The sequence below is a fragment of the Paenibacillus litoralis genome (assembly GCF_046244365.1).
Taxonomy (GTDB): domain Bacteria; phylum Bacillota; class Bacilli; order Paenibacillales; family NBRC-103111; genus Paenibacillus_V.
In genome coordinates, this window is record NZ_CP176395.1 from 691,683 (window position 1) to 749,353 (window position 57,671).

General features: G+C 49.3%; 48 protein-coding genes, 5 tRNA genes, 1 pseudogene and 1 riboswitch (1 of these 55 only partly in view). Of the genes and pseudogenes, 39 read left to right on the top strand and 15 right to left on the bottom strand.

Features of this window, described 5'->3' with window-relative positions; genetic code table 11:
* From ACKGJP_RS02995 to ACKGJP_RS03015, 5 genes are all read left to right on the top strand, one after another.
* On the top strand, positions 1-948 hold the 3' portion of the coding sequence (locus tag ACKGJP_RS02995) for a DUF4367 domain-containing protein (protein ID WP_409344215.1). It extends 432 nt beyond the left edge of the window; only the last 948 of its 1,380 coding nucleotides appear in the window; its start codon lies beyond the left edge, outside the window; the stop codon is at positions 946-948.
* A 222-nt stretch (positions 949-1,170) separates the two neighbouring features.
* A complete protein-coding gene (alr, locus tag ACKGJP_RS03000; RefSeq protein ID WP_409344216.1) occupies positions 1,171-2,349 on the top strand; it encodes an alanine racemase in 1,179 nt (392 codons plus the stop codon).
* Between the two features lie 314 nt (positions 2,350-2,663).
* Positions 2,664-2,942 carry a CopG family ribbon-helix-helix protein gene (locus tag ACKGJP_RS03005; RefSeq protein WP_113035162.1) on the top strand — a complete coding sequence of 93 codons (279 nt, stop codon included), beginning with the start codon at positions 2,664-2,666 and terminating at the stop codon, positions 2,940-2,942.
* Between the two features lie 3 nt (positions 2,943-2,945).
* Entirely contained in the window at positions 2,946-3,296 is a 351-nt protein-coding gene (locus tag ACKGJP_RS03010; protein WP_409344217.1) for a type II toxin-antitoxin system PemK/MazF family toxin, read from the top strand.
* A 314-nt stretch (positions 3,297-3,610) separates the two neighbouring features.
* On the top strand, positions 3,611-5,836 hold the full coding sequence (locus ACKGJP_RS03015; protein WP_409344218.1) for a Tex family protein: 2,226 nt from the start codon (positions 3,611-3,613) through the stop codon (positions 5,834-5,836).
* Positions 5,837-6,046: 210 nt separating this feature from the next.
* On the opposite strand, the gene cmpA is transcribed toward ACKGJP_RS03015, so the two are convergent.
* Both cmpA and ACKGJP_RS03025 read right to left on the bottom strand, forming a co-directional pair.
* Positions 6,047-6,208, bottom strand: a complete 162-nt coding sequence (gene cmpA / locus ACKGJP_RS03020; protein ID WP_409344219.1) for a cortex morphogenetic protein CmpA — start codon at positions 6,206-6,208, stop codon at positions 6,047-6,049.
* Positions 6,209-6,309: 101 nt separating this feature from the next.
* Positions 6,310-6,660, bottom strand: a complete 351-nt coding sequence (locus ACKGJP_RS03025) for a hydrolase/acyltransferase (RefSeq protein WP_409344220.1) — start codon at positions 6,658-6,660, stop codon at positions 6,310-6,312.
* A 128-nt stretch (positions 6,661-6,788) separates the two neighbouring features.
* Here ACKGJP_RS03025 and ACKGJP_RS03030 point away from each other — a divergent pair, with 128 nt between their 5' ends.
* From ACKGJP_RS03030 to ACKGJP_RS03055, 6 genes are all read left to right on the top strand, one after another.
* Positions 6,789-7,262, top strand: coding sequence for a SprT family protein (locus tag ACKGJP_RS03030; RefSeq protein ID WP_409344221.1), 474 nt, complete (start codon positions 6,789-6,791; stop codon positions 7,260-7,262).
* 23 nt (positions 7,263-7,285) lie between these two features.
* Positions 7,286-7,361: transfer RNA gene (locus ACKGJP_RS03035), tRNA-Asn, on the top strand.
* A gap of 1 nt (position 7,362) precedes the next feature.
* Positions 7,363-7,453: transfer RNA gene (locus ACKGJP_RS03040), tRNA-Ser, on the top strand.
* A 235-nt stretch (positions 7,454-7,688) separates the two neighbouring features.
* Positions 7,689-7,763 (top strand) — tRNA-Glu (locus ACKGJP_RS03045).
* Between the two features lie 5 nt (positions 7,764-7,768).
* Positions 7,769-7,844: transfer RNA gene (locus ACKGJP_RS03050), tRNA-Lys, on the top strand.
* A gap of 24 nt (positions 7,845-7,868) precedes the next feature.
* Positions 7,869-7,953: transfer RNA gene (locus tag ACKGJP_RS03055), tRNA-Leu, on the top strand.
* A gap of 202 nt (positions 7,954-8,155) precedes the next feature.
* Here the strand turns inward: ACKGJP_RS03055 and ACKGJP_RS03060 are convergent.
* The gene (locus ACKGJP_RS03060) at positions 8,156-8,551 is read right to left on the bottom strand and encodes a site-specific integrase (protein WP_409347058.1); all 396 of its coding nucleotides are present in this window, start codon (positions 8,549-8,551) and stop codon (positions 8,156-8,158) included.
* Between the two features lie 195 nt (positions 8,552-8,746).
* Here ACKGJP_RS03060 and ACKGJP_RS03065 point away from each other — a divergent pair, with 195 nt between their 5' ends.
* From ACKGJP_RS03065 to ACKGJP_RS03100, 8 genes are all read left to right on the top strand, one after another.
* The gene (locus tag ACKGJP_RS03065) at positions 8,747-11,020 is read left to right on the top strand and encodes a helix-turn-helix domain-containing protein (protein ID WP_409344222.1); all 2,274 of its coding nucleotides are present in this window, start codon (positions 8,747-8,749) and stop codon (positions 11,018-11,020) included.
* Positions 11,021-11,360: 340 nt separating this feature from the next.
* Positions 11,361-12,287, top strand: coding sequence for an ABC transporter permease (locus ACKGJP_RS03070; protein ID WP_409347059.1), 927 nt, complete (start codon positions 11,361-11,363; stop codon positions 12,285-12,287).
* Between the two features lie 28 nt (positions 12,288-12,315).
* Entirely contained in the window at positions 12,316-13,194 is an 879-nt protein-coding gene (locus tag ACKGJP_RS03075) for a carbohydrate ABC transporter permease (protein ID WP_409344223.1), read from the top strand.
* Positions 13,195-13,235: 41 nt separating this feature from the next.
* Positions 13,236-14,759 (top strand): hypothetical protein, encoded by a 1,524-nt coding sequence (locus ACKGJP_RS03080; RefSeq protein WP_409344224.1) that lies wholly within the window; start codon positions 13,236-13,238, stop codon positions 14,757-14,759.
* Between the two features lie 272 nt (positions 14,760-15,031).
* Entirely contained in the window at positions 15,032-15,802 is a 771-nt protein-coding gene (locus ACKGJP_RS03085) for an SDR family NAD(P)-dependent oxidoreductase (protein ID WP_409344225.1), read from the top strand.
* A gap of 25 nt (positions 15,803-15,827) precedes the next feature.
* Positions 15,828-16,925, top strand: a complete 1,098-nt coding sequence (locus ACKGJP_RS03090; RefSeq protein WP_409344226.1) for a mandelate racemase/muconate lactonizing enzyme family protein — start codon at positions 15,828-15,830, stop codon at positions 16,923-16,925.
* A gap of 59 nt (positions 16,926-16,984) precedes the next feature.
* Positions 16,985-19,270: a glycosyl hydrolase family 95 catalytic domain-containing protein gene (locus ACKGJP_RS03095; protein WP_409344227.1), complete on the top strand. Its 2,286-nt coding sequence runs from the start codon at positions 16,985-16,987 to the stop codon at positions 19,268-19,270.
* 149 nt (positions 19,271-19,419) lie between these two features.
* Entirely contained in the window at positions 19,420-20,568 is a 1,149-nt protein-coding gene (locus tag ACKGJP_RS03100) for a DUF2264 domain-containing protein (protein ID WP_409344228.1), read from the top strand.
* 676 nt (positions 20,569-21,244) lie between these two features.
* Here the strand turns inward: ACKGJP_RS03100 and ACKGJP_RS03105 are convergent.
* From ACKGJP_RS03105 to ACKGJP_RS03130, 6 genes and pseudogenes are all read right to left on the bottom strand, one after another.
* On the bottom strand, positions 21,245-21,403 hold the full coding sequence (locus tag ACKGJP_RS03105; protein ID WP_409344229.1) for a hypothetical protein: 159 nt from the start codon (positions 21,401-21,403) through the stop codon (positions 21,245-21,247).
* Positions 21,404-21,428: 25 nt separating this feature from the next.
* Positions 21,429-21,740 (bottom strand): site-specific integrase, encoded by a 312-nt coding sequence (locus ACKGJP_RS03110; protein ID WP_409344230.1) that lies wholly within the window; start codon positions 21,738-21,740, stop codon positions 21,429-21,431.
* Positions 21,741-21,806: 66 nt separating this feature from the next.
* A complete protein-coding gene (locus ACKGJP_RS03115) occupies positions 21,807-22,046 on the bottom strand; it encodes an N-terminal phage integrase SAM-like domain-containing protein (protein ID WP_409344231.1) in 240 nt (79 codons plus the stop codon).
* Between the two features lie 54 nt (positions 22,047-22,100).
* Positions 22,101-22,157: pseudogene (locus ACKGJP_RS03120) on the bottom strand (Arm DNA-binding domain-containing protein); the annotation flags it as partial.
* A 151-nt stretch (positions 22,158-22,308) separates the two neighbouring features.
* The gene (locus tag ACKGJP_RS03125) at positions 22,309-22,524 is read right to left on the bottom strand and encodes a hypothetical protein (protein ID WP_409344232.1); all 216 of its coding nucleotides are present in this window, start codon (positions 22,522-22,524) and stop codon (positions 22,309-22,311) included.
* An 89-nt stretch (positions 22,525-22,613) separates the two neighbouring features.
* A complete protein-coding gene (locus ACKGJP_RS03130; protein WP_409344233.1) occupies positions 22,614-22,808 on the bottom strand; it encodes a helix-turn-helix domain-containing protein in 195 nt (64 codons plus the stop codon).
* Between the two features lie 738 nt (positions 22,809-23,546).
* On the opposite strand from ACKGJP_RS03130, the gene ACKGJP_RS03135 reads away from it, so the two are divergent.
* The 11 genes from ACKGJP_RS03135 to ACKGJP_RS03185 all read left to right on the top strand — a co-directional run bounded on the left by ACKGJP_RS03135 (position 23,547) and on the right by ACKGJP_RS03185 (position 38,052).
* Positions 23,547-24,929, top strand: a complete 1,383-nt coding sequence (locus ACKGJP_RS03135; RefSeq protein ID WP_409344234.1) for a B12-binding domain-containing radical SAM protein — start codon at positions 23,547-23,549, stop codon at positions 24,927-24,929.
* 1 nt (position 24,930) lies between these two features.
* Positions 24,931-25,533 (top strand): hypothetical protein, encoded by a 603-nt coding sequence (locus ACKGJP_RS03140; RefSeq protein WP_409344235.1) that lies wholly within the window; start codon positions 24,931-24,933, stop codon positions 25,531-25,533.
* Positions 25,534-25,645: 112 nt separating this feature from the next.
* Entirely contained in the window at positions 25,646-27,142 is a 1,497-nt protein-coding gene (locus ACKGJP_RS03145) for a hypothetical protein (RefSeq protein ID WP_409344236.1), read from the top strand.
* Positions 27,143-27,262: 120 nt separating this feature from the next.
* Positions 27,263-29,086 carry an ATP-dependent nuclease gene (locus ACKGJP_RS03150; protein ID WP_409344237.1) on the top strand — a complete coding sequence of 608 codons (1,824 nt, stop codon included), beginning with the start codon at positions 27,263-27,265 and terminating at the stop codon, positions 29,084-29,086.
* Between the two features lie 730 nt (positions 29,087-29,816).
* Positions 29,817-30,113, top strand: a complete 297-nt coding sequence (locus ACKGJP_RS03155) for a hypothetical protein (protein WP_409344238.1) — start codon at positions 29,817-29,819, stop codon at positions 30,111-30,113.
* Positions 30,114-30,342: 229 nt separating this feature from the next.
* Complete coding sequence (locus ACKGJP_RS03160) at positions 30,343-30,633, top strand: helix-turn-helix domain-containing protein (protein ID WP_409344239.1); 291 nt, start codon at positions 30,343-30,345, stop codon at positions 30,631-30,633.
* Between the two features lie 1,155 nt (positions 30,634-31,788).
* Positions 31,789-34,104, top strand: a complete 2,316-nt coding sequence (locus ACKGJP_RS03165) for a UvrD-helicase domain-containing protein (protein WP_409344240.1) — start codon at positions 31,789-31,791, stop codon at positions 34,102-34,104.
* A 20-nt stretch (positions 34,105-34,124) separates the two neighbouring features.
* Positions 34,125-35,126 carry a tetratricopeptide repeat protein gene (locus tag ACKGJP_RS03170; protein ID WP_409344241.1) on the top strand — a complete coding sequence of 334 codons (1,002 nt, stop codon included), beginning with the start codon at positions 34,125-34,127 and terminating at the stop codon, positions 35,124-35,126.
* Positions 35,127-35,278: 152 nt separating this feature from the next.
* Positions 35,279-36,136, top strand: coding sequence for a hypothetical protein (locus tag ACKGJP_RS03175; RefSeq protein ID WP_409344242.1), 858 nt, complete (start codon positions 35,279-35,281; stop codon positions 36,134-36,136).
* Positions 36,078-36,866: a M20/M25/M40 family metallo-hydrolase gene (locus ACKGJP_RS03180; protein ID WP_409344243.1), complete on the top strand. Its 789-nt coding sequence runs from the start codon at positions 36,078-36,080 to the stop codon at positions 36,864-36,866. The genes ACKGJP_RS03175 and ACKGJP_RS03180 overlap by 59 nt, the downstream gene beginning before the upstream one ends.
* A 217-nt stretch (positions 36,867-37,083) precedes the next feature.
* Positions 37,084-38,052 carry a hypothetical protein gene (locus ACKGJP_RS03185; protein WP_409344244.1) on the top strand — a complete coding sequence of 323 codons (969 nt, stop codon included), beginning with the start codon at positions 37,084-37,086 and terminating at the stop codon, positions 38,050-38,052.
* Positions 38,053-38,206: 154 nt separating this feature from the next.
* On the opposite strand, the gene ACKGJP_RS03190 is transcribed toward ACKGJP_RS03185, so the two are convergent.
* Positions 38,207-38,743, bottom strand: a complete 537-nt coding sequence (locus ACKGJP_RS03190) for a hypothetical protein (RefSeq protein WP_409344245.1) — start codon at positions 38,741-38,743, stop codon at positions 38,207-38,209.
* 271 nt (positions 38,744-39,014) lie between these two features.
* Complete coding sequence (locus ACKGJP_RS03195; protein WP_409344246.1) at positions 39,015-39,578, bottom strand: hypothetical protein; 564 nt, start codon at positions 39,576-39,578, stop codon at positions 39,015-39,017.
* 253 nt (positions 39,579-39,831) lie between these two features.
* Here ACKGJP_RS03195 and ACKGJP_RS03200 point away from each other — a divergent pair, with 253 nt between their 5' ends.
* Positions 39,832-40,947, top strand: a complete 1,116-nt coding sequence (locus tag ACKGJP_RS03200) for a signal peptidase I (protein WP_409344247.1) — start codon at positions 39,832-39,834, stop codon at positions 40,945-40,947.
* Positions 40,948-41,092: 145 nt separating this feature from the next.
* Here the strand turns inward: ACKGJP_RS03200 and ACKGJP_RS03205 are convergent, their stop codons facing one another.
* Genes ACKGJP_RS03205 through ACKGJP_RS03220 form a run of 4 tightly spaced genes read right to left on the bottom strand, consistent with a single transcriptional unit; the run spans position 41,093 to position 45,245 of the window.
* Entirely contained in the window at positions 41,093-42,181 is a 1,089-nt protein-coding gene (locus ACKGJP_RS03205; RefSeq protein ID WP_409344248.1) for a DUF5305 family protein, read from the bottom strand.
* A gap of 36 nt (positions 42,182-42,217) precedes the next feature.
* Complete coding sequence (locus ACKGJP_RS03210; protein ID WP_409344249.1) at positions 42,218-42,871, bottom strand: response regulator; 654 nt, start codon at positions 42,869-42,871, stop codon at positions 42,218-42,220.
* A gap of 2 nt (positions 42,872-42,873) precedes the next feature.
* Positions 42,874-44,541 (bottom strand): sensor histidine kinase, encoded by a 1,668-nt coding sequence (locus tag ACKGJP_RS03215; RefSeq protein ID WP_409344250.1) that lies wholly within the window; start codon positions 44,539-44,541, stop codon positions 42,874-42,876.
* Entirely contained in the window at positions 44,541-45,245 is a 705-nt protein-coding gene (locus ACKGJP_RS03220) for a hypothetical protein (RefSeq protein ID WP_409344251.1), read from the bottom strand. The genes ACKGJP_RS03215 and ACKGJP_RS03220 overlap by 1 nt, the downstream gene beginning before the upstream one ends.
* A gap of 68 nt (positions 45,246-45,313) precedes the next feature.
* Positions 45,314-45,399, bottom strand: a riboswitch (cyclic di-GMP riboswitch).
* 611 nt (positions 45,400-46,010) lie between these two features.
* On the opposite strand from ACKGJP_RS03220, the gene ACKGJP_RS03225 reads away from it, so the two are divergent.
* The 8 genes from ACKGJP_RS03225 (at position 46,011) to ACKGJP_RS03260 (ending at position 57,387) form a co-directional block, all read left to right on the top strand.
* The gene (locus ACKGJP_RS03225; RefSeq protein WP_409344252.1) at positions 46,011-48,269 is read left to right on the top strand and encodes a helix-turn-helix domain-containing protein; all 2,259 of its coding nucleotides are present in this window, start codon (positions 46,011-46,013) and stop codon (positions 48,267-48,269) included.
* Between the two features lie 198 nt (positions 48,270-48,467).
* Entirely contained in the window at positions 48,468-49,895 is a 1,428-nt protein-coding gene (locus tag ACKGJP_RS03230; protein ID WP_409344253.1) for an ABC transporter substrate-binding protein, read from the top strand.
* A 31-nt stretch (positions 49,896-49,926) separates the two neighbouring features.
* Entirely contained in the window at positions 49,927-50,808 is an 882-nt protein-coding gene (locus tag ACKGJP_RS03235; protein WP_409344254.1) for a carbohydrate ABC transporter permease, read from the top strand.
* 12 nt (positions 50,809-50,820) lie between these two features.
* Positions 50,821-51,645, top strand: a complete 825-nt coding sequence (locus ACKGJP_RS03240) for a carbohydrate ABC transporter permease (RefSeq protein WP_409344255.1) — start codon at positions 50,821-50,823, stop codon at positions 51,643-51,645.
* A 59-nt stretch (positions 51,646-51,704) separates the two neighbouring features.
* Complete coding sequence (locus tag ACKGJP_RS03245; RefSeq protein WP_409344256.1) at positions 51,705-54,506, top strand: FG-GAP repeat domain-containing protein; 2,802 nt, start codon at positions 51,705-51,707, stop codon at positions 54,504-54,506.
* Between the two features lie 143 nt (positions 54,507-54,649).
* Positions 54,650-55,279 carry an SGNH/GDSL hydrolase family protein gene (locus ACKGJP_RS03250; RefSeq protein WP_409344257.1) on the top strand — a complete coding sequence of 210 codons (630 nt, stop codon included), beginning with the start codon at positions 54,650-54,652 and terminating at the stop codon, positions 55,277-55,279.
* Between the two features lie 190 nt (positions 55,280-55,469).
* Positions 55,470-55,877, top strand: coding sequence for a DUF6855 family protein (locus ACKGJP_RS03255; RefSeq protein WP_409344258.1), 408 nt, complete (start codon positions 55,470-55,472; stop codon positions 55,875-55,877).
* Positions 55,878-56,031: 154 nt separating this feature from the next.
* On the top strand, positions 56,032-57,387 hold the full coding sequence (locus tag ACKGJP_RS03260; protein ID WP_409344259.1) for a hypothetical protein: 1,356 nt from the start codon (positions 56,032-56,034) through the stop codon (positions 57,385-57,387).
* Positions 57,388-57,671 lie beyond the last annotated feature (284 nt).

Consider the following 57,671-nt stretch of genomic DNA (forward strand, 5'->3'; position numbering starts at 1 on the left):
TTCGATGTGCTGGCCAACTACCAGAATTCGTCGCTTTCCCGGCAAAAAATTTGGCTGGACAAGAAGAACTATGCACCGAAGCATGTCGAGGTGTTCGACGCCAACGCGAACGTCATGGTCGTCGTCGACTTCAACCAGTTCCAATTCGGCAAAACGTTCGACAAGGACTCGTTCGACATGCAGCGCAATATGACAAGCTGGAACGTGAAATCGCTGCCTACGACGGCTCAGCCGGGCGACGGCAAAGCGGCAAGCCCAGCTCCGGCCCCCGGCGATAAAGCGACTGACAGCAAAGCGAGCTCCACTTCTGCGCCAAGCAGCGGGCAAACGACGGACGGCAAGTCGCCAGTGGACAACAAAGCGACCGACGGTAAAACAAACGCCAATAACGGTGCGGCGAGCCCAAAACCGTCTCCAGGCAAAACGACCGATTCTACCGGCAAAACGACGGATTCCACCGGCAAAGCAGATCCTACCACGGGTAAAGCGACGGATCCGACCGGCAAAACGGACGGCGCAACCGGGGGTAAAACGGCCGGCACGACCGGCGCGAGCGACAAGCCGGCTAGCGGCACGGTAAAACCCGGTACACCGGCCGAGTCCAAAGAGGTATCCTTCGGCGTCATCGAGCCGTCCTATAAGCCCAAAGGCGTAACGAAGCAGGATATGAGCGAAGTGAAGCTCGGCGACAATAAAGGGGTTATGCTGCGCTACACGGGAACCTACCACTATACGCTTCAGGAGTTCCAGCCGAAGGAGCAGGAAATGCTCGGACCGGAAGGGACGTGGGTCGATCTCGGGTACACGGTAGGCGTTATGACGGGTACCGACAAGAAGACGCTCGTCTGGATGTATGACGGCATTCAATACCGGCTTTCCTCCGGCGATCTGCCTCATGACGAGATGGTGAACGTAGCGCAATCCCTTCAGGATCAAATTGGCAAGTAAGGGCGCAAGGGTGGAAATAACAGCATGAAATGGGGCTGAAACGGTATTCATACCGCTTCCGGCGCCGCCAAACCGCCTTTCGTTCATTGACAGCTTTGGAAGATCGGATTAACATAGGTTTATCGGTTTTCCGGACGTAAGTTTAGCCGATTCAAGGGAGTCGGACACCGCGCTGACGCGATGCTCCGGCCCCCTTGTCGGTTTCAGAAGAAGGTGAACGGCTTGGATTCGTTTTATCGTCCTACTTGGGTGGAAGTATCGCTGGATGCGCTCCGGCACAATATAGAAGCTTTTCGCGGAATGCTGCCCGAAGAAATCGGGATCATGGCCGTCGTTAAGGCCGATGCATACGGCCATGGCGCCGTTCAAGTGGCGCGGACGGTACTAGACTGCGGCGCTTCCTATTTGGCGGTCGCTTTCCTGGATGAGGCGCTTGAGCTGCGGAGGGCCGGTATAACCGCCCCTATTCTCGTTCTGGGCTATACGCCCGTAGAAGGCCTCGCGCTGGCGAGAGAGTATTCGATTACATTGAACGTGTTCAGCGATGAAGTGCTGGATGCGCTGGCCGAGCAGGGGGAGAACGAGCGTCCGTTGTCCGTCCACATTAAGCTGGATTCCGGCATGGGGCGGATCGGGCAGCACGAGGAAGCCGAGGCGGTCGCCTTTATCGAGAAGGCGCTCGGGGTGCCCGGCGTTCGCGTGGAAGGGCTGTTTACGCATTACGCATGCGCGGACGAAACGGATAAAACGCATACCCGCGAGCAGTACCGCAAATTTAAGCGAATCGTGGATCATTTTGCGGACAGAGGGATTCGGTTTCCTTATGTGCATGCCGGAAATAGCGCAACGGCGATCGATTTGCCCGAATTGACCTGCAACATGGTCAGACTGGGCATCAGCATGTACGGCCTTTATCCGTCTGCCGAAGTCAATCATACCCAAATCGAGCTGGAGCCGGTCATGAGCTTGAAAACGGGGATCGTCATGGTCAAGTCGCTGCCGGCCGGCGAAACGATCAGCTACGGCGCAACCTACCGGACGCAGCGGGACGGGGAACGCATTGCAACGCTGCCCATCGGCTATGCGGACGGCTATTCGCGGATGCTGAGCGGCAAGGCACACGTTCTTGTTCAGGGGCGCAGGGTGCCGGTCGTCGGTACGATCTGCATGGATCAATGCATGATCGACGTATCCGATACGCCTGGGCTGCGTATGGACGACGAAGTCGTTCTGCTCGGACGGCAGGGCGACCAAGCGATTACGGCAGAAGAAATCGCCGGGCAGCTCGGCACGATCAACTACGAGATCACCTGCATGATTTCGCACCGGGTACCGCGGGTTTATATGCAGGGCGGCAACGTGCGGAATACGGTCAATCTTTTGCAGCATACGGTAGACTAGAGCTTGGCATCATTTACCGCTGCCATTTTGCGGAGAAATGGGAGGAATTTAACGCCGGCTGCCGAATACCTATAGTTGCAGAAGCTTTGTACGAGCGAAAAATCCCTTCATCATGAACGGGATGCGCTGTTGCGTGAACGGATACACGGCTGCGGGACGTCCGTATGCCTGCCGGGGAAATATGCTGACGAGCCGAAGGATATAGACATACGTGATATACCGAACGCATATATTTGTCTTTGTATAAAAACGATTGAGCCACGCCATAATGGTAATATTGTCTTTGGTAAAGTTGTGGGGGTGCGAGACCGAATATGTCCAACGTCAATACGAAGCGGATCATGATCAGCCTGCCGGACCAGCTGCTGCAGGAAGTCGACGGGATTGTCGAGAAGGAAAACTCGAACCGGAGCGAATTTATCCGCCAAGCGATGAAGTTGTATTTAATGGAACGGAAAAAGCGCCATCTGCGCGAATCGATGCAGCGCGGCTATATGGAAATGGCGAAGATCAATCTCCACATGGCATCGGAGGCTTTTCAGGCGGAGGAAGACGCAGGCAGTACACTTGACCGCTTAGTTAGCGGGGTGTAACCATTGATTGTAAAACGTGGCGATGTATTTTTTGCGGATTTGTCACCCGTCGTCGGTTCCGAGCAAGGGGGCGTACGCCCTGTTCTCGTCATTCAGAACGATATAGGAAACCGCTTTAGCCCGACAGTCATTATTGCTGCGATAACCGCACAAATTCAGAAGGCGAAGCTCCCGACGCACGTCGAGATCGATGCGGCGACGCATGGCTTCGACCGGGATTCGGTCATTTTGCTGGAGCAGATCCGTACGATCGACAAACAGCGGTTGACCGATAAAATTACGCATTTGGATGATGAGACGATGCGGAAAGTAGACGAATCGCTGCAAATCAGCGTCGGGTTGATCGAGTTTTAGCAATCTGCCGGCTGTTATGGCATGCGTGAGCGGCGGCGGTATACCGAAACGAACACGGCGAGGGAGATTCCCTCGTTTTTTTGTTTTGGTTCTATGAACGTCACCTAAGCGGACTGGCTGCTTGAGGAGCGGATTGAAGCAGCAGTTTCGGCAGGAATCGCGAAATGAGAAGTACATATCGCAAAAACCGCTTTTATAAGGAAATAAGGTACCGACGTTCGCTACATAGTGAAATGTTAACTGGAAGTGCGTTACAATAGAGGATATGCGGTACGAGCAACTATCATTTATCGACGTAGCAAAGGATGATGCACATGGCAAGCGATATCGGACAAGTTCAGGAAGAACAATCAGCGTTCGAGCTGACGGAGGAAGCGAAGGCGGCCGTTCAGGAACGAATTTTAAAGCAGATCGCTGCAGAGCTGCAGCTGGCCCCGGGGAAAGTGCGGACGACGGTCGGATTGCTTGACGAAGGCAATACGATTCCGTTCATTGCCCGCTACCGGAAGGAAATGACCGGGGAGCTGGATGAAAACGAGCTGCGCTCGATCGAAGAGCGGTTGCAATATTTGCGAAACCTGGAGGACCGCAAGCTTGAGGTGCTGCGTCTTATACACGAGCAAGGCAAGTTGACGGACGAGCTGCGCCGATCGATCGAGCAGTCGGCCAAGCTGCAGGAGATCGAGGACCTGTACCGTCCGTACCGCCAGAAGCGCAAAACGCGTGCGAGCGTGGCCAAGGAGCGCGGACTAGAGCCGCTTGCGGATTGGCTCTTCGCTCAGCACCGCAAAGGCGACCTGAAGGCCGAGGCTGCCAAATACATCAATGCGGAGAAGGAAGTCGGCTCGGCGGAGGACGCGATCCAAGGAGCGATGGACATCATTGCGGAGAACATCGCCGACGACGCCAAAATCCGCACCTGGGTAAGGCGGTATACGCAAGACAATGGCCAGGTCGAGACGCTTGCCAAGGACAACAAGCAGGAATCCGTATACGAAATGTATTACGACTATAAAGAGCCGGTTCGCAGGCTGCCCCCTCACCGGATACTGGCGATCAACCGCGGCGAGCGGGAGGACGTGCTGAAAGTGGCGCTCACGGTTGCGCCCGATAAAATTCATGATTTTATCGGCCGTCAGCTGATTAAAGGCGACTCGCCTGTGCGCGAAACGCTTGTGGCGACTATCGAGGATGCATACAAGCGGCTTATCGCGCCTTCGATTGAACGCGAGGTGCGCGGGGGGTTGACGGAGAAGGGGGAGGAGCAGGCGATTCAAATTTTTGCGGAAAATTTGCGCAATCTGTTGCTTCAGCCGCCGATTAAAGGCAAGGTCGTACTCGGTGTCGACCCGGCTTACCGGACCGGCTGTAAGCTGGCCGTGGTGGATGATACGGGCAAAATGTTGAAAATCGCCGTTACCTACCCGACGCCGCCGAACAACAAAATCGCCGAAGCGAAATCGATCATCAAGCAGATGATCGATACCTACGGCGTGGAACTCATCGTGATCGGCAACGGCACCGCATCCCGCGAGACGGAGCAGTTTATTGCGGAGCTCATTCGCGAGGTGAATCATAAAGACCTTCAATATATTATCGTAAGCGAGGCGGGTGCGAGCGTATATTCCGCCTCCAAGCTGGCGCAAACCGAGTTCCCCGAGCTCGATGTCGCGGAGCGCAGCGCGATTTCGATCGCTCGCCGGATGCAGGATCCGCTGGCCGAGCTGGTCAAGATCGACCCGAAATCGATCGGCGTCGGCCAATACCAGCACGACGTCTCGCAGAAGCGGCTGGAGGAAAGCCTCGGCGCCGTCGTCGAGTCCGCGGTCAACCATGTCGGCGTCGACTTGAACACCGCTTCGCCGTCGCTGCTTTCGTACGTGGCCGGCGTGAACGGCACGATCGCCAAAAATATCGTGGCCTACCGCGAAGAGAACGGCAAATTTACCGACCGCAAGCAGCTTATGAAGGTGCCGCGTCTTGGCGCCAAAGCGTATGAGCAGTGTGTCGGCTTCCTGCGCATCGCGGAAGGTCGCAACCCCCTCGACAACACGCCGATCCATCCGGAATCGTACGCGGTGGTGGATAAACTGTTCAAGGAGCTGCGAGTAGAGTTGGCTGCCTTAGGGTCGGCGGAGCTTAAGGATAGGCTGCAGTCGCTTCAGACCGCCGAGCTGGCATCGAGGCTTGAAGTCGGCGTACCGACGCTCCGCGATATTCTGGACAGCCTGCAGCGTCCGGGGCGCGATCCGCGGGAGGAGTTGCCGCTGCCGATTTTCCGCACCGACGTGCTGAAAATCGAAGATTTAACGGCAGGCATGGAGCTGCAAGGCACCGTTCGCAACGTCATCGACTTTGGCGCGTTCGTCGACATCGGCGTGAAGAACGACGGTCTTGTCCATATTTCGCAGCTGAGCGACAGCTATGTGAAACACCCGACGAATGTCGTATCCGTCGGCGATACGGTGACGGTATGGGTACTTGGCGTCGATATGAACAAGGGCCGGGTCAGCCTGACGATGAAAAAGCCCCGCGCCTAAAAGTAAAAGACTGGGGATTGCGGGAGGAAGCCGGTTTCGGTCTGGTGTTTCATAGGAAAAGCAGCTGGCGCAGCTTAGGCTTTCCAAGCATATGCAAAAAGAGCAGTGTCCGTTACCTTGGTTAACGGCCTGCTCTTTTCGTATGTGAAGCGTACGGTAACGCTCCGTCGCTTGCGGCTGCGCTGCCGCGGAACCGGACCTGCCGAACAATCAGTTTTTGCGATGGGGACGATCCCCGGGTAGCGTTTCCTCGTGTCCGGATTGGGAGTAACGGGTTCGGTAAAAATACCAGCAATCGTTCAACAATCGGATTTGACGGCGGTTTTTTTTCTGGAAAGCTCGCATCAACTGATTGCAAAGCCACTGCGGCATATTTCCAGCCCCTTCCTGCTGTGCTTACTATTACGATATGAAGGGGAAGGGTATTTGGTGCAGGTCCGCTGCCCATGGCCTTTAGCTTTGGGATGATTAGGTTATTGCTCTTCGTCCTCGTACCACTGCTCAAGCTGAGCTTGAAGCGCACGGATCTCGGTCAGCAGCGATATTAGCGGATAAGCCTTCTCTTGAATGGAAGCGAATGATTGCTCAAGGATATTGATGTAGGCTAGTCCATTCGTAACGGGACACGCGTTGTCGATTACATCGAGATCGTCGCATTCGGCAATCATATGCGGCAGCTGAGGGACGTTGCCTGCCGTCAGCTTGTCGATCTCTTTATGTAAACGTCGGTTCAGTGCAGTCAATTGGTACATGTGCGTCGCGGGCATTTCCACAAATTCCAGCTTATTGTCGAGCTTGAGCAGCCCGTATCTATACTTCGGCATACAACCAAGTTCCCCTCTCGTCGGCGGCTGTGGCTTTCCGGATCATCCTCAGGCGCGGCATCAGTCTTTACTTGACAGTTTAGCGCAACCTGGTGTAATAATTCAAGTGAGGACGGGAGGCCGGACAAGTGGAGAACGAACAATTGCAGCAATGGGTCGAGAGCATTTCACTGAAGCACTTCGGTGTGCCGTTCGTTCACCGGGCAACCTTCAATCGGAGACTCCGGGCAACGGGGGGACGATATTTCACACGGACGCACAATATCGAAATCAGCACGCTCCAACTGGAGCTTCACGGCCCGGAAGAAGTCGAGAAAATCATCAAGCACGAGCTCTGTCATTATCATCTCCATTTGGCAAGGCGAGGATACCAGCACCGGGACGCGGACTTTCGCGAGCTGCTCAAGCAGGTAGGCGGAACAAGGTTTTGCAAAGCGCTGCCTGTGCCGTCACGCAAGCAGCCGTATCGGTACCGTCTCGTATGTACGAGCTGCGGCCTGGAATATCTGCGTAAAAGGAAGCTCGATACGCGCAAATACGTTTGTGGTAAATGCAGGGGAAAATTGAAGCTCCTTCCCCTTGACTCCGCCGACAAAGTTTGATAAATTAGAGTGGCACAAAACATTCCCTGATAGCTCAGTTGGTAGAGCACTCGACTGTTAATCGAGTTGTCACAGGTTCGAGTCCTGTTCGGGGAGCCATGGAGAGATACCCAAGTGGCTCAAGGGGACCCTCTGCTAAGGGGTTAGACTGCGTAAGTGGTGCGAGGGTTCGAATCCCTCTCTCTCCGCCATACATAACAAATCAGCCGCTGCAAGGCGGCTTTTTGTTTGTCAAGCATGAGGCTACGGCACACCATGTTTGAAAAAGGTTTGTTTTGGGCATCATGAGCAGGTCGGTGTGTGAACGGGTTTGATTTTGGAAGAACAAGGTTTAAAAAAGGGCTTGTCAACTACTCGACAATCTGATACAATAACTCTTGTCGCTTCGGAAGAGTAGTTGAGAAACGAACGGAATGCGAACAGTTTGGCCCGTTGGTCAAGGGGTTAAGACACCTCCCTTTCACGGAGGTAACAGGGGTTCGAATCCCCTACGGGTCACCATTTATGAGGCATTAGCTCAGTTGGTAGAGCACCTGACTTTTAATCAGGGTGTCGTAGGTTCGAGTCCTACATGCCTCACCAGTTTTTTCATATCCCTCGTAACATGCGGTCGTGGTGGAACGGCAGACACACCATCTTGAGGGGGTGGCGCCCATTGGGTGTGCGGGTTCAAATCCCGCCGACCGCACCATACATATTTAAAGCGTAAAGCCTTGATATATAAGGGCTTTTTTTGTTTTATAACAGACAAAATTGAAATGTAGTACAGGACCGGTTTTTGAAGCGTTGATGTAAAATTGATGTAAAAAATCGAAAGAGAGTTACGGATTACAGCCTAAAAAAACGGATAGAAAAGAAAAAAGCAAGGGGGTCAGCCTGCATGAAAAATGTGATCAGTTTATTTGTTTGTGCATTCGTTGAGAAAACAGGGAATCGAATTGATCGGCAGCGGCCTGATCAGCTTCCTGCAAAGCATGAGCATATATATTTAACGTTGTTGTTATATCTGCATGGCCTAGCCTGCTTGATATGATTTTCGCGTGAACTCCTTGGTTTAGAAGCAATGTTGCCGAAGTATGCCTTAGATCGTGGAATCGAATATACTTTAGATTGTTTCGTTTAATAAACCTTCCCCAATAATTATTTACGCTGAAGGGGCTAATTGGCTTGCCATTCCACGCAGTAAATAAAAAGAAGTATTCTCCACCCTCCCACAATTCGGAGGCTTTCATTCGTTCCTTGTTGCAGTGGAGCTTATATTCCTTGAGCTTATGCCGACTGCGGACTATACGAAGAGGCTGTCGAAGTGTTGAATCGGGTCGTCCAAGATGCCGGGACGGATGCGTATCCGCTGCTGCACTACATTGACATCGCTCATTGTTGAATTTGGTGTATAATTATTAGACATAATAATGACACCGTTTTCATAAACGGGAAGAGGAGCACTTCTTTTGCGAAGAATGATATTGAGGTTGAGACCGTTTTTGTTTTCGGGAAAATACTACGCCAGACTGTTCGGGTTCGGCTTAATGACGGTTTGCATCCCGATCGTATTGGCTTCGTTTCTGGCCTACTCCATTTTGTCACGTAATTTGGAGGAGCAGGTGAAACGGGCAAATCTGCAGACGATGCTGCAAATTCAGGCGCGAATCGACGCCGAACTCAATGCGGTAGTGAAGGCTACCCGCGGCTTAGTGTTTGATAGCTCCATACAGAAGTTTATTTATAATACGGATATGAACGATTATACGGAAATGATGAATGTCCAAAAAATGCTTTCTGCTCTGGGACGTTCTATAGAGTATTCACCCCGTATCGGGTTGCTTTTGCCTAACCAAAAAATCGAGTTGACCACGACCGTCGGTTTCGAGCGGATTGACGATCCAGCTGGGAAATATCCGTTTGTCGGAACGAATAAACAGGATTCGCCGATGAGATGGATCCCGAACAATCAGGAGGGAAGTGGATCATTTACGTTCGTACAGTCTCTTCCCGCCATTTCCAACACCCCGCAGGCGTATTTGACCGTCGATTTGAATAGAAGCGCTATGGCTGACATCATGAATACCGGCGGGCTTGGAGAGTATGGGCGCATGATGGTGATAAGCGAATCGGGTACCGTTGTATCGCTGATCGAACGATCGAAAGACGGTCAAACCCTTGAGTCGGACGCAGCTTGGAAGACAAACATATTGAACGCCTCCGAGAAAACCGGGTTTTATAAGGATAGTTCCCGTAATACGATGTCCGTCTTTACCAAATCGTCCGTAAACGGTTGGATAACCGTACTCGATTTTCCGCTTGCCGAGTTGGACGGGCAGAGAGCCAATGTTGCCAGACTGACCGTTATCGTGTGCTTAGGCGCACTGGCGCTAGGTATGCTTCTTCTATATATCAACTCGCGTAAGCTATATGCGCCGATCCGCAAGCTGCTTGGCCAGGAGCAAACTGCCGGGGATGCGCATTCCACCAAAATCGACGAGTGGACGTGGATTCGGAACAACTGGGATCAGTTGAAGCTTCAAGTCGGTAATCTCCGCGAACAATCTAGCCGCAACGCGCCGCTTTTGCGCGATGTTTTTTTCATGAACATGGTGTATGGTCATTATGCCCATGAATCGTTGGAACGGCTGGCGGAATTGTGCAATCACCACGGTGTAAGCGCGCATGCCAAGTGGAAAGTGTTCGTGGTCGAAGCCGAAAATCACGAGCTGTACGATAAATTCCGCAAAGAGGACAGGCAGCTTATTTTGCTCGCCATCTCAAGCATATGTCAGGATATTGCCAACCAGCACAACATCAAGGCGTACTTCGTAAATGGGGTGGAAGCGGCACAGGTTATCGTCGTGCTGCAAATGTCCACGGAATGGTCGGACAAGCAGCTTTCCGCGGTCTCCTACCAAGTGTGCGAATCGGTTCGTATGTCGATCGACACGTATTTGAAATTTAATGCCTCTGTCGGCATGGGCAATACGTACAATAATATTCAGAATGTCCGTCTGTCTTGTATGGAAGCGATGGAAGCGCTAAAGTACCGGATCGTAAAAGGAGGAAACCGGACGATCGGCATTCAGGATTTGCGGCCGGACAGGGATGCGTTGCGCTACCCGTTCGAGCTTGAGGCAACCGTCATGCGGGAACTGCAGAACGGTGACAGGGTACGTACGCTAGAAGCGTTTGCAGTGTTCGCGCAAACGATCACGAGCAGGGATTATCCGGTTTCGCAGGTATATCAGGCCTTCCACATGCTGTACGTGTCTTTCTTCCATAAATTGAAGGAGCTGTCGGACGAAGGGGTTCATCAATTAGCCGAAACCGGTGCCTTCGAGCGGATCAGCGCCAGCAAGACGGTAGCCGAGATTGAAACCTGGTTCCGGGACGTCATTTTTCCGATTTTATTCCCGATTTTTGAAGAAGCGATCGACGGTAAGGGCAAGCATCTGGTGGAACGGGCCAAAAAGTACATGATCGAATCGATCGATCTGGATCATACGCTTCAATCCGTTGCAAGCTATGTCGACTTGAGCTCCTCCTATTTTAGCAGAATGTTTCAAAAATATACCGGACAAAGCTTCACGAGTTATATAGCGGAGCTGAAAATCGAACGAGCCAAGGAGCTTCTGCTCCATACAAACGAGCCCATAGCAGTTATAGCTGAGAAAATTAATTATACGGAGCGATCGTTCCGCCGCGTCTTCAAAAATTTGACCGGTCATTCACCGGCTACTTTTCGCGAACAGGGCCAAAAGCCGCGCTAAATGAAATCGAAGCCATCCTCTGCCGCCTTAAAAGGGCGGTCTTTTTTTGTTTTTTTGACCGTTAGGTGCGTAAATAAAGACCGCACCTGGCCCGCAAGCCTGATGCAGCGCGCCTTCTCCGAATGAATGTCAAAAGCATCAAATAGTCTCTTACGGCGCCGCTTCAACATTGATTATGCTCGGATGGACAGCAGGAGGTATCCGCCCATAACGGACCGGAAACATCTGAAGATAATAAAGCTTCCAAGCTTTACCTTGCTAATGGGGAATGCTATATGGGGGGGCTTAAGAGGAGGAGAAGACAATCGTACCGTCAAGCGAAACGACCGTGATACGGGGAATACATGATTCCCGTCGGCAAGCGAACCGCTTGTGGAAGCGAGTAGTGAAACATAAGTACATTTACTTACTTGCTTTGCCTAGCGTCATTTATTTTCTCGTATTTAAATACGTACCGATGTGGGGGATCTTGCTTGCTTTTCAAGAATACAGCCCGTATAAAGGATTTTTTGGGAGTGAATGGGTCGGTCTTGAGCATTTTGAAACTTTGTTTACCCACGATATGTTTTGGGTACTGTTGAGGAACACGCTGGGTATCAACCTCATGAATCTCATTTTTTTCTTTCCGCTACCTATCGTTCTGGCCCTGATGTTGAACGAGGTCAAGATCGAACCGGTGAAGCGCGTTATTCAATCCATCGTTTATTTGCCCCATTTTTTGTCGATGGTCATTATTGTAGGATTTACGTATTTCTTCTTATCTACCGATATTGGCTTGGTAAACAAGGGATTGACGGCAATGGGCTTCGAACCGGTCAGCTTTCTGACGAATCCGAATTATTTCTGGGGCTTGCTGACAGCGCAAAGCATTTGGAAGGAAGTAGGCTGGGGAACGATCATTTTTTTGGCGGCCATCGCGGGGGTAGATCAGCAACTTTATGAAGCTGCCATCGTGGACGGTGCGGGAAGATTGCGCCGGCTGTGGCATATTACGCTTCCGGCTATCCGCAGCACGATTGTCATTCTGCTTATCATGAGGGTCGGGCACATGATGGATGTCGGCTTCGAGCAAGTACTGCTTATGTTGAATCCGCTCGTTATGCCGGTTGGCGAAGTGTTCGATACTTATGTGTACAAGCAGGGAATCTTATCCGGTCAAACGAGCTATAGCATTGCCGTAGGCTTATTCAAGTCGATTGTCGGGCTCGTGCTTGTCGTGTTGGCGAACCGTTTGGCGAAAAAATTCGGAGAAGAAGGTTTATATTAACTACCATAATGGAAAGGGTGCAAAGAACATGACGGCGCGCAAGTCGCTTCTCGCATCGATTCCCGATGCTATCATTTATACGGTACTTATTGCGGCCGCTTTGGCGATGCTGTTTCCGTTCGTTTACGTCATCGCCGTATCATTTACCGATCCGGCCGTTTACGTGGCCGGTGATGTGATATTATTTCCGAAGCAGTGGTCGCTCGATTCCTACCGGTACATTTTATCATCCAGCAGCTTTCTTTATTCGCTTCGCTCTACTGTTTTCATTACAGTGGTAGGGACGGTGCTGAACTTGGCATTCTCGACGACGTTCGCTTATGCCATGACCAAGAAAGAGTTGCCCGGACGGGGATTCATGCTGTCGTTGGTGCTTTTTACCTTCCTGTTTGGCGCCGGATTGGTACCGAATTTTCTGCTGATCCGAGAACTGGGATTGCTTGATTCGCTATGGTCTCTTCTATTGCCGGGACTTACGAACGCATGGAGCGTTTTCGTGCTAAAATCGTTCTTCCAAGGGCTGCCCGACAGTTTGGAGGAAGCGGCGCTCATCGACGGCTGCAACGAACTGAAAGTATTTTACCGGATCATCCTTCCCTTATCGCTGCCGGCATTGGCCGCTTTCGGCTTGTTCTTCGCGGTGGGGCACTGGAATACGTATTTTTCCGCCGTCATGTACATTCAAGATGCGCACAAATGGCCGCTGCAGGTTTTGCTTCAGCAACTGATGGTCAGCCAGTCGGCAATCGGCAACGCAGAAGTGAGAGAAACGCTGGAGCATACACTTCCCGAGGAAACGGTGAAGATGGCTGCGCTGGTTGTCGTCATGGTTCCGATATTGGCGGTCTATCCCTTCCTGCAAAAATATTTTGCCAAGGGAGTTCTGCTTGGCTCAGTGAAGGGTTGACATAGGTTCATTATCCATATATCTAAGGAGGGTTTCTGACTATGAAAGGGAAAAAATTAGTCAAAACAGCGGTACCGATGATGCTCGCATTCGGTCTCATCGCAGGCTGCGGCGGCGGAGGTTCAAGCAGCGGCACGGGGACCGATAACGGAAAGAAGGCAGACGGTCCGACGCCAATCAGCTTCACGACGATTCTTAATAATGGGGAACCGCCGGATTTAAACGGTCCCGTTTACAAGGAAGTGGAGAAGCGGACGAACACCAAGCTGGACATTAAAGTGATACCGTCTACTAGCTATGGCGATAAGTTCAATCTGGCGCTTTCCTCGAACGAGCTGACTGACATCATGCTCATTGAGGACCCTTTTGGGGCAACGACCGTAAACGCGATCCGGCAGGGCGCTTTTATGGATCTTACCACGCTGCTGGGCGATTTCAAGAAGTATCCCAACCTAGCTAACATTCCGAAAGATATTTGGGAGAACTCCAAGGTAGACGGTAAAATTTATGGGGTTCCTCGTCCGCGCTCGCTAGCCGACCATACGATTTATATCCGCAAAGACTGGCTCGATAAGCTGAACCTGAAAATGCCGACGACGACAGACGATTTCTACAATGTGATGAAAGCGTTCGTCGAACAGGATCCGGACGGCAACGGCAAAGCGGATACGTTCGGTTATGCCGGCATCGGTCCTTCGATGTCCATTGTCGGGCCTCAGCTGTCGGTTGCGTTCGGCGCTTATAAACCGACGTTCGAAGGCGACAAAATGCTCCTGTCTTGGATGACCAAAGGGTATCGCGACTATTTGGAATATGCGCGTAAAATGTATGCGATCAAGGCGCTGCCGCAAGAGTATTCGGTGTTGAAGGAAGACAAGCTTACAGCGGCAGGCAAGGTCGGAGCGCCGGCCAGCAACTTCCTGAATTTGTGGAGGTTTCAGGAAGATACGAGGAAGGCCGATCCGAAGGCGGAGCTTGTCAATGTGCCGCCGCTTAAAGGCCCGGACGGTTATGCGAGCATCAAATTTTCCGGCTATTACGGTATCCTGGCCATTTCCGCCAAAACGCCGAAGGACAAGATCGAGAAGTTGCTGCAATATTTGGACCAAGCGGCGTCTCCGGAGCTCAATGAGCTGAATTATTACGGCGTTGAAGGTATTCACTATACGAAAGAGAACGGCAAGATCAAAGTGAACGAAGAAGCAACGAAGAAAGATCCGTTTCTCAATGCTTTAATCGTTACGGGTATTTACGATAAGTACGCGAAGGCTGTCAACCTGTCGGCGCCGGATGAAATTAATGAACGGCAGAAGAAAATGGTGGACGAATACATGGCCGTCGCAACGCCGAGTCCGACCCTCGGGCTAATCTCCGATACGAACGCCAAGCGGGGCGCGGATTTGTTTAAAGACAGAGATACCGTCATGACCAAAGTCATCACAGGTCAATCGCCGATTGAAGAGTGGGATGCATATGTGAATAAAATGAAAGCCGACCCGGATGTGCAGAAAATCATGAAAGAGTACGCCGACCAGTACAAGCTAAAAAATCCGGATAAAAAATAAGTTTAGAGCATAACCAAGCCGTGCGTTTGCTGAAGAGCCCGGGCGGCTTGGTTTTTATTTTTTTTAAGAGAGCGGAGCATTTATGAAACCTTACAAGGCCAGGTGCGCGACGGACATTTAACCTACCTAGAAGGGCCGATGTCCGCTGGGATGAGGCGCTTGCGCTCTGGAATGCCTTTAACGGGCTTTGCCGTGTTTTTGGCAACGGTGTGCAGTTAAGGTTTTAGCTTGGATCGTGGGGATCTTTTGGACACCCTTGAAGGAGGGATTTTGTGCAACTGCAAGGAAAAGTAGCGATCATCACGGGAGGCGGATCTGGGATCGGCCAGTCGACCGCAGAGCTTTTCGCGGAACAGGGGGCCAAGGTAGCGATCGCGGACTGGAACGAGGAAAACGGCATACGCACGGTCCGGTCCATTGCCGGTAGAACGGCTGATTCCTCCAATGCAATATTCGTAAAAACAGATGTCTCGAACGCTGATGACGTGAAGCGGTTGGTAGAAATAACCGTAGATACGTTCGGTCACCTCGATATCGTGTTTAACAACGCGGCCGCCATATTACCAAAGTTTCTTGAAGACGTAGAGGAGCCGGAATGGAATAGGCTGATTGACATTAACTTGAAAAGCGTCTACTTAACGGCCAAGTATGCGATTCCGGAGCTGCGCAAAGCGAAAGGCTGCATCATCAGCATGGCATCGCTCAATGGGCTGATCGGGCAAAAGCAGAATGCCGTATACGCGGCCACGAAAGGCGGTATCATCGCCATAACGAAAGCGCTTGCGCTTGATTACGCGCCGGACGGCGTGAGGGTCAACTGCATTTGTCCGGCGGGGGTGATGACACCTCTGCTCGAAACGTGGATTAAACAGCAGCCCGATCCGACGGCAGCCCGGAGTACGCTAGATGACATGCATCCTCTCGGACGAACGGCATCTTCCGTGGAAATCGCTCAAGCCGTGTTGTTCCTCGCAAGCAATCAAGCGAGCTTTATTACCGGTGTAGCGCTCCCCGTTGAAGGCGGCGCTTCGCTAGGCTACTAATTTATTTTCAGGAGGTTCCTATCAGATGAAGATTACAAAAGTCGAATCGTTTATCCTGCACGTACCGATTACACCGCCCATCACCGACGCCATCAACGTGGCGACACATTGGGGATTGGCGGGATTACGCATTTTTACCGACGAGGGGATTGTCGGAACCGGCTATACCGGAACGTGCGCGAATGGCGATGATTTGATTACTCAGACGATCGACCGTTATTACGCGCCGCTGCTTATCGGCAAGGACCCATTTATGGTAAGAGAGCTTTGGGACGACATGCGTTTCGGGAAGATGCACTGGATCGGACGCGCTGGCGTAACGCATATGGCGCTCGCCGCCGTAGATATCGCGCTATGGGACATTATGGCGAAAACGGCTAATCGGCCGCTGTGGCAATATCTTGGCGGGCATAAGTCCAAACGGATTAAAGCGTACAACACGAATGGCGGGTGGCTAAACTGGACGAAGGATCGCCTGCTCAAGGATGTAACAGAGATCGTAGAACAAGGGTTTACCGGCGTCAAGATCAAGGTCGGCAAGCCCGATCCGCGCGAAGACTACGATCGCTGTAAGGCGGTAAGAAAGGCAATCGGCGATGACATCATTTTCATGATCGATGTTAACCAGCAATGGAACATCAATACGGCGATGACATGGGGCAAGCGATTGGAGGAATTTGATTTATTCTGGTTGGAAGAGCCGCTAAACCCCGACGACATCCTCGGGCATCAAAAACTGGCAAATGCATTAAACGTCCCGATCGCGCTCGGTGAGCATGTTTATTCGAAATATGCATTCCGTGATTATATTCATCAGGGTGCCATCGAATACGTACAGGTTGATGTAACAAGGGTGGCGGGAGTCACCGAATGGCTACAGGTTGCCGGGCTGGCCGCTTCATACGATCTGCCGATCTGTCCGCATGTGGGGGATATGGGGCAAATCCATCAGCATCTGGTCGCTTCAACGCCGAATGCGATCATGCTGGAGTACATCCCATGGATCCGCCATATTTTCGTCGAACCGGCAACGGTTGTGGACGGACATTATGTGTTGCCGCAAATGCCAGGGGCATCGACTGACATTTTACCCAACTATTTTAACGAGTACCGTGTGAAATAGTGAATCGGATTAAATTGATTCCGTTTGAATGCATTTACATGAGAAGGAGAGATGAGACGATGCCAGTTGATTTCACAATTACCAAACCGAACGAGAAGCATGATTTAAAAATAGAAGGGCCGATTGCCCGCTGGGATGAGGCTCTTCCGCTCGGCAACGGCTTAACGGGCTGCCTTGTGTATGGCAGCGGTGCCCCGCTAAGGTTCAGCTTGGACCGGGGGGATCTTTGGGATACCCGGGTCCCGCCGGAAACGGAGGCTGAAGATTACCGGTACACACAGCTAATCGAGCTTGTGAAAAGCGGCAAACATGAGGAAGTGAACAAGAGGTTCGAGTCATTTTATCGCCGAACGACTCCGACGAAAGTTCCGGTCGGGGCGATTGAGCTTGACTTCGGCGAAGAGGCCGACCATGTGGAAAATCGCATTGTTCTGAAAAAGGCACTTGCAGAAGTTACGCTGGGTCTTAACGGCAAAGAGGCTCAAATCCGAACTTTTCTAAGCGCGGTGGAGCGAGTGGGTATCATTTCGGTTTCAGGGAATGCTGGTGCACCTTTAATCCGTATTGATCCTCCAGCGTATAGCGGAGCTGAGGACAAGAATGAAGCGCCTTCATCGGTAGGCAATCTCGTCGCTTCCCTTGGCTATCCGGCCGGAAACGTAACCCGGGATGGCGATACCTTGCTGTATATTCAGCCCACTTGCAATTCACTGTCTTTTGCCATTGCTGCGGCTTGGGTGCATCATGAAGATAAGCTGGAAATCGCATATACGATTGCTGCGAGCACCGATGGTGAAAACTGGCTGGAGCGAGCGCAATCGCTCGTAAGTCAGGCGTTGGTGAAAGGGTTCGACCGCATGTTTGCGGATCACTCGGCCTGGTGGGAAAGCTATTGGAAAAAGAGCGAACTTACATTACCCGATTCAGAGATGGAGCGGCAGTGGTATCATACGCATTATTTGTTCGGTTCTTGCTCCCGCAAAGGGGCGCCGCCGATGCCGCTGCAGGGCGTATGGACAGCGGACGAAGGAAAGCTGCCGCCGTGGAAGGGCGATTATCATAATGATTTGAACACTCAATTAAGCTACTGGCCATATATGAAAGCAAATCACATGGAAGAAGGCGAAAGCTTTATCGATTTCCTGTGGAAGTTGAGACCGGAAGCGCGAGCGTTTGCAGAACGTTTTTTTGAGGCGCCTGGCATTTGCCTGCCGTCGGTCATGGGGATAGGGGCCGAGCCGCTTGGAGGCTGGGTGATGTACAGCACGAATATGGTCAATCAAATATGGCTTTGCCAAGCGTTCGACCATTATTGGCAGTATACTGGTGACCGAGAGTTTCTGGCACATAAAGCGTATGTATACTTCCGTGAAACGGCGGAATGTATGCTTCACTGGCTCAAGCCTGGCCCGGACGGAAAGCTGTTGCTTCCATTATCCAGTTCCCCGGAAATTCACAACAACTCGCCAAAAGCATGGCTAACACCAAATAGCAATAATGATTTGGCGCTGCTGCACTATTTGTTCGAAACGCTGAAGCAATATGAAGAACTCCTTGGGCATGAGAACGATGCGAAGGAATGGGGAGATATTCGTTCGCAGTTGCCGGAGCTTGCGGTGAACGAGGACAACGTACTCATGCTAAGCCCCGATGAGTCGCTTGCGGAGAGTCATCGTCACCTGTCACATTTAATGGCGATTTATCCGCTCAATCTAGTGCAGTGTGATCGCTCGGAGCGTGAAAAGGAGATTATCGAAGCGTCGCTTGCACAGATCGACCAGCTCGGAACGGCGGCATGGGTTGGATATTCGTTCACATGGGCAGCCGATTTGTACGCCCGTGCGCGAAACGGGGAGCAGGCTTACCGGTATCTTCATATATTCTGGGATGCTTTTATATCCAAAAATGGATTTCATCTTAACGGCGACCAGAAAAAGATGGGGTATAGCTCGTTTCACTATCGTCCGTTCACGCTCGAGGGTAATTTTGCGGCAGCTGACGCTCTGCAGGAAATGCTGCTTCAGAATCATGAGGGGGTCATTCATCTCTTCCCGGCGATTCCAGAAGCTTGGAAGCAGGAAGGTGTATCGTTCCGACAATTCCGTGGCGGGATGGGGAGCCTAGTATCTGCCGAAATCAAGAATGGGAAACTGATTTACGTTTCTTTCCTAGCCGAGCGGGATGTCCGATTACAAGTTTGCAACAGTTTTGATGTTGAGAATATCGAGATTGTATCGCAAACAGGCAATGAAAGCCTTCGGTTTGTGAAGGTGGGAGAAACGTTCACGATCGATTTGCGGGCAGGAGAGTCTTGTACGATAAAGCCTTCACGGGGCAGATCATGATATGCGCGAAAACGAGTAAGTACCTTTCTGGGCTGCGACGACCGAATTTCTTATGCCGGTACAGAGAGGTAAGTGTATTAAGTGTGGACGGCTGGTTCCTGCCAGTCGTCCTGATCTCATGAGGAAGAGACCGGAAGGAGCGATTGACGATGAATCCGAATACGAACGATAGGGAGTACTGGGTGAAGGTTTTAATCCGAATAGCCACTCCCGTCTTGAGCGCTTTGTCTGAGCGCCAGTTGAAGGCGAAAATGCCAGTTGAAGGAGTGTTGGACGATAGGCCTCTGTATACTTATTTGGAAACGCTCGGCCGCCTTCTGGTGGGACTGGCTCCATGGCTGGAGATGGGTCCGACTGACGGGGAGGAGGGGCTTCTTCGAGAGCAGGTGGCACGGCTTTCTCGCGAAGCAATCAATGCCGGGACCGATCCGTCGTCACCCGACTATATGAATTTTAGCATTGGCAAGCAGCCGATCGTAGACGCAGCCTTCCTGTCACAGTCGATTTTGCGCGCTCCGACGGAGTTGTGGACTAAGCTGGACGACCATGTACGGACCAATGTGATCGCTGCCTTGAAAGCGACTCGTACGCGCAAGCCGAATTTTAATAACTGGCTGTTGTTCGCAGCCATTATTGAAGCCGCTTTGTACAGAATGGGAGAAAGCGACTGGGATTCAATGCGTATCGACTACGCGCTGAGGCAGCATGAGCAATGGTATTTGGGAGATGGAACGTATGGCGACGGAGAAGATTATCATGCCGACTACTACAACAGTTTCGTCATTTTGCCGATGCTTCTCGATTTGGTCGAAGCAGTAGGCGACCAATACTCCGAATGGAAAAGTATGGCCGATAGGATCCGGAAAAGAGCCCAGCGCCAAGCTGCAATCCAGGAGAGATCGATATCGCCGGAGGGGACGTTTCCGCCTGTTGGGCGTTCGCTCGCTTACCGGTTCGGTGCATTCCATGTACTCGCGCTGACGTCACTCCGTCGCGAACTGCCAGATCCGATCGCGCCAGCACAGGTTAGATGTGCGCTTACAGCGGTTATTCGCAGAATGATCGAAGCGCCCGGCACATTCGACGCAGACGGCTGGTTAACGATCGGCTTTTGTGGACACCAGCCAGAAATAGGGGAGAGCTATATTTCAACGGGTAGTCTGTACTTGTGCTCGGTCGTATTTCTGCCGCTTGGATTGCCCGCAAATGATCCGTTTTGGCAAGGTGAAGCGGACTGGACAGCACGCAAGGCTTGGTTAGGCAATGCCTTTGAGATCGATCATGCGTTGAAAGGCTGATTGCGGCACAGCCAATGGTTACAGTGTGAAACTATTGTGCCCCCAGATCGGCTCTCGAAAGCGTTCGAGGCGACGAAAGTTATGCAAGCATGAGCGTGTATCACGCAGTTTCAGTTGATGACAGTCTTACTTTCGTGCATAGACGCGTTGTGTACGAGCATTGATGTAAATTTGATGTAAAAATTCAGCGGAAATGAACTGAAATCATCGAAATAGATCGGACATGGAACTCGAAAACCGTGATTTAAAAGGGTTTTACCGGACTATAACAGAACAGATCAAAATCGATCTATCACTTTGAGGGGGTGGCGCCCATTGGGTGTGCGGGTTCAAATCCCGCCGACCGCACCATAATTAAAAATTCCTGAAACCCTTGTTGTGGAAGGGTTTTTTATTTTTTAAGCTTTTGTATTTAACTTTGCATTTTGTAAAAAGTGACCAATTCCGACCTATTGGTCAAGAATTGGTCAAGAATATTTTTTTCACTAAAGTAAACGAGAAATAGACCGATTCTTTATTAAAAGAAGAGGTCTATTTTTTGTTTCTTCTTTCAGTTTTTCAATGTCGGATTCAGAATTATGAAATAGCATTTTCCCGAAATTCTGTGCTGTCTCTTTTTGCATGCTCGGTAATAAATGACTGTAAGTGTCTAAGCTTATACGGACATCTGCATGCCCTAATCTTTCAGAGACGATTTTAGGGTTACCCCTTGTAGCAAGAGCAGGGTTGCATGTGTGTGTCGCATATCGTGAAAACGGATGAGGGGGTTTCCTGATTTCTTGGTTATATTACGAAAAGTCCTTCGTAAATTATTACTGTTGGCTGGCAGGCCCAACTCATTACATACAACGAGGTCATTGTTACAGTAGTCTTTCCCGGCTAATGAGCTTGTAATGCTCTTTCAACCGCTTGATCGTTTCCTCAGGCAAATCAATCGTTCTTGCCCCTGATTTTGTTTTGGTATAGAGCAAAATCTCTTTACCGTCATTGCTGACCGTTTGTGTGATTCTGACGCATTGTTGCTCGAAATCTACATCCTTCCATCGTAACCCCAGAATTTCGCCCTTGCGCATGCCTGTCGTTAGTGCAATGAAATAAGCGATGGAATATCTGCCTGTGCCTTCAGCATGCTTTAGAAATGATTTTACTTGCTCAAGGTTCCATACAGCCACTTCTTTTTTAACTGCAATAGGACGATCAACCAGAGAAGCGGGATTTTTCGCAATTAGGCTCCAACGTTACGCTTTCTTTAAAGAGTTGTCGTTAATCAGGGTATGGATTTTTTGAATATTTTCATCAGATATAGCCTTCTCTTTAGTCAACTTGTTATATAGTTGCTGAATATGCATAGGTTTTAAATTGGATAGTTCAATGCTGCCAAGCGTGGGGAGTACATGCTTTTCAATAAGCCATGTATACGTACCCAACGTTCGATGCTTGACCTTCGTTAATTTGTCTTCAAGATACTGCTTGGTCATGTAGTCCCTGTAGGTTAGTTTGGTTGGCTTTATATAGCTTCTGGTAGTCAAGGGGTGTTCAAGCTCATTCAGGGCTTTCTGAGCCTCCTGCTTCGTTTTAAAGCCACGTTTCTAATATTGCTGGGGCTTACCATTCTCCTTCGTTCCAAACGTCAATAGGTAGTACCAGGAGTCGCCGCTTTTTTTAACCGTTCTTCCTTCCATTGAAAATCACTCCATCCTGATTTTGAATTTTGATTGTAATTGGATGTAGTCGATGTCATTAGATTTTATTTTGCCGATCCAAATCTACTGCATTAAGAAACGCATCCCGTTCTGCCCGTAATTTTGAAATTTCAGATAAAATTGTTTGCTTACGTTCAATCGAGGTTTTTCGATTCAAGTATTCAAGTGCAAGTTTGGTATGACGAACGGCAAGAGCTAACAACTGTCGGCTGCAACATTCATACTCTGATAGTGTCCAGATGCGTTTATTCATACTAGCGCATTCTCCCTTCTATAGTGCTGACAACATAAAAGAAGCTGCGCCAGAGTAGGCCGCAGCTTCTTTCTATGCTTTCAATCAAGTCAACTACACTTGGTTTCCATTTTAGCTTCTGAAAGTACGAATTCCTTTAATGCTGCTTTTGGTATCCGATAACCTTTCATCTTGAACGACTTTATCTTTTCGCTGCGAAGAAGTTCGTATACCTTCGAACGTCCAATATTTAAAGCTTCCATTATGTCTTCTACTGTCATCAGGTCATCGTAATGATCAAACATATTCTCATTCCTTTCCTATGAATGTGTTTTACACAAGGTAATAATATATAGTTGATTCTGATCGGAACTCCGTTAATACTATGTCGTTCAATATGATTTTTTATTATTGAATGTCGTTTGTTAAGCTTGGTTGTCGTTACTGAGTAATCAACATCACACGGCAAGATTCGTATAAGTACTGTATATTAAACTGTCAAAACGGTGTTACTTGCAAAATAAAAAAGAAGTACGAGGATGCCAATACAATCCAAGTACTTTTACCTCAAATTATTATTGTCGATCACGTCGATGGAAAAGAACTTAAGGTAAAAGATCAATTTGAAAAATTCACAAGAAGAGATTGGAGAGGGTAGAGCTTTAATTTGATGTGGATACTAAGTCTTACTAGGGGAGTCTAATCCAGCATAAGTATCCGTTTTTGGTCAATTCTTCTGCGAGGTAATTATTTCAAGTATTTCTGATCTGATTCAACAAATAAGAATAAAAATACCGGACACGTTTGAGCGTGTCCGGTATTCACGTGAATAGGGATTCACGAAGATTCTGTATAATACATAGGCATCGGAAAGATTCTAACTAATACTACAAGCAGCATCCAGGTAAAGCGGGCTAGAGATATATGTAACTTGTAAGGGAGGGATTATTTGGATATTTGTCGAAAAGTAGTACTATAAAATTTTAATCATAGAGCATTCGGAATTGGTAGGACTTTAGAAATATAATGAGGCGGGGACGCATATGGATGAAAAAACAGTAGTTTTAGTTTCTACAGGGCTATTAAAAGCAAAAAAAGAAAATAATCCATTTAATCGAATGAACCGGTATCTAAATTATGGTTTTTTAGGATTGGCGACGGTGCTCAAAAATAGAGGATATACAGTCAAAATGTTTCAAGGTGAATATAGAAGTCCTTTTGATTTAATGAATAGAATCAATGATTCGGGAATAGATTTTAATTTGTTGAAATATCCTATTTTGTTGTCTATTCCTAGCTACTATTCTTTGCCGTGGGCTAAGGAATTCTGTAGGTTGCTTAAAAGTAAATACGAACTGAAGATAGTTGGTGGTGGAAGATGGGTTATAGGGGACTCGGATGACTGGATTAAAAGCAAAATAGAAGAAGTCGATTTATGGATAACTGGACTAGCAGATGAAGTAATTGAACAAGCCTTATATCCTGACCAATGGGGATCGATAGAAGTCATGTTAGACAAGGTTGAGTGTTTTGAAGAGTTGGATTATACACTTCTTGACGGTTTTAAAGAGTACCAGCCATCTATAGAAGTATCAAGAGGATGCGGAAGAGGATGTTCGTTCTGCATGGAGAAAAATGTTCCTATCACGCAACTTAAAGAGCCAGCTAAATTAATAAATGAAATAAAACATGCTGTCGATATGTATCAAAGTGATGATATTAATTTTTATTTTGAAGCATCACTGTTCCTTCCGAGTTTATCATGGGCAAGAAAATTTAAAGAGTTATATATAGAGGAAAATTTGGGTATAAAGTGGCGCTGTGAAAGCCGAGTGGATGCTTTAACTCCAGAGATGATTCATGAGTTAGCACAAGCTGGTCTGAAAGTACTTGATCTTGGTTTGGAGTCTGCCAGCGTTAGACAATTAAAAGCGATGAACAAAACACGGAAACCTGAATCGTATCTTGAAAAAGCCGGATTATTAATAGAAGCATGCCATAAGGAAAATGTGCATGTGAAAGTAAATGTTTTATTGTACGCAGGAGAAGATTTTGAAAGTATCGCTGAAACCAAAGAGTGGCTTCTGTTAAATAAGAAATATATTAGAGGCGTATCTGTTAATCCTGTTGTTGTATATGGTCCTCAGAGTAGTAATGATTACTTTAATTCGTTAGGGGCTAGTGTAATAGACACTTCTGAGGAACTTGGATATTCATATATGCACCTTAGTAATGAAATTGATTACGAATTATCCCTTCAATTAGGAAATGACCTTTCCCGTTCTGTTATGAGTCATGATGATTACTTTATTTTAAAGAAGTTTTCCTACTTTCCGAGAAGCTACCAGTATGCAGACTTTATTAAGGATATTAAAGAAGCTAATGAAGAATCACTGCCATTTGAAGTTGTGAAGGGAGCCATTTAACATGACCATAGGAGTTGTTATTTTTGGCGAGATAGGGGCGGGAAAAGATACACTTGCTGAATATCTGAAAGAGACAATTGGGAACGCCAAGATATTTAATCTAGGAATGTTGTGTCGAGATATAATGAGAGTTACAAAAGTAAACCCAACATGGACCGATAAGGAAAGAAGCCTCGGACAACAGGTAGCAGAGAAACTGCGCAGTATTGATCCAAATATTATGAATGATTATGTTTTTTCAAAAGTCGTTGAGGGAATGGAGTTTGAATTTTCAACAATGAGTTTGGAGCAAACACTTGAATGTTTAAACAGCGAATTGAGCTTTTTTCCTATTATCGTGGGGGGAAGAACTCATGAGGATTTAAAATATTGGAGAAACAAGGGTTTCGTAATTCTAGGCATTACCGCGGATGATGAATTGAGAAAACAAAGAGTTACTCTCAGAAATAATGAAAGGAATCAAAGTAATAACTATCAACACTTTACTGAGACAGAGGCACGAGAGATTGTTTCTAGTCAATGTGATTACTATATTATAAATAACGGGAGCATACTGGATTTGTTGAAGGAATCGAAAGAGCTATATTCTAAAATAAGGCCATAATGAATTAAGGCAATCACCGTATTACTATATAAGTTCAACTAAAGATCATCATCTCTTGATCGAATTTCCCCAAAAACTTATATAGTTTTAAATTTCAGGAAAAATGCAAATAATGATTAAATTGGTGATGAATATGGACATTATAGAAAAAGAATCTTTGTTTTATAGAAAACCCACTAAAACCTTAGGATATCTTAATTTTTTGAATGGAATGGTAACTATAAATGCTTTGCCAAATATACATAAAAGCACGATTCGTGGAATGAATAGGGTTAAATCATCTGAGAATAGAGTGAAAATTTTACAGCATGAACTAAAAAGTAAAGCTCGTTATTCAAAAGATATAATCAGATTTCTATCTGAGATGACTACTTACTTTCATGAATTAAAACATTGGCATGAATATGTAGGAACTAGTCTTGGTTACGAAATTTTTAGGATCCATTTGGAGTATTATTCAAGAGCAATAATGATTTTAAGACATATAGGTAATCATCAGAAGCAAATAAAACTGCCCTTAAAAGATCATTCATTTTATAGTAAGGCAACTAGACAGCATTATATAGAATACAAAGAGTTTCTGAAAAGGTATGGAGAACTAAGGAAACATAAACTTTTCATAGTTGATAACATCTTTGAAGATGTTAGAAAAATAAAAACTAAGAATCTAAAAACCAGGATATTGAAATCTATTCCATTCTTCTTGGATGAATTAAACATGGATGAAGTAATTTTAGCTGACGTTCCGGTAACAGGAATATCTTTACTAGAGGCATCAGCTGTTCTTACTCAAGTTTTCGCAATTCATGACGTGTACGGTTTAGAGGAGTCAAGCCTCTTTTTAAAACGAGCATTTGAAGCTCCAACCCTTTGGGCGTACAATTCTATTATAAAATCCATGATATTAGCACAATCGAATGTTCCACTAGAGATGATGCAGGCCATCATATCACATTCCATCACTTATCCCTTAATAGCGAAACAAAAAAATGAGAATGACCCAATTGAACGATTCGTTATATTTCTTGAAGAGTTAAAGAAGACCGTGGAAGTGCCTCAATCTCTCCAAGAAATCGAAAAATGGATATTAAATATTTATCGAAAGCACTTTTGGATAGAACCCAAGGATTTCCTGGTAAAGCAAATAAATGAATCAAGGGAATTATTGAAACGACATCAACTTGATTTGCAGAAAACCGATAATTTAACGGATGCAATTGAAGACTATTATGCAGCGTATCATTCTGATAGGTTATATTTCTTGGAAAAGACATATGAGAACGTTATTTTTTGGTCAAACGATTATTACTATGTAGAAAACCCCACTCCACACACAATTAATTTACCTACAACTTATAGAAGCCCGGTAAGACTAAAAAAAAATGAGTGGAACTCTAGTTTAAGATGGTTTTTCTCAACACATATCGTTGATTATTTAATTTCCAAACCTAAAGAAGAGTTCATATGTCCGTTCAAAGGGAAAAATCATTGTCCCGTTGAAACGGAAACTTGTGGTACATTGCCTCTACAGATGCCTCCTGAACATCCTGAATGCGAATTTTTAGTTACCTCATGTGAAATTGTCTTGCCAAACTGGGATCTAATTTAATAATAAAAGAACTTAGTATGATTGCTTCCATGAATCTTCTTGATGTTGGGTGTAGTTCATAGTAATGGAACATTTTCTTTAATTCTAATAATTTTACTGGTACTGGAGGAGGGTATTGTTGTGAGGCTTTCTAAAATAACCATTCGCAATTTTAAAGGAATTCGAGAAATAAGTATCGACATTGAGAATATCTCAATTTTGATTGGACCGAATAATGTAGGGAAAAGCACAGTATTACAAGCCATAAAAATGTTTGGTTCTTCACAAAAGCCAGATAGAAAGCAATTTTATAAACACAACGTAACCAACCCAATTTCGTTCCATGCAACATTTACAGAAATAACTATGGAAGAAGCAGAATTACACGGAATCCGTGCTTCATTACATACTGACACCAATACCTTTATCGTCCGGGCCATCTACTATGCCGATGGGGAAATTATGCGAGCTTCAAAAATAACAGGGGCACCAACCCATGACCTTGAAGATGAAGGCTGGGATGGGAAGTTAGGCGGAGGAAAAAATGCATCTCATTTTCTGAATGTCTTTCCGGAAGTTATCTATATCCCTGCAGTAAAGAACGCGATTGACGAAATTAAAGCTACGTCAGACAATATGAAAACGTTGACCACACTTTACAAACAAATTATTCACTCTCTTGATGAATATAGTGAAGCAGAAACAAAAACAAGGTTATTACAAGAAAAAATAAATAGACATGATGATGAAAGAATAAGATTTTTTGAGTCAGAAGTTCAAACATTTCTTAATGAGGTCACCTCGACAAGCATTAATTTTAAAGTAGACGTCAAGCCGATGGATGAAATAGTAAGTACAGCTGTCAGTCCATTTTTCAATTACAACGGAATTGAAACAGATTTAGAACATCAAGGTAATGGTGTTCAAAGAACATTCATACTATCTATTCTCAAGGGATTTCGAAAATTCAAAAGTCGATTTCCTAGTGACGACAAGGAAAAAGCTTCCTTTAATCGCCCGCTAATATTTGCTATCGAGGAACCGGAATTATATTTGCATCCGCAGGTTGCAAAGGTATTTAAAGATACGCTTTATGCTCTCGCGGACGATAACTTATTTCAAATTGTCGCGAGTTCACATTCTCCTAACTTTGTTGATTTATCTAAGCCCAACAGAACAGTTGCTAGATTATCTTTGAATCGTCATAATGATGTGCAAGTAAATCAAGTAAGTTCAGATATTTACGGTCTTCCAAAGGATGAAATTGAGCGTTTTCAAACATTATTAAAATTTAATCCGCATGTAAATGAGGTCTTTTTCGCAGATAAAGCAATTTTGGTTGAAGGAGATACCGAAGTTGTTGCATTCAAGCTAATAGGAGAAAAATTCGTTAGTGAAGGCGTTCTACCTGCGAATGTGTTCAACAGAACGACCTTGGTTAACTGCGCTGGTAAACCAACGATGTATATCGTGCTGAATATCCTTAATAATTTCGATATACCTTACACAGTAGTACATGATCTCGATATTACAGAGTTTAACAAGAAAAATGAAAGAAGAACCTCTGCTGCTTTAAAAGCTGTAATAACTATTAATCATAAACTAGAGGTATTAGCTGAAAGTAGAGGAAATAGAAAATATGTATTACAGCATACATTTGAAGCTGAAATGCCTGATGATTACGAAAAGGGGAGTTCAAAATCCTTTTCGGCCTATGAATATATAAAAGAAAAAGCCCTTTCGGATTTACCGGACAACCTTGTTAAAATTATCGGATTATCTTATGGGTTATTACATCCAGAGCCACCAAATCATAATGTTGAATTTTTGCTTGGCAATCTTTGTCGAAATGACTGGAATGAACTTAATCAAGCAATTGCAGAGTGGCAAGCTCCAGCGATGGATGAGTTTGTAAAGGTACTTTGGACACCAAGACTTGCCGCAGCAGGTAATGAAGAAAAATAATACGTCAGACAATTAAACGGGAAATGATATTTTTAAGACAATACGAGGCTGTCATGAAATTGATCGGCAGCCTCGTAAATTGCTGTAATTAGTCGTTAGCTACTATTGGATAACTGCCTTATTAAATTATTTCAAGGAAAAAGATCAACTGCTATTTGTAAAGCAGTAATAGCAACAAGGTATTAACTGGTCAAGATTCTGGTCAAGAATATTCTGTTTCTATAACTCGGACGTTAGGGGCTAACCCGATATTCATGCCCCGAACCCCTTGATATGACTACGCTTTTGCTCGATGGGACTTATTTGCAAGATGGTGTTTCTTATCTTGAGGGGGGTGGCGCCCATTGGGTGTGCGGGTTCAAATCCCGCCGACCGCACCATAATTTTTTAAAGCGTAAAGCCTCGATATATAAGGGTTTTAGGTACTTAGGGACGGATGGGCGACGGGATTTTGTGGTTCATATTCCGGGAGCCGTGAAATGAAATAAACGGATTTGTTGGGACACAAGGACGAACAAATGCTCATCTCCCGCGCGCGGTGCCATCGCGGCACGCGGTTCTCGGTCTGGTCCACGTCGGCGGTCAACCCTCGTACTGTTCGGCCGGTTCGTTTTCCAATAATCTTGTTGACACGTGGTAACACGGGTGATACCATGTTGTCAGACTTGTACTTGCACTACTTCTGCACATTGAAAACTCAATACGTACGAAAGGACTGGCGGGTATGTCGATGCATGTTATCCAGCAGTTTCCTAATCTTGTGTTTACGGAAGAAGCGTTTGCGGCTTCTTTCTCCGGCAGCTTGCTAGATCCGGGGGAGAAAAGACGCATGCTCGAAGCTTTTTCCTACCTCGATCTATTCGGTCCCGATAAGACGTTTATGGGGAGAAGAATCAGGGGGAAGCAAGGTGCTTGGGAGCTTGTGGTAAAGGGAAGTTCCCGGAAGGAATGGACATTTGCCATTACCGTGGATGCGGACGATCATTCGAAAATGATAGTGATTGACTTCAATGCGAAGGAAATCTAGTATTCGAATGAAACGTCGAAGCAGGATGCTCATGGGCTCGAATCGAGAAGGTATAGGACAACTGCCTTCTCGGTCGTTACTCCCTCCATACGTACTGTTGAGTGAAGAAAAGCGGAAGTTTTCGATACGGCTTATAAATCCGAATAAAAAGGAGAGGATGAATGTAAGGAGCTTTTCTAATCGCATGCGTCTGAAGTAGTTTTTTAAGAATTGAAAGGAGAACAACATTTTGAAAACCGGAAAGCAGGTCCCTGATCATGTTGTTCACGATGTTCAAGAACTTGACGTGCCGCTGGAGTTTTATCAAATTTCCGAACCTAAGAAGGAAATATCATTATCCATTAAGAGAAGTTTAGAAAAGAAACGGTTATCGATACGTAAATTAGCAGAAATGACGGGAATGAAACATCCGCAAATATTACGCGTGACTAGCGGAGACACCAATTACAATCTGGATACGTTATTAAAGATTTTAGAAGCATTGGATTTAGAATTAGTCATTCGTGATAAAAATAAATAATAATAAATCATTGATTTTTTATCATGGCAAGTATAGTGGTATGTTTTGTTATGGCCCAATGGATGGTGGACTTAAAGCTGCCTTGCCGTGCCGGCTATATAAATAGTGTTTATTTAAACGATCGCCTTCGGCGGTCGTTTTTTTCTATTTTGCCTTGTTTGACATTTCGGTAACATATATGATACCATTCTATAAAAATGGGTAATATATATATTACCAATATAGAACTGGGAGTTGATCTTATTTTGTATGCTGTTTTCTATAATCATCAAATGCTGACCGAGCCATGCACGGAGCTTGAGGCCCGGCTGCATGATCTCCGCTTAAAAGATATTTTTATGAATTTGGAAGTCCGCAAAGTGGAATCGCGCTGCATAGCAGATTTTGAGAAGGGCAGATCATTGAATGTTTATAGATTCCCGAGCTTGTCAAAGGCTTGACCCTAGATCCGTAGAACAGGCTAAGGCAAAGCCGAAGCTTATGCGTATAATGGTTCGCAGTGACCGCAGCTTCACTTATTTTTGCACGGAAGGAAGCAAGGTGTCTGTTCCTCCGAATGCAACTTTTCGCGTGGATGTAATAGGGCTTTATCTGTATAAATTGTTTATCGCTAAGTCGGTAGAGGTTGTTATCGAAGAAGATCAATTCCAGTTTTTCCTGCAGAATAGACTGTTTAGTGTAGTTGCCGATGACGATTCCTAAATGGTGCGGGCCGATCCGGCAAAGCGAAGGAATCCGGTGGATAAATTCGCCTAAAGTATACTGCCAAACTATACTGCCAAACTATACCCCGGTATAATACTCTGACCTGCTATGCAGGTGGTAAAGTGGAAGCATAAGAGGACTAACTAGCACAATAGAACCTAACGGCAGATTGCCGCTAGGTTTTTCGTATCTTCTATGCATGGTATAATTTAGCTGATTTTGCGGCTGGACGGCGTGCGGGAATCGGCGCCGAGTATCGGGATTTGATTTTATTATTTACGTTCGTGACTGGGGGCTTTTCACCATATGTATGCCATTTCGATAACGGAAACCGCGAATAAAGAAATACAGAGCCTTCCGCCGAAACTGCTTGAGCAGGTCATTAAACGTATTACGTGGCTTCGCGAGGGAAATTGGAAAAACGGCACGCGAGTAAAAAAGCTCAGGGCTATGAAAAAGCAAATGACGATTTATGAGGCGCGTATAGATAAAGCCCGCCGTATGCTGTTTACCTTGTTTCGCCCTATTGAATCCGATCGGATGGAGATTATGATCTTTCATCCGGCGGTTGCTCACGACGATGTCATTCATGAGGCTAAATCGATTTTTGGCGTAAGCGAATTTGAGCGGCATGTTTATGAAGAGTCACCTGAGATTGAATTGGACTTGACTGAGGAGCAAAAAACATGGGAGCTCCAAACCCCATTTTTCCAAAGAGTGGACCAGCTTAAGGCATTCGAGCTGGACGATGAATCCATCCTGCGTTTTTTAGCGAGGACCGAGATCGCTTCGCAAGAATTCTGGGAGCTTAAGCTGCGCTTGAATCCGTATCAAAGGGAGCTTGTAAAGCTGGACATGCCTCTATTGATCGCAGGTACGGCCGGCAGCGGCAAAACGACGATATTGCTCCATCGCCTTGTGACGGAGCCGCACACCCCTAAGCTGTATATAACATACAGCAAAAAGCTTCGCGAAACGGCAGAGCACATGTTTAAAAGTCTTGTCAGAGGTATTGATTATGAGCAGGAGTACTTGAGAAATACGGCTTTTTTAACCTTCGAGGACCTGATCCAGTCTTATGAGCTTGATCGTATTAAGCCGCGGATGAATCTCGAGCGTTTCTCCAATGAATACCACATTTATGCTAGGGGAAAAAACCTGGAGGGCCAATATCCCGGCAGTATGGTGTGGGAGGAAATCCGGGGAGTCATTAAGGGCGGGGCCCATCTATCGGACGGCCACGATATTCTTACTTACGAGCGCTATGAATCTCTTAATGAGCATCAGGCGATCTTTGAGAAGAGAAGACGCAGGGAAGTCTATAGCATTTTTGAATGGTATCAAAGGAATCTTGCTGAAGAAGAGCGGGTAGATGAGCTGGACCTGCTCCGCAAATGCCTGAGAAAGCATAAAACAGCATACGAAATCGTGATGTGCGATGAAGTTCAAGACTTGTCCATGCTTCATGTCGAGCTGCTGTTCCTGTTGGCTAACCGGAGAGCGGACCGTATTGTACTTGCCGGCGACGATCATCAGATCGTTCATCACAGCGGCTTCCGCTGGGAAAATGTGAAGGATATGCTGTATAAGAAGCTGGGCAAAGCCGTTAACGGCATTGAGGCTTTAACGCATAATTATCGGAACTCCGGCAGCATCGCGAAGCTTGCGGGCGCCATTAATCATATCCAGCGGGAGTATACGGATTACAAATACAAAACGCAGAATCTGGAAAGCTATATCGAAGGGCCTGAGCCCATTCTTTTTGAGAATGATACTGAAGATGCCATGTATAAGCGTCTGGAAGCTTTAGGGCCCCTGGATGCGGTGATGGTTCGTGATTCCGGCGAAAGCAGGAAGCTGAAGCAGGCCTTCCGGAAGATGGATAAGCTGCCTCCGCTAGTTTACTCTGTAGAAGAAGCGAAGGGTCTGGAGTTTCATAGAGTCTTTTTGTGGAAAATGATACAGGAAGGCTCTGTTGTGAATGAAAAATGGAAGAAGCTGCTTCGCGGCTTAAACGTAAAGCAGCAGCTCAAGGATGTGGAGCAGCGGTTTATTCGTCAAGAGGTAAGCCTTCTGTATGTAGCCGTTACTCGCGGTATGAGCGGATGTTGTATTTATGAGGGGGAGAAGCTACCCGCGTTCTGGAATATGCCTCGTTTGCGAGAATCGGTAAAGATTGCCGGCGTTGATTCGCAAGAGCAAGCCGAAGAAAAGCCGGTTGTTTATACAGAGGCGGATTGGTTTATACGGGCCAAGGAATTGGTTGAGAAGAAGCTTTACCCTCAAGCATTGGAATGCTTGGAGCGCGTGCGAAGCCGTCCGGAGGCAGTCCATTTGCAGGAGCTGTGCCGAGCCTATTTGCTCAAGGGCGAAAATAAACTGCAGGAGGCGGCTGAGCGTTTTCTGTCGCTGGGGGTGCAGGACGAGGCCATTGCTTGCTATGACGCCTGCGATATGTATGATGACATTATCAAAAAAATAGTAAAACGCAACACCAATGACCTGTACAAAATTTATATGCTGAAAAAGATGGACAAGGAAAAGCAATACGGCGGGAGCGGAGCCTATTGCCTTCAGCTCGGAAGATATTACGAGGCGGCGGCTAGGCTGGAGAAATCCCCGTCGCGCGACCACTGGAAGACGGCTGCCGTTGCTTATCGGGAGGCGGCAAGACGTACGGATGACGAGGAGAACAGGGCCGACTGGTTGAAGAAAGCCTTGGTGCTGGATCGAAAATACGAGTCGACGCCGAAATACAAGCGATAATCGATCCTAGGAGTGCGACTATGAAAGAAGAATTGCAGTACCTGCTGTTGCAGGAGGAAGAATGGGAAGTCCAGGATATCGGCCATGGCGAGTGGGAAGAAATGATGTACTGGGAGCGGGGGCTGGCGATTTATGAGAAGCTGAACGAGCTTGAGCCGGGCAATGATCAATACCGGTTCATGCTGGTTCGATGCTTGCTCGAGCTGGGTCGCGGGTTGAAAGGCAGCCGGTCGAATTTGCAGAGAGCGAAAGAGTTGTTCTTGAAGGTTGTCATGGATGACAAGGAGCATTCGCTCGCCTGCTACCGGCTGGGCTTCCTTTGCTATTATGATCAGAAGTGGAAGGAATCGGCTTCGTATTTCCAGAAGGCTTTGCTGCGGTCGGCGCGGTATCCTCAGCATAAAATCACGGACGAGCAGACCGTTCGCGCGTACTGCTATCAGGCTCGCGCTTATATGAATGTATCCCGGGAGAGCATGGAACGGGGAGACGGCTTATGGCGGGATCTACCTGCCGGTCAGAGAGATAAGCTGAAGCAGTTGGTTCTGGATACCAAGGAACAAGTGCACAATGATGAGACGTATAAACCGTATGTGTTATCGGATCAGAAGGGTGAGCGCTATATTTCCGAGAGTGAGCTGCTAGAGCTGCTTGACGGCGGGCGCATCGTATTAAGCTTCATCGAGGCGCCGAGAACCGTGAGGCTGTACCTGCCGGAACACACAAGGGTAAGATTAACCGAAAGACCCGCCGAGTATTTACGCATCCTTATGGAGTCGGAACGGCCTCTTAGCGGGGATGAGCTCCATGAGAAGAAATTCGGTAAGCCGATGGCCAAGCGCAGCTCTGTCGTGAGAGAAAATATCCGCCGCGTGCGGCAAGAAATCGAGCGATACACAAGGGAGTGGAGCAAGCCGTTCTTGCTGCCCGATGGAGAGGGCTACGGCTGGAACCACCTGGACTGGCCGAATCCGGTGGTCGTATACCGGGATACCGATAGGTACCGGAACGAAATGGACTAGCGATAGGAAACAGTAAGAGCCGAGGAGCGATTTCCTCGGTTTTTTGTTTGTCAACAGAAAGTTTGGCGGGGTGGTCAAAGGGCTGTGACGCAGCCGTGGTTCAATAATGACAGGAAGAACAACAACATAGGTGCTAAAAGGAGACGATGATCATGAAACGCATACACCAATTGAATAACGGAATCAGCCCGGCTGAGCAGCTCCACGAGGCTTTGAAGAAGCGCGGCTTCTTAAGCTCCGTTGATGGAGACCTTGTGCTTGTATCGGGTGGGAACGGTTGTAACGATTACAGCGACCTGCGTCAATTTCTTGAAGGAAACGGGATACCAGCTTGTTACTCGGGAGAGCAGGTGCAAATACTGTGCCCAGTGCTGCCGGGTACATACATGGCCAAGCTATCAGCCTTGCCTGTCCGTTACAGCCGACCGAACATCCCGAATGGGTTTCACTCCTGGAGAGCTTTCACAAAAAGGAATCATGGCGTCAAATGGAATACGCTCTCGCTTGATCGGGGTATCGCCTATCTGGTCAAGACGATGAGCGAAGCGGGGATACTCGTCACCGGAGGTTGCGACGGGCATGGGCGGCAGGAGCCGCGGGTGTATTTTGCAAGTGCGTATGCGGCTGCATGGTTTGATGTGATCCGGAGGAATTCGTTTGCTGAGTTCAAGCTTAATTACCGCTGGGAGGTCGTGGAGGGATCGGATAATACCAGCCCAAGGCTGCAGGCGGTACGTGAGCAAGACTCGCCATGGAGCATGCGGATGATCCGCGAAGACGCGATGACGCTCGGCGATTGGCTGCGCAAGGACGCCGATCGCTTGCGGAGGGCTCGCCGTGAGACGTTCAAGAATAGAAGCATGAAGTTGGATGCGGAGCGGATGTCGGCGAGCTTCACCGGGCTGTGCAGCTGGATGGAGAATATGACGAACCCAAGGGAGAGGGATTCGAATGAGCAGAGCGATTGCAATGGACGTGAACATGAGGGCAGCTATGAGGGCGCGGTTTGAGAACGATCTTTACCGGCTGCTGATGATTACGGCACCTAGCGGGTATGAAGCGCCGGTTGCCCGGTTCTTGGTAAAGAGGCTTACGAATGTGACGGATGAAATGTATACGGATGCTTATGGCAATCTTCTGGGTGAGCGGTGCTTCGGTAGCGGGAACGGTCCAACCGTGCTGCTCTGCGCCCATATGGACACGGTATGGGTAGATCCTGGCCGCGGTATTAGCTGCCGGGGCGATATTTGGTCAAGCACGAGCGGGCCGCTGGGAGCTGATGACCGGGCCGGAATTGCGGTTATTATTACCGTAATGGAGAATCTGGAGGAGGCGGGGTTTAACGGAAAGGTCAAGCTGGCCTTCACAAGGGAGGAGGAAATCGGACGCATCGGCTCGAATGAGATTGATCCGGTATGGCTCGGCGGGGCGGATCTAGCTATAGTCGTGGATCGAAGGGGCTCGCGGGATATTGTCGTCCGGAACGGGCTGATGGATTTCTGCGATCAAGAGATGGCGGATTACTTCGAGCGAACCGGAGCGCGTTGCGGCATGCCTGACTGGAAAGCCGTTCGGGGCGGTATCAGCGACGCTATGACCTTTGCCAAGCACGGCATACCAAGCGTCAACCTATCGGCGGGCTACAAGGATGAGCATACGGAAGAGGAGACGATGAACGTCGAGCATGGGCTTGATACCGTGAGGTTTGTTTTGGCGGCGGTGACCGATTACCGGCCCTAATCTGCGTAATAATAGAAGGAAAACAAAGGCCTATGTCGAAAAATAGGATTGTAGTGCGATCAATGCAAATACCGAGGCTGTGGGGGCTTGATATGCTGCTCATTACAACCGTAAGAGCTAGAGGGGCTTCGATTTATAATTGCAGCCAAAAACAAGATCATGTCGAGAAAAGCTTCTGTGTAAACGGGGCTTTTTTCATTACTGGGGGGAAATGGTAATGTCGTTGCAAGAGTACCTGGTTCAAGGAATCGGCGTGTTGCGGTCCGAAGTAAGAAGAGATTTCCCGCTCTATCGAATTGACGAAGTAAGCGATGGCCGTGACGAATACGACGCGCTTAATCGGTTGGTGAAGCGGTACGTAAAGCAATATCATGTATCAGAAGATGATTTTTATGTTGAAGTGCGGCTGCGGCCGACAGGCAGGAGCGGATCTACCCTATTTTTCCCGGAGCAAAAAAATGAACATGCAAATAATAAAGGGCTTCTTTCCCGATTCTGGATTCGCTTTTCATTATCCGAAACGGAAGAGGAATTAAAAGGATATGGGGAGCACTTTAATCAGTTTGTGCAAGAGAAACAATTCAGCGATGGATCGCTTGCCAGAATGCGTGCGCGATACGCAAACCACTTGCATCATATTCGAACCGGGAAGGTGGTACCCGAAAGCTTTCAATTGAAAGCCGGGACGGGATCGCCGGAAGAGGTGGCGTCATTCTGCGGCGTGCAGGCGGCCCGCTTCTTACGCAGCTTTGGTTATCGAGTATTCAAGAACGTAAAAGGATATACCGTGGAATCGCTAGGCTGTCAAAATCGCTTTTTTCATGAAGGCAAGTCACAGTTGCTTTCTGCTGTTGAGTTGGTTATGTACTGGCAATGGGTAACGGGAATTAGAAATGTGAATGTAGACGATGTGTTGTACGATATGGGATACGTCATGGACAACCGGGAAGAAGAGTACGAACGGATTTTGAAGGGAAAAGGCATCGCTGCCTATGTAGTGAAAGATGACGCGGGAGCCCCGAGTATCTGTGTCGTTAAAGAGCAATATGAGGAAGCGTATGGAATTCTCAGTGGTATGCATGCGCGGCTCGTGGACGACTACACCGATCCGGATGTAATTTCGAGGAGTCGTGACGGATTCGATGATAACTACTATCATAACCTCAATAACATGATGGAGAAATGAATAGCTGTCTTTTCCAGATGCAGCACGTTGTTTAGATGACTTGTAATCGACGGGACAGGGAGCTATTTAAGGGAATTCTCACAGGAGATCGAATGTGACCAAGGTAATCAAGAAGCCCTGACGGCTTAGCCGTCAGGGCTTCTTGATTAAAGAATTACTTAGCGTCGGACTCGATCACGATGTTGCCTACTACGCTAGCAACCGTAGCGTTGTCGTTTACTTCGACTTTTACGTCGATGCTGCTTTTTACGCCGCTGTTCAGGTCGAAAGTGAAGGAAGTATTGTCGTTCGTAAGCGTCGTCCAGACGTTCGTACCGCTTACTTTGGCGCTGATGACGACACCGGCAGGAACCGAAGGGTATTTCACTTTAACCGAAACGTTGTCGGTGGAGTTGTTTTTTACGTCGAACAGGGAGTTCCAAGTGTACGCGCTGTTCTTTTGCAAACCGAAGATGGCGCCGTCTTTACCTTTACCGAAGTTGAAGGAAAGCTTGCCGTCTGCGCCGATAGCAGCCGTTAAGTCTTTATGGCCGATGGTTGCGTTGTCAGCCGTCAGCGCCAGCAGGGCGTTGTTCGTGTTCGCTACCGTCAGAGTCGAAGCGTTTGTTACCGTTGCGCTCGTATAAGCGAAAGCTGCCATTACGCTTGCTACGCACAACATTGCGATTACTGCCAATAAACCTTTTTTCATGATTTGTTGCCTCCATTTTTTTTTTTTTTTTGAATTTAAGCGGGAGCTCTTGATTTCATTATGCCGGGAATCCCGCTCATTCGCGCCCCGCCAAAGAGTGATCTTTAAACGGGAGCGGTATACTCTTCGGCACTACCAATGGACACCCGCCGCTAGCCCGATCTCCGGGAAGGTCTGGTCCCAGAGAGGGGGGCGAATTATCCTTTCGTACCATCGGCATTCCGGACAAAGAAAAAGCCCGCGATCCCGTAGGACGCGAGCTTCCGGAGCTTTAGAACAGTTTAACTTTAGACTCTACGATAATGTTGTAGTTTTGTGCGCCCGTAGGAGCCGTACCATTCGTATCCATCTTAATATCTACCGCTCTCTCTTCTCCCGGCAGAAGAATGATCGTTGTCAGAGCAGCCGCAATGTCGTTCGTACCGAGCGGAACCCATTCGTTCAGCAAGCCGAAAAGGCGAATCGACCGGATGGAATCATTCACGCCGCTCAAGCTTTGGTCTTCGCGGAATTGAACGACGATGGTTTCATTGGAGTTGTTTTTTACTTTGAACAGCTTTTCCCACTCGTACGTGCTGTTGCGCTGCAGACCGAAGGTTTGGCCTCCCAGCCCCTTACCGAAGTTGAACGTCAGCTTGCCGTTCTCGTAACTGGCCGTACGGTCTTTGTTCCCGATGCTGTTGGCGTCGGCTGCAATGAGCGCAACCAAAGCTTCGTTCGTGTTCTTTACATTCAGCGTGGAAGCATTCGTTACGCTGGCGCTGCTGTAAGCCATGGCAGCCATCAATCCGCCGATCGCGAGCAGCACGACGATCATCATTAACCCTTTTTTCATCAGTAAATACTCCTTTGTATGAACGTAGTAAAAGCATGTCCTCATTATGGCAGCAATCCTAAGCTAGCTCATCACGCCACGGTATAGCTTTTGTCAATCGGGAAGTGTACTCTTTCTTTGTTCCTTTGACGTATGCCAATAGAGCGGAGGAGGGGGCGGACTTATCCTTTCGTACCAGACGCTCCCCCGCTTCGGAGGGGTCATTCGGGATTGGCGTTTACGCTATAATAAAACCGATAGGGGTGTTCACTAGGTGAAAATACTTTCGCGGTCTTTCAACGTTATCATTTATATCATCATTGCCTTTACGCTAACGGCATCCGTCGGTTCGGTTATTCTGAAGCACCCTTATTTAATATCTGTGATTCGTTCCAACAGCATGTACCCGCTATTCGAGCGGGGCGATATGGTCATGATCAGCAGAGTATCTGCAGCGGATAGCGTTAAAATAGGTGATATCGTCGTCTTCAAAACGGAAACCGGTTCTTACGCAACCAAAGGATGGATTATTCACCGCATCATCGGCGGGGACGAGCGGCAGGGTTACATCACGCAGGGCGATAATAACGAACAAACCGATCAGGCCGTGGGGGGAGCGCCGCCTATCAAGCGGGAATGGATCGCCAGCAAAGCGATGACGTTCGGCAGCAGCCCGGTCGTGCTGAAGCGGATCGGCTTTATCCCGCTCTGGGCGGAGTCGTTTCGGACCAGCCCGTATGTGCTTCCTGGGATTGCGGTTATTCTCGCCGCCATTCTCGGGGTAGGAGAGCTAGTCAAAGGGCGCAGGCGGAAAAAAAAGAAAAAAAGACGCGGTCGCTTCGATATGCAGCTAATTTATGTTTTTAGCGGATTAACGCTTTCCGTTGTTATAGGCGCAACGATGCTGACTTCCAGCCAGTTTGTTAAGGTCGTTTATGAGGTATCGAGGGATTCCAAAGGCGTTATCATGGGCAGCGATGTCGGGATCATGCTTTTGGGGGAGCAGATCGAACGTCCGCTGGTTGATTTGGACAATAAAAGCTTCATCCCTCTCGTTGCGTCCGTGCATACGAATGATCCTCAAATCATTCCAAGCCATAGCAGCCTCACGCTCAGTCCCAAACAATCGGTCCAAACGACGTTTAAGGTGACCGCCGAGCATGCCGGCAAGTACGAGTCATCCATTCGCGTGACGATGTTTTATCCGTTTTTGCCGAAAGCTGTCATCCATGCTCTCGATCGGACCAGCTTTTGGCTTGCTCTCGCCGTAATATCCGTTATACCCGGGTTACCGATCATGCTGATTCCGTTATTCGATGCTAAGCTGCGGGGCAAAACCATAAGCGAGCTTCGCCGGACAGCTCGTCGCCTTTCCCGCAAATGGGCATAACCATTCCTTATCCCATACGTAAAAAAGAAGCTTTCGGATATGCATCCGCGAAGCTTCTTTTTTAAAGTCTCAGGAAGTACATCCTCCGCTGATTGTTCGACTTCTCGGTAAACACGCCGTCAAAAGACGGCGAAGCCGTTTATCCTTAGGCTGGCTGAGAAGCGGATTGAAGGTTACCCATCGCCTTATAGCCGTACATGCAGCTTCCGTCCAAAATGAAATAGGTCACGACTTCTTCGTCCGACTCCTGAAGACGGAGTAGAGGAAGCTCTTTCTCCTCCGCCATCTGCAGCAGCATATCGAACGACTGAAGGCGGATAAACCGATTTTCCTCCGGTAGGGAAAATTCGGCCAGATGAATCAGCCTCTTGGCCAGCTTCTTATCGATGGCCGCCGATTCGGAACTCCCGCCATCTCCTTGTTTGCGGCGCATGACGACCAGACCGCCCAGTAATGCTGACAAAAGCAATGCTCCGGCAGGAAAAATCGATCTTGCTAACGGAATGGAGATCGCTGCACCGAGTACCTCAAGACTTTGAGGCGTTGAACTCGTCTTCTCCGCTGCGTACTCTTTGGCGTACTCTTTATTACCGATCATTTTCAAGTAGTTGTTTACATATTCGAAATTCAATTCGGGTGACTGGTCGACGGGGAATGTCCGATCCTCGTACTTGATCTGTCCGTCCAGCAGCGGCTTGATCTTGATGGTATATTTCTGGGGCTTAAGTTGCGTTTCTTTCTCCACGCGGGCAATAAAGTCGATCATGGACTCCAGGTTTATGGAAATACTGTCTTGAACCACCTGAAGCTCCTTTCCTGTGGCTTCAAACAACGTTTTGCCCTTCAATTCATATTCCTTTTGCCACATCTGATCGGCGGTCAATGTCATGAGGACTCGGTAGCTGCCGCTGACCGCGATATCCTTCTGCGCCTTAAGAGCGTAGTTTATGTTGACCGGCACCGATTTTGTAATTCGTGCAAAAATGACCATATCGGGCGTGATGATTTCGTTCTTGGGATAAAGGGCGCTGGCCGTTACCTCTGCCTTATAGTCCAATCGAACGTTACTGTTTATTTGATTCTCCACCGTCTTCCGGACTTGGACGGCCGGTTTAAGAAACGCTTGAACGGATAGGATCGACAGGAACAGGGTCGAAATCCCCAAAACGGTTAACAATATTTTACGCTTGATACGCAAACCGTTAAGCCTAGGCAGCTTTTGCAAGTTGATCATGGATGAATCGTCTCCCTAATCCATTATTCCGTACAATCAGAAGCTGACGGGAACCTTGGATTCCCATTGGTTTTTGGACAAACCTTTGGCTAGAGAGAATAAAGCGGCTTGTGTCCGGTCGGTAAGCTCCAGCTTGGAAAGGATTTGGCTCACATGCTTCTTGACGGTGAATTCCGTGATGACCAGCTTGCGGGCGATATCTTTGTTGCTCAAACCCTCGCCTAGCGCGCTCAGTACCTCGCGTTCCTTAGGCGTTAGCGTAATCAAGCCGTCATCCTCAGGGATGTCCGTCCGCATCATCAACTCCATTAAACCGGGATCGTAGTACTTGCGTCCTCTGGCAATAAGACGAACGGCGTAGAGCAGCTCCTCGGGCAAAGCTTCTTTCAGTACATAGCCGTCTGCGCCGATTTCCTGCGCTCTACGAAAATCATGCTCATTCGTCGACGACGTGAGGATGACGCATTTGCAGGAATACCGGCTGCGAATCTGTTCGACAAGATCCAGTCCGTTTTCGCGGCCGAGCCTCAGATCGATCAATGCCAAATCCGGCTCCGTCGAGCGAACCATTTCAAGAGCCTCCGAGATGGTTTCCGATTCCCCGCACAAGGAGACATTCGGCTCAAGAGAAAGCACGGAGGAGAGCCCTTTTCTAACCAATGGATGATCATCGACAATCATTACTTTCACGATTATGCACCTTCCTTTCTTAACGGCATTTCGGTTGGAATGGGAATGCTGATATCGATATCGGTGCCTGTGCCGATCCTGCTTGTTAGCCGGAACGTTCCGTTCAAAAAATGTACCGCATGCCGCATGTTTTCCATGCCTAGGCCTCTGTAGCCCGCATCGCCGCGTCCGTAATCGAGCAGCTGCGTGTCGAAGCCTGCCCCGTTGTCCGATATATGCAGGCGTGCTTGCTCGGGCTCGACCTCCAAGGTAACGGCAATTTCCGAGCATCGCCCATGCCGCACGGCATTTCCCGTCGCTTCGCAAATTACGCGGTAGAGCGCTTTTTTTGCAGAAATCGAAAGGGCTTCTTCCCCACCGTTTACATGACAATTCACTTTGATTTTATTTAGCTTGGCCAAATCCTTTAGGAAAGCTTGAATGCGCTCGTAGAACAATGATTCTTCTTTCTTCCTCGAGCTTAGCTGGTAGATGGTCGAGCGGAGCTCATGCATGACCGTTTTAGCCGTATCCGCTATATGCTCGAATTCCTCCTTAAGCTCGGGTTTGCCAAGCTCGTTCCATCTCAACTTCATCGCATGAATGGCATAGACGATCCCGAAAAGCCGCTGTGAAACGCTGTCGTGCATGTCGTTCGCGATCCTGTTCTGCTCCTCGGTTATCAGCAATTCCCCGGCTAACTCATCCAAGTGAACCCTTTCCAAAATAAGCGCGCTTAGCTCCGCCAGGAAGGTTAACTGCTTCATGGAATGAGAGTGGAGCGTCTTCCAGGTCTGCTCGTCCGTCTCAATGCCTACGCGTCCGATATAGCGGGACGGCGTCTGGACGGCAACCGTGAAATAGGTTACCCCATCCAGCTCCCATTCACGGGGCGAAGCGTAAGAAGCGTCCGTTAACGTATGAACGTGCCTGTTCATCGCCTCATCCAATTCCAGCTTGGTTGGAGAGGTGGCCAGCTGATCGGATTCGCCGTCGTAAGGGGCCAGCCAGAAGAAGGCGCTGCGCGCCTGGGTAAGCTTGACCGCATAATCGGCAAACGTTCGAATCAACGCTTCCTTGTGATGCTCCGACGCGGATGCTTCCACAATCTGGTACAACGACATGATGTGATTCATTTGCGTTTTGAGCTGCGAGGCTTGATGATCCAGTTCCTTCGTTAAATGGCCGAGAAGCTGAACGGCGAGCGTTATAAGTAAAAAAACGAACAGTTGACTGGCGTTATCCGATATAAGCGCTCCGATTCCCAGTTGCTTAGGGTTATGAAAGTATTGCGTAAATAAGGTGCCTGCCGTAATGTAAACCGCTAGGTATAGCCAGCAAAACGCTCTCGGCAGGAAGCTGGCAGCCACCAGAACGGGATTGAGCGCATACCATATAAACGGGCTCGCCAATCCTTCGGTCGGCAAGAGCAGCAGCAAGATACCGATCGTTTCAAATAGGATAAGCAGCTTCAAGGCCGGCAGCATTTCACGGTAATGGGCATACATCCGGTTCACCAAGCCCGCCGCGAAGAGTAGCGAGACTACAACGCCGATCTTGAACACAATCGGTGCATCCGGACCGCTAAGTACGTAGTACAGGGAGGTCAAGAACCAAGACGCATATCTGTAAAAAATGATGATTCGCAGTACGCCGGAGCGTGTACCGCTTGCTTCTCGCATTAGGTTCATCAGCGGCTTGTGAGCGGTTCGCCGAAGCTTGGGGGGGCTGTGAGTGCGTTGCTGCCGGAGATAACGTTAACAGAGCCGTTCGATGATTTTGCTTCTTGCGGTGGAGGCAATTCTGCTGCGGGTTCTAGGGAGCGGTTTGAAGCGGGCGTTGTTCCGGCGGCGATAGCCGGTTTGCCGCTGCTGCCGAATTCTAAAGATTCGTCCGATGGAGGAACGCTCGGCATGTTGTCCTTCCGGTTTGCGTTAGCCGGGCTTTTCTTGGGCTTCGGAATGGCATTTGCTTTCATGTTCAGCTCGATATTGGCCTGTCCGCCGTTCCAGGCCATCTCCACAGGTACGTTAAAATCGAGATCCGCCTTATCCGTTATGCCGGTGACGATTATGGTAAAATAAGCGTTTTCACCTGGCGCGAAGTCTTGGCCGTAGGTAACGGCCGTAACGCCATTCCCGTTATGCAGCTCCTTAGAAGCAATCAGCATCGGAACCTCCATCCTGTTCGTCACTTCGACAGCGAAGGACATGCTTTCCGCGCCTTCCTCGTAAATAGCCGCTACGCTTTGCGGCATCTTGATTAGCGCTTCTTCGCCGCCCGAGACGGAAAGGGACGAGTTTCCTTTTACAATGCTTACCGTGTAGCTGGACGCTTGTGTAATCCATGTTGTCGAACCTAATAAAACGGCGAATAACAGAACTTGCTTCCGCATGGCGCTTCTCCTTCCGGCAAAAAAACTGAGGGGGGAAAATACCCAAATAAAAACCCAATCCGCAAAATAACGGATTGGGTCGGTTGCACCAGTTACTCCACATGTCCCTGGTGCCCAGGTAAATAGAACATGTATCATCGTATCCCCATATTTCATATTTTTACATGATTGTACATGAAGGAAATCGCAATAGTTGTCGATTAATGTCGAGTCGTTTATAAAGATTTGATAAAGAGGACTCATGTGCAATATTGTTCAACAAAAATCTGCGTCTTTCGTCATACGATAACATGGACCGAAAAGGACAAGCGTGCTGCTTTCCATACCGTAGATCAGAATGTCGTTGATCCCAAGTAAACTACAGCTGCCGTTTCTCAACCAGCCATTTCCGGAGATCCGATCGAAAGTCGACCTCAATGGCGATTGTCCTCGAGAATCCTCGCTTTTTGGATGGAGAGTTGAGCGGTCTCTAGCGTCGCCTAATCGCTCGCCCGTGCGTTTTCCGACGGAATGGTCTCAACTCGGCCGCCTTATCTATAAACATGACAGGAAACTATAGAGTTTGGCCATTATTTTCTATATCCGGTGAGACGCTTAAACGATAGGCTTGTGTAAATGAAAGCGCTATTATCGAGGTCGGACGGCTGTCTCCTTGCTTTGGAATCGGGGCCGGGATGCGATCCCGAGCCTTCTTCTTTTTCGTTCGTCCTCCGCTCGTTTGATTTATAATCGGAATAAGTCTTTTACGTAGAGAGGGGTGGCGTGATGCGCGAGAACAGAAATATGCCGGCCTTCCGAAAGGCCTACTCCGTCTTCTTTTCGCTGCGAAACGTTTTGGTATTTACGTACATCGTTTTGTCCGTCTTGATTATCGCCGTATTTTCGGGCATCACGATTCGCGTCTCGGAGAAAATCATAACGGAGAAGGAGAACCGGGCGGTGCTAAGCTCGCTGCAGAACATAGCGGACCGGATCGATCTGAAAATCGACGAGTACGCGAATCAGATGATCGCGCTCGCTTATGAAGCTTCCGTACAAACGCTGCTGAAATCGAATGCGCTTACAGACCTGGGGCGGTTCGAGCTGATCAACGGCCTGTACGCCAAACTATTCGACATGAACGTAACCCATTCCGAAATCCAGTCGATCGTAATAATGGACCGGAACGGGACGAAATATACCGTAGCCAATCAGAACAACAGCTTGGAGGAAATGCTGAAACATTACTACGGATCTCCTTTGAGCGAGAGGGTGGACGAACGGGAGGGCGGCTTGTACATCGACTTCTCGGGCATCTATTCGGGAGACCGTAATCATATTTTGCTGATCAGAACGATCAACGAGCTGCGCGGGAAGGAAGCGCTTGGCTTGATTGCGGTCAGCATCAAGAAGGAAGCGCTGGAAAACATACTGTTTCAGGATCCCGCCCTCCGGCTGAACAGGCTCATCGATTCGAACGGGCTTGTCGCTTCCGACGCCCATAAGCAATTGCGCGGGTCGATTAATGACATTAATATTCAATCCCATATGCAATCCGGACCTTCCTTCGCGGCGGAGCTGGACGGAGAATCCTTCTTCATCACCTACCTGCAGAACAAGAGATATCCGTATACGATAATCAATCGCGTGCCCGAGCATTTGATCTATAAGGACGTCGCGTATATCAAAAAAACGATCCTGTACTTGATACTGTTCATGCTGTGCGCGGTCGCGACCATCGCGTTCTTCCTATCCAAGTCGCTGGTACGGCCGATCGGCAGGCTGATCCGGCTCATGAGCCGCGTCAGGCGCGGCGACCTGAACGTGAAAATGGAGCGTATGCCGCACAACGAGATAGGGATTCTAGCCGACAATTTCAACCAGATGGTGGACACGCTCCGCAACAGCATTCCGATGCGGAAAGAACGGCTGATCGGCAAGCTGCTGCTGGGGAGAGTTGCAAGCGAGGAGTACCGGCTTCAAGCCGCCGAGTTGGGGCTGCCGGGCGAAGAGATGGCAGGCTGCGCGATCGTCATCGAAAGGTATGAACGAGGCGGAGAAGCGCTTGCCGCCGTTTCCGTCGACGAGATGGAAATGTTCCTGCAAGAATGGCTGACTGCAGCCGGGTCTGCCGCTTTGCTCTATGTGCTGGATAACCGCCGCATCGTGGCGATCGTGCAGGACGCGGAAGCGGGGCTCATCGTCCGGCTGCATGAAGCTCTTCATGAGGAGCGGGGCATTTGGTCCGCTATCGGGGTCGGACGTTCCTACCGCGCGTACGAGAAGCTGCACGATTCGTACAACGAAGCGCTCGAAGCCCTCCGCTACAAGCATTTGTTCGGCGCGAACGAAATCATTTACATAAGCGATATTCAGGTGAAGGATTACAACTACGAACAGCTTGACGCCATGGAGGATGAAATCGTTCAGGCGGTCAAATACATGCAGGAGAAAGAGCTGTTAGCGAGCATGGATGCCCTGTTCACTCTGTTCAAGGAGCAATTTGTAAGCCGCGAGACGATGGTTCGTACGATCACGAACATTTATTTTAAACTGTTGCGGCTGATGAGCGGCCTCCGTATCGATCTGTTGGGCAGCGACCGCTCGGTTGCTCCCGTTCCTTCGTTGGAGAAGGTGACCCGGCCGGAGCATACGCAGGAGCTGAGACGGGAGTTCGGCGCTTTCCTGCAGGCGGCGGCTTCCTTGATCGGCAGCGAACAGGAAAAGCAGATGAATGCGACGATCACGAAAGCCATTCGCATTATCCGGGAACGGTATTCGGACAGCGAGCTGTCGGTTGGCAGCATTTGCAAGGAGCTGTTTATCAGCGAAAACTATTTTTCGAAGTTGTTCAAGCAGGAAACGGGCAAAAATTTCTCTCAATATGTATCCTCTTTGCGGTTGGAGGAAGCCAAAGCGCTGCTTCAGCAAACGGATCTGAAAATTAACGAGATAGCCGCCCAGGTAGGCTTTAACGATGCCAATTACTTCAGTCTTTGTTTTAAGGGAGCGTACGGCGTATCGCCCGGCAAGTTCCGCGGTTAGCGGGATGACGGGAGCCGTAATGGGGGCGCTGCGGGCCCCTAAATAAACGGATAACCGATTTTTCGTGCGCGAATCGCCGTTTTTTCTAGACTCTCCCCACTTTTCTATATAGTCATCCGGCCGGACAAAAAGCTAAGCTGTGCGTATGAAAGCGCTGTTATGGCAGCGTCTTCTCAACATAAACCTGGAGGGTTGTCAATGAGAAAGAGAAGGTTTGGACTAGGACTTGTTCTGGCTTCCGTATTATCGGCCGTATCGGTATTAAGCGGCTGCAGCGGCGGGAGCGGCGATGGAAAAAGCGCAGCGGGATCGGCTTCCCCGTCGGCGGGAACGGCGGCGAGTGCGAGCCCGGCGAAGCCGAAGGACGTGGAGCTCACCTTTTGGACGTACCCTGTTCTGAGCTTGCCCGGACAAAAGCCCGGCGAATACAACAATAATTTGGTCGAGAAATTCCAGAAGAAATATCCCAACGTCAAAGTGAAGCTTGAAATCATTCCTTACGACGGAGGCGATCAGAAAGTAAACGTGGCGCTCGCTTCCAACACGGCTCCCGATATACTCAACGATTATCCGGGGCGTACCACCAATTATGCCAAAAGGGGCTACACCGTTCCGTTAAACGATTTGCTGACCCAAGAGCAGCTGGCCAAAATTCCAAAGGATCTGCTAAAAATCGTGTCCCTGCAGGACGGAACGATTTTCAGCTACCCGCAGGGGATCGGGGCAACGATGCTGCTCATCAATAAGTCGTTGGCCGAAAAAGCGGGTGCGGGCGACCTGCTGCCAAAAGGCGATATGCGCACTTGGACGTTCGACGAATTCGAGAAGTTTTTGCAAACCGTCAAGGCCTATCAAGCGAAGCAAAGCCCGGATCTTTATCCGATGCTGCTGTTCGGCTTGAACGAGCAGGGCGATATGCTGTATCACAGCTTTATGGCCGGCTTCGGAGGCAAAAAATATGCGGACGACCGTTCGTCGACGGTGATGAACTCCAAAGAGAACGTGCAGGCGATCGAATGGATTAAATCGTTGGTGGATAAGAAGCTTATCTATCCGAATCCGGAAACCAGGCCGGCGACGATGAGCAACGATTATTTCGTGCAGGGCAAGACCGTTATCGCGCTAGGCAATACGTCGACGATGGATACGGTGCGGAAAGCGAAAGCCGACGGCACGATCAAAGAAGGCTTCGAGATGATGCTTGTTCCGTTCCCGAGCGTACAGAAAGACAAAGGCGTTATCGTGCCTGGCGGCGGACAATTCGTCGTGTTCAACAATAAGGACAAGGACAAAATCGAATACGCCAAAAAGTTCGTGCAGTTTGCGACGACGGAGGATCCGGAGTTCATCATCGCCATGGGCGGCTTCGACGTATACGGAAGAGATGTGCTGGGCGCGACGCCGGATCCGGAGAAAGTATGGCTGTCCAAAGTGGTTACCGATACGAAAAAAATTAACGGTCTTGACCTTTCCTACGACATCGACGGGTATTCCCAGACGAGAGCGGTGTTTTTCCCGGAAATGCAAGCGGTCTTCATCGGCAACAAAACGCCGCAAAAAGCGATGGACGACTACGTCGCCAAGGCGAACAAGATTATTAAAGACGCAGCCGCCACCAAAAAGTAAATTCTAAACAGACAGCGGAGTGGAGTATGCCATGCTGAAAAAACAACTCGTCATCCTGTACAAAGAACGATACGGCTATTTGTTCGTCGCTCCGGCGCTGTTCTTTTTCTTCCTGTTCTATTTGTATCCGATCGCGGACGCGGTCAAAACGAGCTTCTACACGTACACCTACTATGCATCCGGCTTCGCCGGTCTGGAAAATTACAGGTTTTTGCTGCAGGATGACGTTTTTCTGAAGTCGGTCAAAAATACGCTGCTGATCGTCGCCATGCTCGTTCCGACCTCCTTAATAACCAGCTTGTTGATTTCGATCATGATCAGCCAGTTCAAGTCGAAAATGCAAAGCGTTTTCAAAGCGGTGTTCTATATACCGGCCGTCACTTCGATCGTCAGTATTACGTTTATGTGGAAATATTTGCTCAACTACGATTTCGGTTTATTCAATTATATGGCCGGGGCCCTAGGCTTCGATAAAATCAATTATTTGAGCTACGATCTCGCACTGGTGACGACGACGTTCATCGTACTGTTAATCGGGCTCGGCCAGCCGATCGTCATTTTGACCGCCGCTTTGGGCGGGATTCCGACGAGTTTGTACGAAGCCGCAGAGCTTGACGGCGCTTCCTTCTGGCAGAAGCATTTCAGCGTGACGCTGCCGATGCTGAAGCCCGCCATCCTGTTTGTGCTCGTGTCGGGGACGATCGGGGCTTTCCAGCTGTTCGCCATTATTTTGCTGTTTACCGCCGGCGGACCGAATTATGCGACCTCTACTATTTTGCTGCTGCTATACCAAGAGGCATTTACCAACGGGGATTACGGCAAGGGAAGCGCGATGGCGGTCATTCTCAGCTTGATTATCGTCACGATTGCGTGGCTGCAATTCAAATTTCTCAAATCCGATCTCGAGTATTAAGGGGTAAAAGCGATGGTTGACACAAAAAAGCTGGCCGCTGGTTCATTAAAGCTGCTGCTGATCTTGATTGCTTTGTTCTTCCTGTTTCCGTTCTATTGGATGGTGTCCTCGTCGTTCAAGGAAATGTCGGTGGCCTATCAAGTGCCCCCTGAACTTTTTCCGCTGAAGCCGATTGTCGCCAACTATATCAAGCTGCTCGAAACGGAAGCCGGAAGATGGCTGTTCAACAGCATTTCGATCAGCGTCGTGACGACGTTCGCCGTCATCGTCATTTCTTCTATGGCTGCTTATTCGCTCGCCAAAATTCCATTTCGCGCCGGGAAGTACATTTTCTCCTTGCTAGTCGGGTCGATGACCATTCCCGGCGCGGTTCTGCTCATCCCGCAATTCAAAATCGCGATCAGTTTGCATCTGGTCAATACGTACGCCGGGCTGATCGTGCATGCGCTGGCGGCTCCTTATATGATTTTTTTGCTGCGGCAATTTATGATGACCATCCCGAGGGAGCTGCTGGAATCGGCGCGAATCGACGGCTGCGGGGAAGTCGCAACGTTTCTCCGCATTATGCTGCCGCTGTCGAAGCCGGGGCTTGGCGCAATCGCAATCTTCTCGTTCGTGAACAGCTGGAACGATTATATTTGGCAGCTTCTGATCATCAAGGATACGAAAATGATGACGCTCCCGCTCGGCGTCGCCACGCTGATCGACGCGGAGGCGGTCGATTGGGGACTGATCATGGCCGGCTCGGTGCTGGCGTCGCTGCCTGTCATGATCATTTTCGTGTCGTTTCAGAAATACTTCGTACAAGGCCTGACGGTAGGCGCGGTTAAAGGGTAGCGCCGAACGGGATGCGGAAGAAACCCGGAACAAGCAAATATAAGGCGGCTTGACCGTGCATGACAACGGCATATGGAGGGAATATCGTGGGCAGCGTGTGGAAAGAAAAGGGCTTCGAGGATTTTGCAGACGGAACTTTCGGCAACGGCGGGCAAAATCTGTACGTGTCCCGCAAAGGCGTACTGCAGCGCATTTTTCGCTTTGACGTCGATCAGGACGGCTATGCGGATGTTTTATTCGTAAACAGCCAGGACATGGGGGAGCGGCCGCCGGTTTATGTGTACCCGAATCCGTTCCGCCCGGAGGAGCGGCTCGAATTGCCTTCGGCCGGCTCTTACTATGGAGCGATCGGCGATTTGAACGGCGACGGCTACGACGATCTTGTTGTCGCAAACCAGCACAACGGGACGCATGCCGACGTGACGGCCTATATTTATTACGGCTCGCCGGAAGGGCTAAGCGAACGCTACAAAACGGAGCTGCCCGTTCCGAATTGCCGGGCGGTTGCGATCGGCGATTTTAACGGGGACGGCTTGCCGGATATCGCTTTTGCCAGCGGCGGAAAGCTCGTCGTTTATTATCAGACCGCTAACGGCTTTCGTCATACGGACAGCGTAACGATGGACATGGAATTGACGCATATGGCGGCCGGCGATATCGACCGCGACGGCTTCGCGGATTTGTATGTGCGGGCGAAGAACCGGCCTCCGCTTGTGTTGTGGGGAGGCCCGGAAGGGCTGCAGCTGTCGGCCTGCGTGCAGATCGGCGGTGACGATCCCGGCTCTCTGCAGCTGGCAAGCACGACCGCAGGCTGGATGACCTTCGTTGAAGGCTGGGCGCCGAAAATCGTCGAGCTTGGCGGAAAGCCGTTTTTGTTCCGCCAAGAGAACGATGCGGCGGCTTTCTATCCTTGCGGCAGCGACCGGGCGATCGGCGAGCCGCTTGTACTGGGCTGCCGTAATGTCGTATCCGCTGGAGCGGCGGATCTGAACGGCGACGGCTATGGCGAAATCGTACTCGCCGTCTGCGCCGATCGGGATGCGAACGAGCTGTCCTGGATCTATTGGGGCGGCGCGGCAGGCTTCGGGGATGACAGACGGACGGCTTTGCAGACGATCAGCGCGCGCGACGTCAGCATCGGCGATCTGGATGGCGACGGCGTGCCGGAGATCGTCATCTGCCAAGGCCGGACGGACGTGATGAACACGACGGAGTCGCTGATATATCGGGTGCCGGGGCAGGCTGAATGGGCCGAAGCGGCAGGCGATGCAGCTCTACTAGCCGATCCGATTCGGCTGGTTACGCATGACGCCGCGACGGCTTTGATCGGGCGGACTTCGGACGCCGAACATCCGCAGATCATTTTTATCAACCATGTCTCGGGGCGGGTCCGCGGCGACGTATCGGCATACGCATACCTTGGCGGGTCGAATGGCTTCGATGCGGACCGGCGAATTGAATTTCCCGGCTGGGCGGCCGTCGATTCGATCTGCTGCGATTTCAACGATAACGGCTGGGGCGACGTGTTTATCGCCAATTGCGCGGAGAACGCTCCTCATCTCGATCCGGGTTCGTTCCTGTATTGGGGCGGGCCGGAAGGCTTCGATCCGGACCGCAAGCAGATTTTGCCCACGCTGCGCGCGCATGGCAGCGCAGTCGGGGATTATCGCCACAGCGGCTATCTCGATTTGGCAGTCGTCGGCGTGAGCAACCCGGAGCTGCTTATTTTCAGAGGGGGTCCGGACGGCTTCGACACGGCGAATCCGCAGCGCATTTTGATGGATCCGAACATGGAGGAGTATATCCCGGTCAAGGCGCTGCACCCTTACGAGGACCCGGTCGGCATCGCTTACCGGGAGCCCAGATGGATGCTGGCGGCGGATTTCAACAACGACGGCTGGCTGGATTTGTTCGTGTCGCAAATTTTCGGCTACAGCTATATTCTTTGGGGCGGTCCGGAAGGCTATTCAATGGAGCGTTCGACCCGTCTCAATTGCGATGGAGGCATTTGCGCGCAGGCGGCTGATTTGACCGGCAACGGCTGGCTCGACCTGATCGTCGGCGGCCATCTGGTCATGGGCAAGAACGCGAAGTACGAATCGTACATCTACATTTATTGGGGCGGACCCGAAGGGTACCGCGAAGAACGCCGCGCCCAGCTGCCGGCCCATACCGCGAATGCGCTGACGATTGCGGATTTCAACCGGGACGGCATTCTCGATATTTTTGCAACCTCCTACAATAGCGGCCGGGAACGAGATATCGACGCGTACCTGTATTGGGGGCAGCCCGGCGGTCATTTTTCGGCCGAGAATCGGCTGCAGCTGCCCGCCCATTCGTCGTGCGGCGCGATGGCGATCGACTTCGACGAGGACGGCTGGGTGGATCTGGCGATTGCCAACCATAAAACGTACGGCGATCATGTCGGGCATTCGTATGTCATGTGGAACGGTCCGGAAGGTTTTTCGCCGCAGCGGATGACGAAGCTTCCGACCCTAGGTCCGCACGGCATGATGTCGGTCGATCCTGGCAATATCGCGGATCGCGGGGCGGAGGAATTTTACATTTCGAGTGCGCACGAGCTTCCCGAAGGGGAGAAGGTTACCCGTATGGTGTGGGAGGCGGAGCTTCAGCCGAAGACATGGGTGAAGGCGCAGCTGCGTTTCGCCGCCTATCGGGAAGAGCTGGAGCATGCGGCATGGCAGGGACCGGACGGAACTGTGGAAGCATGGTTCGATAACGGGCAAGGGGCGCCGGGCTTGCGGCAAACCGGCCGGTGGGTGCAGTACCGCTTAGCGCTCGGCGCCGTCAACGGCGGCAACAGCCCGCGCGTGACGGAGGTTCGGGTGGAGTCGGAATAGAGATAGGGAAAGCGGCGTAACGGTCAGTACCGAACAAATTTCGGGGCAAGCGCGTTGAAGGAAATATTCGATGGATAGTAGAAAACAGGTAGAAAGGTAGATTAGTATACGGTAGAATGGGGTTAAAAACCGGAGGCTTTGTCATGAAACTGGCTGCTCTTGAGAAAATGAAGCGGGGCGAGCATGCCCTGATCGTCCTGTTGGGAGATTCGATCACCGAAATCAACTATCATCTGCACGGCCACTTGAACTATGCCGGACTCTTGCAAAAGCGGCTGCTCGAGGCGTACGGCCGAAACGCGCTCTTTATTAACGCCGGGGTGAGCGGGAATACGACGAGGAACCTGCTCGCGCGGCTGACGCGGGATGCGCTGCAATTCAAGCCCGATCTCGTCACGCTGATGATCGGCGTCAACGATTGCGGCAAGGGCGTTCCGCTGGAGGAATACGCGCAAAATCTGGAGACGCTGATCGCCTCCATCCGGCAGTCGGGGAGCGAAGTCCTGCTGCTGACCCAGCATCCGCTGCATCCGGGACTGCCCGAAATTGCGGAGAAGTACGGGGAATATCCGGACTTTATGGAAGCGGCTCGAACCGTAGCCAAGCGGCTCGAAGTGCACCTTTGCGATATTTACGAAGGTTGGCAAACGGCGCTCGCCGATCATCCGAACCGGTTCTGGTCGCTCATGAACGATCCGCTTCATCCGAATGAACGCGGACACCGGTTGACCGCACAGCTTGTGCTTGAGACGCTCGGACTCACTTTGGAATAGGGCGGGCTACCGGGCAGGTCAGGGAGAGGCTTTCCTTTGAGGTTGATTTCAAGCCTCCGGGAAAGCTTTTTTCCGTTTGAACAGGTGAAGCAGAAGCTGCTAGTCCCGCCCAAACGATGCCCGGATTTTTTCTTCCGGCCCGATCTATTGTATAATACGTTGGAGTTGTACTTGGCGAAGGAGCGATGACATGTCTGCAGCAAAAGGAACGAAGGAAAACCCGTGGCAATTGAAAACGCCGCCTCTCTCCTCCGACTTTGAAATGTATAAGGATGAGAAAGACGGCAAAGAGATTTTGGTGTGTACGGTAGGGAAAACCGTTCTTCATTACGATTACCGCTGCATTGCCGATCTGCATGCGATGCTGAAAGCGCATGGCGATTGGATGGAGCTTGGCAGCGCGGACGAGCAGAAGCCGGCCAAGGAAGGCACGGTTGAAGCATGGGGCCGGTCGGAGGACAACCCGGTCGGCGGCTGGTACGGCTTAAAAAAAGGGTTTCGCGGACGCTTCGGCATGTACGTGCCGCCGCTTCTGGAAGAGCTCGGCCTTGCCGAAGTCGAGCACAATGCCCGGAACAACCGGATGAGAGCGTTGTAATACGCGAAGCTAACAATATGATTAACCGGTGCGGAAGGCAGTAAGCTGCCTCCGTTTTTTTTGCGTTGACACCTTCCATTTTATGCTGCTATACTACAATAACCAATTATTCATGTAGGAATTATATGATTATAATACATAGGAGGTTATTTATATGACACGATTACGTACACCAAGCACAAAGCTGTTTACGGTACTCCTCTTGGCCTTTTCTCTCTTCTTTACGCAAGCGGCTGTCTTTGCGGCTGAACCGCAAACGTTCGCTGCCCGGGAAGACGGGGCTGCGCAGGTTAAGCAATTTTTGCAGGAAAAGTTCGGCGTCGGTTTGAGCGGAACGATCACGAAGGCCGATTTCATTCAAGCGATCGCCCGAATTTTGGGCTACAAGCCCTCCGGCAAAGAGGTAGTTTTCAGCGATTTACCTGCCAATCATCCGTCGTACGCTTCGGCGGCGGCTTTGTACGAGAACGGCATTTTGGACGGGCCGGCCGTTCAAGGAGAAGAGACGCTAACCAAATCCGTCGCCGTTTCCATTGCGGTAAGAGCGGCAGGCATCAAGGAGCTGGCCTACACGTATCCGGCGGAGAAAATCGATAAAGCGCTCGGCAGCCTTCAAGTAACCGGCGCCTCTTATGCTAATAAGGTCGCGCAGGAGCTGGCATCCGCGGTCGATACAGGCTTGCTGCCCGATTCATTCTTTGCCGGCTTTCGGTCCGGCATTACGGCTGACGAGCAATTGGTGAACGCGCTGCTGGGCAAAGTCCTCGTTACGAAGGGCCTTTACAAGAAATATATCGGCTATGTCAACGATCCGGATATTTACGCCAAGCTGAACGGTGCGTACGACAGCTCGGATATTATCGACGTTCCCAAGCTGCAGAAGCTCGTCAATACCGCTCTGGAGCAAAACCTGATTACCGGCTACAGCCTGAAGGATACCCGTTTCGAGCCCAATTTCATTCCTTCCCTGTCGCTTATTTACGGACATTCCGATCTTACGCACGCCATCCAGCTGATCGGCTTGCTTCGCAGCGAGGGTCTTAACGCCAAAGTACAGTTCGAGCCGAAAACATCCGCGTTCATTCACTTGGCCGAATGGGGAGACCCGGGTCCGAACGTCGTGAAAATTGCCAACGGCAATTACATCGCATACGCAAAGGAATACGATTTGGCATTCGAATTCTCGACAGCTGAGGATAAAGCCGCTTTCCAGCAAGTCGTCTTGACCTATGCGAAGAAGAACGTCAAGGATCAAACGGGACTGATCGCCGGCTCCTGGTGGCAGCCGCTGTACTATTCGTCGACAGAATTGAAGGATTACGAACGGATCACGAACAATTTCATTACGGACAAAGATAGCCCGTATACCGCCAATCCGTTCTCGCTAAACGAAGATTCCGCCAAGGTTGTAGAAGGACTGAAAGCCATCGATAAGGATGCGGTAGTGACCCCTATCCAGTTCTGGGTGGATAAACCGTTCTTCAATTATTTGCACGGAGAAGCGTTATAAGAACCGTTTCATGGAAGACCTCGAAAGGCCGGCCGTTTCTAGCGTACAGCTAGGAATAACCGGTCTTTTTTCGTTTAGCCAAATCCCAAACGACTACAACTTCCCCGGTCATGTTCTGAACATTCCGGGGTTTGCCGGGTGCGGGACTGCTCTTATACTTTGAGAGGAAATGAACGCTATCCGATAACCTTTGGGGGAGGGAGAGGAGGGTTCGATGAGCGAACGAGGCATAAGGGTATCGATAGATGTAAACGTATTCAAATCGAGTCGTGAATAGGGAGGAT

What these genes read in the sequence shown, in the direction of transcription:
- ACKGJP_RS03005 (WP_113035162.1), top strand. Translation starts at nt 2,664, where the DNA reads ATGTCCAACGTCAATACGAAGCGGATCATGATCAGCCTGCCGGACCAG.
- ACKGJP_RS03015 (WP_409344218.1), top strand. Translation starts at nt 3,611, where the DNA reads ATGGCAAGCGATATCGGACAAGTTCAGGAAGAACAATCAGCGTTCGAG.
- cmpA (WP_409344219.1), bottom strand. Translation starts at nt 6,208, where the DNA reads ATGCCGCAGTGGCTTTGCAATCAGTTGATGCGAGCTTTCCAGAAAAAA.
- ACKGJP_RS03025 (WP_409344220.1), bottom strand. Translation starts at nt 6,660, where the DNA reads ATGCCGAAGTATAGATACGGGCTGCTCAAGCTCGACAATAAGCTGGAA.
- ACKGJP_RS03075 (WP_409344223.1), top strand. Translation starts at nt 12,316, where the DNA reads ATGACGGCGCGCAAGTCGCTTCTCGCATCGATTCCCGATGCTATCATT.
- ACKGJP_RS03080 (WP_409344224.1), top strand. Translation starts at nt 13,236, where the DNA reads ATGAAAGGGAAAAAATTAGTCAAAACAGCGGTACCGATGATGCTCGCA.
- ACKGJP_RS03090 (WP_409344226.1), top strand. Translation starts at nt 15,828, where the DNA reads ATGAAGATTACAAAAGTCGAATCGTTTATCCTGCACGTACCGATTACA.
- ACKGJP_RS03095 (WP_409344227.1), top strand. Translation starts at nt 16,985, where the DNA reads ATGCCAGTTGATTTCACAATTACCAAACCGAACGAGAAGCATGATTTA.
- ACKGJP_RS03100 (WP_409344228.1), top strand. Translation starts at nt 19,420, where the DNA reads ATGAATCCGAATACGAACGATAGGGAGTACTGGGTGAAGGTTTTAATC.
- ACKGJP_RS03115 (WP_409344231.1), bottom strand. Translation starts at nt 22,046, where the DNA reads ATGACCAAGCAGTATCTTGAAGACAAATTAACGAAGGTCAAGCATCGA.
- ACKGJP_RS03125 (WP_409344232.1), bottom strand. Translation starts at nt 22,524, where the DNA reads ATGAATAAACGCATCTGGACACTATCAGAGTATGAATGTTGCAGCCGA.
- ACKGJP_RS03130 (WP_409344233.1), bottom strand. Translation starts at nt 22,808, where the DNA reads ATGTTTGATCATTACGATGACCTGATGACAGTAGAAGACATAATGGAA.
- ACKGJP_RS03135 (WP_409344234.1), top strand. Translation starts at nt 23,547, where the DNA reads ATGGATGAAAAAACAGTAGTTTTAGTTTCTACAGGGCTATTAAAAGCA.
- ACKGJP_RS03140 (WP_409344235.1), top strand. Translation starts at nt 24,931, where the DNA reads ATGACCATAGGAGTTGTTATTTTTGGCGAGATAGGGGCGGGAAAAGAT.
- ACKGJP_RS03145 (WP_409344236.1), top strand. Translation starts at nt 25,646, where the DNA reads ATGATTAAATTGGTGATGAATATGGACATTATAGAAAAAGAATCTTTG.
- ACKGJP_RS03155 (WP_409344238.1), top strand. Translation starts at nt 29,817, where the DNA reads ATGCATGTTATCCAGCAGTTTCCTAATCTTGTGTTTACGGAAGAAGCG.
- ACKGJP_RS03165 (WP_409344240.1), top strand. Translation starts at nt 31,789, where the DNA reads ATGAAAAAGCAAATGACGATTTATGAGGCGCGTATAGATAAAGCCCGC.
- ACKGJP_RS03170 (WP_409344241.1), top strand. Translation starts at nt 34,125, where the DNA reads ATGAAAGAAGAATTGCAGTACCTGCTGTTGCAGGAGGAAGAATGGGAA.
- ACKGJP_RS03175 (WP_409344242.1), top strand. Translation starts at nt 35,279, where the DNA reads ATGAAACGCATACACCAATTGAATAACGGAATCAGCCCGGCTGAGCAG.
- ACKGJP_RS03180 (WP_409344243.1), top strand. Translation starts at nt 36,078, where the DNA reads ATGAGCAGAGCGATTGCAATGGACGTGAACATGAGGGCAGCTATGAGG.
- ACKGJP_RS03185 (WP_409344244.1), top strand. Translation starts at nt 37,084, where the DNA reads ATGTCGTTGCAAGAGTACCTGGTTCAAGGAATCGGCGTGTTGCGGTCC.
- ACKGJP_RS03190 (WP_409344245.1), bottom strand. Translation starts at nt 38,743, where the DNA reads ATGAAAAAAGGTTTATTGGCAGTAATCGCAATGTTGTGCGTAGCAAGC.
- ACKGJP_RS03195 (WP_409344246.1), bottom strand. Translation starts at nt 39,578, where the DNA reads ATGAAAAAAGGGTTAATGATGATCGTCGTGCTGCTCGCGATCGGCGGA.
- ACKGJP_RS03205 (WP_409344248.1), bottom strand. Translation starts at nt 42,181, where the DNA reads ATGATCAACTTGCAAAAGCTGCCTAGGCTTAACGGTTTGCGTATCAAG.
- ACKGJP_RS03215 (WP_409344250.1), bottom strand. Translation starts at nt 44,541, where the DNA reads ATGAACCTAATGCGAGAAGCAAGCGGTACACGCTCCGGCGTACTGCGA.
- ACKGJP_RS03220 (WP_409344251.1), bottom strand. Translation starts at nt 45,245, where the DNA reads ATGCGGAAGCAAGTTCTGTTATTCGCCGTTTTATTAGGTTCGACAACA.
- ACKGJP_RS03225 (WP_409344252.1), top strand. Translation starts at nt 46,011, where the DNA reads ATGCGCGAGAACAGAAATATGCCGGCCTTCCGAAAGGCCTACTCCGTC.
- ACKGJP_RS03230 (WP_409344253.1), top strand. Translation starts at nt 48,468, where the DNA reads ATGAGAAAGAGAAGGTTTGGACTAGGACTTGTTCTGGCTTCCGTATTA.
- ACKGJP_RS03235 (WP_409344254.1), top strand. Translation starts at nt 49,927, where the DNA reads ATGCTGAAAAAACAACTCGTCATCCTGTACAAAGAACGATACGGCTAT.
- ACKGJP_RS03240 (WP_409344255.1), top strand. Translation starts at nt 50,821, where the DNA reads ATGGTTGACACAAAAAAGCTGGCCGCTGGTTCATTAAAGCTGCTGCTG.
- ACKGJP_RS03245 (WP_409344256.1), top strand. Translation starts at nt 51,705, where the DNA reads ATGACAACGGCATATGGAGGGAATATCGTGGGCAGCGTGTGGAAAGAA.
- ACKGJP_RS03250 (WP_409344257.1), top strand. Translation starts at nt 54,650, where the DNA reads ATGAAACTGGCTGCTCTTGAGAAAATGAAGCGGGGCGAGCATGCCCTG.
- ACKGJP_RS03255 (WP_409344258.1), top strand. Translation starts at nt 55,470, where the DNA reads ATGTCTGCAGCAAAAGGAACGAAGGAAAACCCGTGGCAATTGAAAACG.
- ACKGJP_RS03260 (WP_409344259.1), top strand. Translation starts at nt 56,032, where the DNA reads ATGACACGATTACGTACACCAAGCACAAAGCTGTTTACGGTACTCCTC.